This is a genomic window from Pseudomonas sp. GW823-FHT06E10, assembly GCF_058794995.1.
In genome coordinates this window covers 57,672-114,004 of record NZ_JBXAHJ010000003.1, presented here as the reverse complement: position 1 = coordinate 114,004, position 56,333 = coordinate 57,672, and the positions used below count along the sequence as shown (strand labels likewise).

General features: G+C 60.2%; 53 protein-coding genes (2 of these 53 cut by a window edge). 24 read left to right on the top strand and 29 right to left on the bottom strand.

Going from position 1 to position 56,333, the window contains the following annotated elements; all coding sequences use genetic code 11:
- Together AC1Q6Y_RS06115 and AC1Q6Y_RS06110 are read left to right on the top strand one after the other, a co-directional pair.
- On the top strand, positions 1–997 hold the 3' portion of the coding sequence (locus tag AC1Q6Y_RS06115; protein WP_154861981.1) for an NAD(P)/FAD-dependent oxidoreductase. The gene continues 287 nt to the left of window position 1, outside the view; only the last 997 of its 1,284 coding nucleotides appear in the window; the start codon falls outside the window, past its left edge; it ends in the stop codon at positions 995–997.
- A gap of 437 nt (positions 998–1,434) precedes the next feature.
- Positions 1,435–1,983, top strand: coding sequence for a cupin domain-containing protein (locus AC1Q6Y_RS06110; RefSeq protein ID WP_007975263.1), 549 nt, complete (start codon positions 1,435–1,437; stop codon positions 1,981–1,983).
- A gap of 128 nt (positions 1,984–2,111) precedes the next feature.
- On the opposite strand, the gene AC1Q6Y_RS06105 is transcribed toward AC1Q6Y_RS06110, so the two are convergent.
- Both AC1Q6Y_RS06105 and AC1Q6Y_RS06100 read right to left on the bottom strand, forming a co-directional pair.
- Positions 2,112–2,819 carry a CatB-related O-acetyltransferase gene (locus AC1Q6Y_RS06105; RefSeq protein WP_492624317.1) on the bottom strand — a complete coding sequence of 236 codons (708 nt, stop codon included), beginning with the start codon at positions 2,817–2,819 and terminating at the stop codon, positions 2,112–2,114.
- Between the two features lie 210 nt (positions 2,820–3,029).
- Positions 3,030–3,323, bottom strand: a complete 294-nt coding sequence (locus tag AC1Q6Y_RS06100) for a fructose-bisphosphate aldolase (RefSeq protein ID WP_102672773.1) — start codon at positions 3,321–3,323, stop codon at positions 3,030–3,032.
- A 648-nt stretch (positions 3,324–3,971) separates the two neighbouring features.
- Between AC1Q6Y_RS06100 and AC1Q6Y_RS06095 the strand changes: the two genes are divergently transcribed.
- Positions 3,972–4,775, top strand: a complete 804-nt coding sequence (locus tag AC1Q6Y_RS06095; RefSeq protein WP_154861980.1) for a hypothetical protein — start codon at positions 3,972–3,974, stop codon at positions 4,773–4,775.
- A gap of 33 nt (positions 4,776–4,808) precedes the next feature.
- Here AC1Q6Y_RS06095 and AC1Q6Y_RS06090 read toward each other — a convergent pair whose 3' ends face one another.
- Positions 4,809–5,546, bottom strand: coding sequence for a hypothetical protein (locus tag AC1Q6Y_RS06090; RefSeq protein WP_218497658.1), 738 nt, complete (start codon positions 5,544–5,546; stop codon positions 4,809–4,811).
- Between the two features lie 190 nt (positions 5,547–5,736).
- Positions 5,737–5,973, bottom strand: a complete 237-nt coding sequence (locus AC1Q6Y_RS06085) for a hypothetical protein (RefSeq protein ID WP_090456158.1) — start codon at positions 5,971–5,973, stop codon at positions 5,737–5,739.
- A 341-nt stretch (positions 5,974–6,314) separates the two neighbouring features.
- Here AC1Q6Y_RS06085 and AC1Q6Y_RS06080 point away from each other — a divergent pair, with 341 nt between their 5' ends.
- From AC1Q6Y_RS06080 to AC1Q6Y_RS06070, 3 genes are all read left to right on the top strand, one after another.
- Positions 6,315–6,761 carry an anti-virulence regulator CigR family protein gene (locus AC1Q6Y_RS06080; protein WP_218497656.1) on the top strand — a complete coding sequence of 149 codons (447 nt, stop codon included), beginning with the start codon at positions 6,315–6,317 and terminating at the stop codon, positions 6,759–6,761.
- Between the two features lie 117 nt (positions 6,762–6,878).
- The gene (locus tag AC1Q6Y_RS06075; protein WP_492624186.1) at positions 6,879–7,394 is read left to right on the top strand and encodes a hypothetical protein; all 516 of its coding nucleotides are present in this window, start codon (positions 6,879–6,881) and stop codon (positions 7,392–7,394) included.
- A gap of 271 nt (positions 7,395–7,665) precedes the next feature.
- On the top strand, positions 7,666–9,585 hold the full coding sequence (locus AC1Q6Y_RS06070) for a tyrosine-protein phosphatase (RefSeq protein WP_492624185.1): 1,920 nt from the start codon (positions 7,666–7,668) through the stop codon (positions 9,583–9,585).
- Positions 9,586–9,698: 113 nt separating this feature from the next.
- On the opposite strand, the gene AC1Q6Y_RS06065 is transcribed toward AC1Q6Y_RS06070, so the two are convergent.
- Positions 9,699–10,646, bottom strand: coding sequence for a helix-turn-helix transcriptional regulator (locus tag AC1Q6Y_RS06065; RefSeq protein ID WP_223473444.1), 948 nt, complete (start codon positions 10,644–10,646; stop codon positions 9,699–9,701).
- Between the two features lie 280 nt (positions 10,647–10,926).
- Positions 10,927–11,379: a hypothetical protein gene (locus AC1Q6Y_RS06060; RefSeq protein WP_090456151.1), complete on the bottom strand. Its 453-nt coding sequence runs from the start codon at positions 11,377–11,379 to the stop codon at positions 10,927–10,929.
- Positions 11,380–11,761: 382 nt separating this feature from the next.
- Between AC1Q6Y_RS06060 and AC1Q6Y_RS06055 the strand changes: the two genes are divergently transcribed.
- Together AC1Q6Y_RS06055 and ppk2 are read left to right on the top strand one after the other, a co-directional pair.
- On the top strand, positions 11,762–13,519 hold the full coding sequence (locus AC1Q6Y_RS06055; RefSeq protein ID WP_492624184.1) for a SulP family inorganic anion transporter: 1,758 nt from the start codon (positions 11,762–11,764) through the stop codon (positions 13,517–13,519).
- Positions 13,520–13,541: 22 nt separating this feature from the next.
- Positions 13,542–14,360, top strand: a complete 819-nt coding sequence (ppk2, locus tag AC1Q6Y_RS06050) for a polyphosphate kinase 2 (RefSeq protein ID WP_492624183.1) — start codon at positions 13,542–13,544, stop codon at positions 14,358–14,360.
- A gap of 49 nt (positions 14,361–14,409) precedes the next feature.
- Here ppk2 and speF read toward each other — a convergent pair whose 3' ends face one another.
- Positions 14,410–16,593, bottom strand: a complete 2,184-nt coding sequence (speF, locus tag AC1Q6Y_RS06045) for an ornithine decarboxylase SpeF (protein WP_090456145.1) — start codon at positions 16,591–16,593, stop codon at positions 14,410–14,412.
- A gap of 443 nt (positions 16,594–17,036) precedes the next feature.
- Between speF and AC1Q6Y_RS06040 the strand changes: the two genes are divergently transcribed.
- Positions 17,037–17,819: a DeoR/GlpR family DNA-binding transcription regulator gene (locus AC1Q6Y_RS06040; protein ID WP_492624182.1), complete on the top strand. Its 783-nt coding sequence runs from the start codon at positions 17,037–17,039 to the stop codon at positions 17,817–17,819.
- Positions 17,820–17,990: 171 nt separating this feature from the next.
- Here the strand turns inward: AC1Q6Y_RS06040 and AC1Q6Y_RS06035 are convergent, their stop codons facing one another.
- The 7 genes from AC1Q6Y_RS06035 to AC1Q6Y_RS06005 all read right to left on the bottom strand — a co-directional run bounded on the left by AC1Q6Y_RS06035 (position 17,991) and on the right by AC1Q6Y_RS06005 (position 24,306).
- Positions 17,991–19,274: an NAD(P)/FAD-dependent oxidoreductase gene (locus AC1Q6Y_RS06035; RefSeq protein ID WP_349736873.1), complete on the bottom strand. Its 1,284-nt coding sequence runs from the start codon at positions 19,272–19,274 to the stop codon at positions 17,991–17,993.
- A gap of 474 nt (positions 19,275–19,748) precedes the next feature.
- Positions 19,749–21,107 carry a chromate efflux transporter gene (gene chrA / locus AC1Q6Y_RS06030; protein ID WP_492624181.1) on the bottom strand — a complete coding sequence of 453 codons (1,359 nt, stop codon included), beginning with the start codon at positions 21,105–21,107 and terminating at the stop codon, positions 19,749–19,751.
- 44 nt (positions 21,108–21,151) lie between these two features.
- A complete protein-coding gene (gene moaE, locus AC1Q6Y_RS06025; RefSeq protein ID WP_492624180.1) occupies positions 21,152–21,640 on the bottom strand; it encodes a molybdopterin synthase catalytic subunit MoaE in 489 nt (162 codons plus the stop codon).
- 3 nt (positions 21,641–21,643) lie between these two features.
- Positions 21,644–21,895 (bottom strand): molybdopterin converting factor subunit 1, encoded by a 252-nt coding sequence (gene moaD / locus AC1Q6Y_RS06020; protein ID WP_090456136.1) that lies wholly within the window; start codon positions 21,893–21,895, stop codon positions 21,644–21,646.
- Complete coding sequence (gene moaC / locus AC1Q6Y_RS06015) at positions 21,892–22,398, bottom strand: cyclic pyranopterin monophosphate synthase MoaC (RefSeq protein WP_407516444.1); 507 nt, start codon at positions 22,396–22,398, stop codon at positions 21,892–21,894. The genes moaD and moaC overlap by 4 nt, the downstream gene beginning before the upstream one ends.
- Positions 22,399–22,441: 43 nt before the next feature.
- Positions 22,442–23,269, bottom strand: a complete 828-nt coding sequence (gene fdhD / locus AC1Q6Y_RS06010) for a formate dehydrogenase accessory sulfurtransferase FdhD (RefSeq protein WP_492624179.1) — start codon at positions 23,267–23,269, stop codon at positions 22,442–22,444.
- A 146-nt stretch (positions 23,270–23,415) separates the two neighbouring features.
- The gene (locus tag AC1Q6Y_RS06005; RefSeq protein WP_223502058.1) at positions 23,416–24,306 is read right to left on the bottom strand and encodes a LysR family transcriptional regulator; all 891 of its coding nucleotides are present in this window, start codon (positions 24,304–24,306) and stop codon (positions 23,416–23,418) included.
- 285 nt (positions 24,307–24,591) lie between these two features.
- Between AC1Q6Y_RS06005 and moaB the strand changes: the two genes are divergently transcribed.
- Both moaB and AC1Q6Y_RS05995 read left to right on the top strand, forming a co-directional pair.
- Positions 24,592–25,131 carry a molybdenum cofactor biosynthesis protein B gene (gene moaB, locus AC1Q6Y_RS06000; protein ID WP_492624178.1) on the top strand — a complete coding sequence of 180 codons (540 nt, stop codon included), beginning with the start codon at positions 24,592–24,594 and terminating at the stop codon, positions 25,129–25,131.
- Positions 25,128–26,333: a molybdopterin molybdotransferase MoeA gene (locus AC1Q6Y_RS05995; RefSeq protein ID WP_492624177.1), complete on the top strand. Its 1,206-nt coding sequence runs from the start codon at positions 25,128–25,130 to the stop codon at positions 26,331–26,333. The genes moaB and AC1Q6Y_RS05995 overlap by 4 nt, the downstream gene beginning before the upstream one ends.
- A gap of 263 nt (positions 26,334–26,596) precedes the next feature.
- On the opposite strand, the gene AC1Q6Y_RS05990 is transcribed toward AC1Q6Y_RS05995, so the two are convergent.
- Together AC1Q6Y_RS05990 and moaA are read right to left on the bottom strand one after the other, a co-directional pair.
- On the bottom strand, positions 26,597–27,496 hold the full coding sequence (locus AC1Q6Y_RS05990) for a bestrophin family protein (RefSeq protein ID WP_090456124.1): 900 nt from the start codon (positions 27,494–27,496) through the stop codon (positions 26,597–26,599).
- Between the two features lie 5 nt (positions 27,497–27,501).
- Positions 27,502–28,500 (bottom strand): GTP 3',8-cyclase MoaA, encoded by a 999-nt coding sequence (gene moaA, locus AC1Q6Y_RS05985; RefSeq protein WP_492624176.1) that lies wholly within the window; start codon positions 28,498–28,500, stop codon positions 27,502–27,504.
- Positions 28,501–28,959: 459 nt separating this feature from the next.
- Between moaA and AC1Q6Y_RS05980 the strand changes: the two genes are divergently transcribed.
- The 4 genes from AC1Q6Y_RS05980 (at position 28,960) to AC1Q6Y_RS05965 (ending at position 33,997) form a co-directional block, all read left to right on the top strand.
- On the top strand, positions 28,960–31,284 hold the full coding sequence (locus AC1Q6Y_RS05980; RefSeq protein WP_492624175.1) for an FdhF/YdeP family oxidoreductase: 2,325 nt from the start codon (positions 28,960–28,962) through the stop codon (positions 31,282–31,284).
- A gap of 121 nt (positions 31,285–31,405) precedes the next feature.
- The gene (locus AC1Q6Y_RS05975; protein ID WP_150814423.1) at positions 31,406–32,827 is read left to right on the top strand and encodes a cytochrome ubiquinol oxidase subunit I; all 1,422 of its coding nucleotides are present in this window, start codon (positions 31,406–31,408) and stop codon (positions 32,825–32,827) included.
- Positions 32,828–32,844: 17 nt separating this feature from the next.
- Positions 32,845–33,861 carry a cytochrome d ubiquinol oxidase subunit II gene (gene cydB, locus AC1Q6Y_RS05970; RefSeq protein ID WP_090456116.1) on the top strand — a complete coding sequence of 339 codons (1,017 nt, stop codon included), beginning with the start codon at positions 32,845–32,847 and terminating at the stop codon, positions 33,859–33,861.
- Positions 33,848–33,997, top strand: coding sequence for a DUF2474 domain-containing protein (locus AC1Q6Y_RS05965; RefSeq protein ID WP_429521465.1), 150 nt, complete (start codon positions 33,848–33,850; stop codon positions 33,995–33,997). The genes cydB and AC1Q6Y_RS05965 overlap by 14 nt, the downstream gene beginning before the upstream one ends.
- Positions 33,998–34,362: 365 nt before the next feature.
- On the opposite strand, the gene AC1Q6Y_RS05960 is transcribed toward AC1Q6Y_RS05965, so the two are convergent.
- Positions 34,363–34,818: a hypothetical protein gene (locus tag AC1Q6Y_RS05960; RefSeq protein WP_492624174.1), complete on the bottom strand. Its 456-nt coding sequence runs from the start codon at positions 34,816–34,818 to the stop codon at positions 34,363–34,365.
- Between the two features lie 61 nt (positions 34,819–34,879).
- Positions 34,880–35,731, bottom strand: a complete 852-nt coding sequence (locus AC1Q6Y_RS05955; RefSeq protein ID WP_492624173.1) for a CAP domain-containing protein — start codon at positions 35,729–35,731, stop codon at positions 34,880–34,882.
- 142 nt (positions 35,732–35,873) lie between these two features.
- On the opposite strand from AC1Q6Y_RS05955, the gene AC1Q6Y_RS05950 reads away from it, so the two are divergent.
- From AC1Q6Y_RS05950 to AC1Q6Y_RS05930, 5 genes are all read left to right on the top strand, one after another.
- Positions 35,874–36,494, top strand: a complete 621-nt coding sequence (locus tag AC1Q6Y_RS05950) for a cell wall hydrolase (protein ID WP_492624172.1) — start codon at positions 35,874–35,876, stop codon at positions 36,492–36,494.
- Between the two features lie 198 nt (positions 36,495–36,692).
- Positions 36,693–37,670 carry an NAD-dependent epimerase gene (locus AC1Q6Y_RS05945; RefSeq protein WP_492624171.1) on the top strand — a complete coding sequence of 326 codons (978 nt, stop codon included), beginning with the start codon at positions 36,693–36,695 and terminating at the stop codon, positions 37,668–37,670.
- Positions 37,671–37,718: 48 nt separating this feature from the next.
- Complete coding sequence (locus AC1Q6Y_RS05940; RefSeq protein WP_090456107.1) at positions 37,719–38,459, top strand: glycosyltransferase family 2 protein; 741 nt, start codon at positions 37,719–37,721, stop codon at positions 38,457–38,459.
- Positions 38,456–38,734 (top strand): lipid-A-disaccharide synthase N-terminal domain-containing protein, encoded by a 279-nt coding sequence (locus AC1Q6Y_RS05935; RefSeq protein WP_150754601.1) that lies wholly within the window; start codon positions 38,456–38,458, stop codon positions 38,732–38,734. The genes AC1Q6Y_RS05940 and AC1Q6Y_RS05935 overlap by 4 nt, the downstream gene beginning before the upstream one ends.
- Before the next feature lie 3 nt (positions 38,735–38,737).
- Positions 38,738–40,288, top strand: a complete 1,551-nt coding sequence (locus AC1Q6Y_RS05930) for an ArnT family glycosyltransferase (RefSeq protein ID WP_492624170.1) — start codon at positions 38,738–38,740, stop codon at positions 40,286–40,288.
- 125 nt (positions 40,289–40,413) lie between these two features.
- On the opposite strand, the gene ahr is transcribed toward AC1Q6Y_RS05930, so the two are convergent.
- Positions 40,414–41,445: an NADPH-dependent aldehyde reductase Ahr gene (gene ahr, locus AC1Q6Y_RS05925; protein WP_154861946.1), complete on the bottom strand. Its 1,032-nt coding sequence runs from the start codon at positions 41,443–41,445 to the stop codon at positions 40,414–40,416.
- Between the two features lie 199 nt (positions 41,446–41,644).
- Between ahr and AC1Q6Y_RS05920 the strand changes: the two genes are divergently transcribed.
- Positions 41,645–41,845, top strand: coding sequence for a YbdD/YjiX family protein (locus AC1Q6Y_RS05920; RefSeq protein ID WP_090456099.1), 201 nt, complete (start codon positions 41,645–41,647; stop codon positions 41,843–41,845).
- 64 nt (positions 41,846–41,909) lie between these two features.
- On the opposite strand, the gene AC1Q6Y_RS05915 is transcribed toward AC1Q6Y_RS05920, so the two are convergent.
- Together AC1Q6Y_RS05915 and AC1Q6Y_RS05910 are read right to left on the bottom strand one after the other, a co-directional pair.
- Positions 41,910–43,208, bottom strand: a complete 1,299-nt coding sequence (locus AC1Q6Y_RS05915) for an MFS transporter (RefSeq protein ID WP_090456097.1) — start codon at positions 43,206–43,208, stop codon at positions 41,910–41,912.
- A 38-nt stretch (positions 43,209–43,246) separates the two neighbouring features.
- A complete protein-coding gene (locus AC1Q6Y_RS05910) occupies positions 43,247–44,425 on the bottom strand; it encodes a M20 aminoacylase family protein (RefSeq protein ID WP_154908537.1) in 1,179 nt (392 codons plus the stop codon).
- A gap of 143 nt (positions 44,426–44,568) precedes the next feature.
- On the opposite strand from AC1Q6Y_RS05910, the gene AC1Q6Y_RS05905 reads away from it, so the two are divergent.
- Complete coding sequence (locus AC1Q6Y_RS05905; RefSeq protein ID WP_090456093.1) at positions 44,569–45,522, top strand: LysR family transcriptional regulator; 954 nt, start codon at positions 44,569–44,571, stop codon at positions 45,520–45,522.
- Between the two features lie 8 nt (positions 45,523–45,530).
- Here the strand turns inward: AC1Q6Y_RS05905 and AC1Q6Y_RS05900 are convergent, their stop codons facing one another.
- The 3 genes from AC1Q6Y_RS05900 to AC1Q6Y_RS05890 form a co-directional block, all read right to left on the bottom strand.
- Complete coding sequence (locus tag AC1Q6Y_RS05900) at positions 45,531–46,298, bottom strand: metallophosphoesterase (protein WP_349736895.1); 768 nt, start codon at positions 46,296–46,298, stop codon at positions 45,531–45,533.
- Between the two features lie 199 nt (positions 46,299–46,497).
- Positions 46,498–47,670, bottom strand: a complete 1,173-nt coding sequence (locus AC1Q6Y_RS05895) for an acetyltransferase domain-containing protein (protein WP_492624169.1) — start codon at positions 47,668–47,670, stop codon at positions 46,498–46,500.
- Positions 47,671–48,002: 332 nt separating this feature from the next.
- The gene (locus tag AC1Q6Y_RS05890; protein WP_340317504.1) at positions 48,003–48,401 is read right to left on the bottom strand and encodes a hypothetical protein; all 399 of its coding nucleotides are present in this window, start codon (positions 48,399–48,401) and stop codon (positions 48,003–48,005) included.
- Positions 48,402–48,850: 449 nt separating this feature from the next.
- On the opposite strand from AC1Q6Y_RS05890, the gene AC1Q6Y_RS05885 reads away from it, so the two are divergent.
- Positions 48,851–49,753, top strand: coding sequence for a universal stress protein (locus AC1Q6Y_RS05885; protein ID WP_090456087.1), 903 nt, complete (start codon positions 48,851–48,853; stop codon positions 49,751–49,753).
- Positions 49,754–49,998: 245 nt separating this feature from the next.
- On the opposite strand, the gene AC1Q6Y_RS05880 is transcribed toward AC1Q6Y_RS05885, so the two are convergent.
- From AC1Q6Y_RS05880 to AC1Q6Y_RS05860, 5 genes are all read right to left on the bottom strand, one after another.
- On the bottom strand, positions 49,999–51,426 hold the full coding sequence (locus tag AC1Q6Y_RS05880) for a GGDEF domain-containing protein (protein ID WP_090456086.1): 1,428 nt from the start codon (positions 51,424–51,426) through the stop codon (positions 49,999–50,001).
- Positions 51,427–51,450: 24 nt separating this feature from the next.
- A complete protein-coding gene (locus AC1Q6Y_RS05875) occupies positions 51,451–52,410 on the bottom strand; it encodes an alpha/beta fold hydrolase (RefSeq protein ID WP_218497583.1) in 960 nt (319 codons plus the stop codon).
- A gap of 16 nt (positions 52,411–52,426) precedes the next feature.
- Entirely contained in the window at positions 52,427–53,839 is a 1,413-nt protein-coding gene (locus tag AC1Q6Y_RS05870; protein WP_407516432.1) for an NAD(P)/FAD-dependent oxidoreductase, read from the bottom strand.
- 261 nt (positions 53,840–54,100) lie between these two features.
- A complete protein-coding gene (locus AC1Q6Y_RS05865; protein WP_492624168.1) occupies positions 54,101–54,535 on the bottom strand; it encodes a GFA family protein in 435 nt (144 codons plus the stop codon).
- A 71-nt stretch (positions 54,536–54,606) separates the two neighbouring features.
- Entirely contained in the window at positions 54,607–55,548 is a 942-nt protein-coding gene (locus AC1Q6Y_RS05860; RefSeq protein ID WP_492624167.1) for a carbon-nitrogen hydrolase family protein, read from the bottom strand.
- 103 nt (positions 55,549–55,651) lie between these two features.
- On the opposite strand from AC1Q6Y_RS05860, the gene AC1Q6Y_RS05855 reads away from it, so the two are divergent.
- On the top strand, positions 55,652–56,333 hold the 5' portion of the coding sequence (locus AC1Q6Y_RS05855) for a winged helix-turn-helix transcriptional regulator (RefSeq protein WP_090456076.1). Its footprint extends 14 nt past the window's final position; 682 of the gene's 696 nt are visible here — the first part of the coding sequence; its start codon is at positions 55,652–55,654; its stop codon lies off the right edge, out of view.

Below are 56,333 nucleotides of genomic sequence, written 5' to 3'. Positions count from 1 at the left end.
CCTCGGCAGCATGATCTTCGAAGGCGCCGACATCATCCGTCAGCGCATACAGCACTACGACATCCAGTGCGACTACCGCCCCGGCGGCATCTTCGCGGCGATGAACAAAAAGCAACTCAAGGGCCTGGCCGAACAGAAGAAGAGCTGGGAACGTTACGGCAACAAGAACCTGAAAATGCTCGACGCGGCCGACATCAAGCGCGAAGTGGGTTCCGACGCCTACGTCGGCGGCCTGCTGGACATGCAGGGCGGCCACATTCACCCGCTGAACCTGGCCCTTGGCGAGGCCTCGGCCATCATCGGCCTGGGCGGCAAGATCTACGAGCAGTCGGCGGCGGTGGAAATCACCTACGGCGAGCCCATCACCGTGCGCACCGCCAAAGGCGTGGTGAAGGCCAAGTACCTGCTGATCGCCGGTAACGCCTACCTGCCGCAAGGCCTGGACAACCGCGTGACCAGCAAGAGCATGCCGTGCGGTTCGCAGATCGTCGTCACCGAGCCGTTGTCTGAAAAGCAGGCCCGAAGCCTGATCACCAACAACTACTGCGTGGAAGACTGCAACTACCTGCTCGACTACTACCGCCTGACCGCCGACAACCGCCTGCTGTACGGCGGCGGCGTGGTCTACGGTGCACGCGAGCCGGACGACATCGAACAACTGATCCGCCCGAAGATCCTCAAGACCTTCCCGCAATTGAAGGACGTGAAGATCGACTACCGCTGGACCGGCAACTTCCTGCTGACCATGTCGCGCATGCCGCAATTCGGCCGTATAGAGAAAAACGCCTACTACATGCAGGGCTACAGCGGCCACGGCGTCACCTGTTCGCACCTGGCCGGCAAACTGATCTCGGAAATGATCCGTGGCGACGCCGAGCGCTTCGATGCATTTGCCTCGCTGCCGCACATGCCGATGATCGGCGGGCGTACCTTCTCGGCGCCGTTGACCGCCCTCGGCGCGGTGTACTACTCGCTGCGTGACCGTTTCGGGATCTAGGTTTTACCTCACCGGCGGCTGCCCCAAAAAGGTGCCGCCGGTTTTTTATTTCAGCAACACAGCAAATCCCCCTGTGGGAGCGAGCTTGCTCGCGATAGCGGTCTGACATTCGACATTGATGTTGACTGACCCGCCGCCATCGCGAGCAAGCTCGCTCCCACAGGTCTTGTGTCTTGACCCAGAATTATCATCAACAGGTTCTTTTTTTCAGCCGTTTATCGAACCTGCTGAGCATTACGAACAAACGTGATTTAATAGCCGCCTTTCACGTTTCCGGGACCGGAAAACGGCGTGATCCGCGCCTGCACTCCACCCCTCCATTATCCCTGTAGGAGCGAGCCTGCTCGCGAAAGCGTTGGTTGAGTCGACATCAATGTTGAAGGTCAGATCGCAATCGCGAGCAAGCTCGCTCCTACGGGTTGGCACATAAGGCTGTCATGGACACGGGCTCACGACTCAAATTAGTACGCGAAAGCTACAAACTGTCCCAGCGCGAGCTGGCCCGGCGTAGCGGCGTCACCAATGCAACCATCTCCCTGATCGAACAGAATCGGGTCAGTCCTTCCGTCAGCTCCCTGAAGAAATTGCTGGAGGGCATCCCCATGTCCCTGGCCGACTTCTTCACCTTCGATCAGCCGCCGCGCGAACACCAGTACGTCTTTCGCGCCAACGAACAGCCCGACCTCGGCCGCCATGGCCTGCGCCTGCTGCTGATCGGCGCGTCCGTGCCAAGCCGGCAGATGCGCTTGCTGCGCGAGCAATACGCACCGGGCGCAAGCTCCGGCGAAGAGCCGATCGTGCATTCCGAAGGCGAGGAGTGTGGGTTGGTGACCCGGGGTACCGTGGAGTTGACCGTGGATGGCCAGGTGAGTGTGCTCAACGCCGGGGACGGCTATTACTTCCCGACGACCTTGCCGCACCGGTTTCGCAATATCGGGGCAGATGAGGCGGAAATCATCAGCGCCAACACACCGGCGAACTTCTGATAACCGCTTTTCGGGCAGGGATCATCAGGATCCAGCCGTTAAAACCCGCCTCTGATGCGGGTTTTTTTATAATTTGAATCTGGTTTGGCCGGGCATCTTGAATGTGCAGTGTTGGTCATTTCCAATGTTCAAGACGAAATACTGCACCCTTTGCGGGTTATTTCGATCTGTTGGTAGTCGGCACGCGTTTCTTTCTGCAGGGTGGCCAACAGAGATAAAGTGGCTTGCGGATCATTGAGCGGTAATGTCTTGAGTACCTCGACATCAACATCCCACCACTTGCTGTTGATCAGCGCCTCAATCAACTCGGGTGTATGCCGATACTTGACAACTTTTGCCGGGGTGCCAGCAACAATGGCGTACGGTGGCACGTCATGGGCAACCAGGGCGCGGGTTGCGATGACAGCGCCGGTGCCTATGGTCACGCCTTCCAGGATCATCGCGCTATGGCCGATCCAGACGTCATGCCCAATCGTGATGTCCGCAACCTCCGGGTCGTAAACCAGCGCCGTGTCGGTATATTGAAAGGGATGTGAACTGAGCCAGTCCAACGGATGCGAGCTCTTTTGTTGGCCGATAAAACAGCTGCTGCCAATGGAGCAAAACCTGCCAATGGATGAGACCGCCGAAAGGACGCAGTCACTGCGGATATAGGTATGCGCACCGATTTCCAGCTTTTTTGACTCTATGACCACATGCCCAAGCGTCACGCCTTCTTCTAGGGTCACTGTCGATCTTTTGTGCAGCGACAATAAACCGCCCGCCACTTTGCATTTGTGTTTGCGGATCCATCTTTTCCAGTAACTATTTCGCAAATAACTAATTATTGTTTTCATGAACAGCTGTCTTGGATATCCGTTATCGGGCATGGCCCGGCCCCATGAGCCAACGGCGAGTCTAAATGAATCGGCCGGGGTAGATGAACTTTTTAGACGTTACTCAAAAACGGTTTTTGCGCGTTTCAGTCTGCTGATGGCTGCTGTAGCCAACTGAACGGTAGCCATTGAAAACCCGCAGAAATGCGGGTTTTTTGTGCTTGAACAATGTCACTGCTTCTTCGGCCCCTCAAACCCCCGCTGCTCGATCACGCCAAACACATCCCGCACATCCTGAAGCAGAATCCGCGAAATGTTGGTGACGGTGTTGATGTCGTTTTCGGCGTAGTCGGGGAGGCTGGTGCAGGCCATGAGGTTGAGGTATTGCAGGACGGCGTTGAGGCGTTCGGCGGCGCAGTTGTGGAGTTCGCGTAGCGGGGCGTCACTGTCGATGAGGAGGACGGGGTAGCTGGTGGCGATTTGTTTCATGGGGGTGAAGCGGGGATCCGGACTGTTAGTCGTCATAAGTAAAACTTCCTCGTATCTGTAAGAAGAACTACTCCCGGTCGCTGCGATTCGAATGGGGTGGTAGCTATGTGCGGGTTCGCAGACCGAGGATACGAGGAACCCGGCAGACCCGAAGATCTCCCACACACAGCCACCATAAAGCGACATGCGGGCGCAGATGCGACCGTCATCGGCTTGATGGACTGCAAGGTTACTACACGTATCTACAGGGCTGCGAAACCCTGTCGCCAACTCAAGTCAGCGACGGGCGCACATTAGGTGTCGATCTCCTGTGCTGCAACCGGCCTGTAGGACGCCAAATGCCCCCTGTGGCGAGGGAGCTTGCTCCCGTTCGGCGGCTCTGCCACCGTAAAACCGGGCACTGCGATGGGTCTGAGGAAATGAGTTGCAAAGGATCAGGGCCGCTTCGCAGCCCAGCGGGAGCGAGCTCCCTCGCCACAAAGGGACAAGTCCTACAAATTTTCCAGACGTCAAGATTGAACGTTCGTCGGATGGCGGGTTGCTACCATCGCAATTGCCTGCCGATATCAACACGGCTGCTACGCTTGGTCGTTGCAGTGCCCGAGTTCCATTCCTGCTCACGCTGCAAGGGTAATCACGGAGTGCGACATCCATTCCTGTCGGCAACCTGCACGGAGGCAGGCGATGGTGATCAAAAGCATGGCCGATTCGACTGCGGCGGGGAGACCCGAGCCGCTCGATCGGGAAGAAATCGAGCGGGTGCTGGCGCTGTTGCTGGTCAGCCCGTTGTTTGCCAAGTCCAGGCGCATGGGCAGTCTGTTGCGCTTTCTGGTCGAGCACGACCTTCAGGCTTGCAATACGCCGCTGACCGAACACGCCATTGGCATCGCGGTGTTTCGTCGTGACCCGGCAGTGTATTGCACGGGCGACGATCCGGTGGTTCGAGTGCAGGTGGGGCGCTTGCGGCGCAAGCTCGCAGCGCATTACGCCGGCAACGGCCAGCAGGACCCGGTGCGCTTCAGCATTCCACCCGGGTGTTATCGCTTGACCTACCAGCGGCTGCGGCCCAAGGGCGTCGGCACTCGCCATCCTGTGGTCCAGATCCAGCCGTTTACCTGCCTTACCCGCGATGGCGATGACTTTACCCGGGGTTTGTGCGAGGAGTTGAGCTGCCGACTGTTCGAGTCGTTCGAGCAGGCGCAGACCGGGACCAATCATGTGTTGATGCGGGTGGCACGCAACAGCGAGCCGGTACCGGACTTCAAGCGCGGCGGGCGTTACAGCTATTGCCTGGAGGGCAGCGTGCGGGTCGAGCCTTCGCGGGTGCGAGCGTCATTGCGCCTGGTGGATGTGGCGCAGGGGCGGATTCGCTGGTCGGCGCAGTTCGATCGTGATCGACCCCATGGCATCGCCACCCAGGAGGACCTCGCGCAGTCGATCTGTCGCTCGCTGACGGGCTACTTCGCCACGACGGGCAAAGAGGAGTGAAAGGGCAACCGCAAGGTTGCCCCGGCATGACGGTTACACGGTTTTCCACTGACCGCCTTCGTAAAGGCGACCTGCGGTGTTATCGAACGTCAAGTCGATTTCGATCGCCTTGGAGCGTGAGGTACTGAACATGGTGCTGGTCTGTACGTTCTGTTCGAACCACACGAGGATGGTTTCCACCGGCGTCAGCACGGTTTCACCGGTGACCACCTGATCCACCGCAACGTAAATGGGGGTGCTGACCTGATTGCCATCAATGCCGGTAGATAACTGGTTGATACCCGGATGGATGGGGTCGTAGTCATTTACAAAGGTTATGGAAATGTTCGGTCCCCCGGTAACCGCCGAACTCAGCAGACCGTGCTCATCGAGTGTCGATGTTTGCCCCAGGCCGATATTGACGATGTTGGTCGAGACTTTGACCTGCACATTTGCCTTGAACAGGTTGGACGCAAACAGCTGATATTGAGGCGTCCAACTGAACTCGTTGTTGCTCAGGTAAGCGTCATAGGACTGCCAGACCACGTTGTAGTCGGCGTCACCCACCTTCTTGGCAAAGCACAGCTTGTAGCCTGACTTCTTGAGCAGCGCCAGGTCGCCGGCGGCGATTTCGATGGTGACGGTTTTTTGCGAAGCCGCCAGGGCCGACCTCAGTACCCGGCCGTAATCCGCCGCTTTCAGTTGCGTTGCACCCATGATCGACTTGACGGCTTCTTGCACATCATTGTGAAGCTGCTGGCTCTTTTGGCTGACAGCGATTGATTTGCTCATGGTTTCCCTCTTCCTTGGTGGTGTGTTGGGCAAACAATGGGCTGCTGGCGCTTGGCGCTGCTGTCCATTGACGGCTTCACTCTAGGGGCGAGGGGCAGGGCGGCTAAGTGTCTTGGTGTTACAAGCGGGTATCGGGGGTGTATCAGGGGCCGGGTCAGCGGGGCAGCCGATCGGCCGCCCCGCCTTGACCTCAGGCGGCCCGGGCATCGGCCCAGACGAAGTTCCAGCTGGTGCGTTTGCCCTTGGCGATCTCGATCAGCTTGTTCTCGTACACCGTGTGATTGACCACGCCGGTGTAGGTCAGGGTGCGGGCGGCATTGGTCCCGGTGACCTCGCCCGGCTTGCCGCCCGACTCGACCATGGCTTTTTTCATGTCGGCATCCGACGGGGCGCTGCTCTGGTTTTTTTCCACTTTGACGAAACTCATGATTCACCTCTTCCGTGATGGGGGGATCGGTGCCAACGCGGGCCGACAAGTCGACGACCCAGTTCCACACCGACGGCCATACTCTATTGGCCAGTTCGGCGGCGCAGAAGTGACAACTGCGGCGCTGAGGTAACAATCGGGAAACAGCGCCACGCATTGAAGTATCTGCGACGTATCAAGCGTGGATTCACATCGAAGAAGGTTGCGGCGAATGCCCGGACGTGAAACCTGGTTTCGAGCGGATGAGCGCAGACGGTTCATGGCTCTGTGACTCGATGGAACCAACTACGTCAATAGCGTCTAAATTTCAGGGAACATTTCCCACCACGAAGGAGCGACTCATGTTCAGGTCTCGATCTTTGATTGCAGCAATCACCTGTTTGACCCTGATCAGCGGCTCGGCGACGGCGCTGGCTGATCCCGGTAACGGCCAGGGTAACGGGAAGGCCAACCATGGCAACCAGGGCAGTCATGGCAACAAGAACAAGAATTCCGGCGGCGGGGACTGGAGCAATGGCCCGAGCATCAACCGCAGCAGCGTGCTCCAGATCATTGGCGTGAACACGGGCTACTGGAGCCCCGGGCCTGATTTGCCACCGGGCATTCAAAAGAACCTTGCCCGTGGCAAGCCGCTTCCACCCGGCATCGCCAAAAAACTGGATGGCCGGCTGGTCGGCAGGCTGCCCCACTACGATGGCTACGAATGGCAGCAAGTCGGTACGGACCTGATCCTGGTTGCGCTGGCCACCGGGCTTGTCTATGAAATTCTCGACGGTGCGTTTGATTAACGTGTGGAAGGTCTTCCCGTTGACTGAGGGTGCTCCAGCCGTCTGTCGTGGCACTTGAACTGTTCCAGGGATATCGCGTCATACGTCACGCGATATCAACCTCCTACGGAAGCAATCATGCTTTTTAAAAACAAGAGTCTCGTTGCTGTAATGTCATGCGCCATGATGCTTGCAGCCGCTCCGTTACTCCCTGATGGCCTGTCGATCATGGGTTCCGCATACGCGAAGGATGGCGGTGGCGGTGGAAACGGTGGCGGCGGCGGTGGCGGAAATGGCGGTGGTAATGGCGGTGGTAATGGCGGTGGTAATGGCGGCGGAAACGGCGCAGGCCACGGCGGCGGTATGGGGGGCGGACACGCCGGTACAGGCCACTCCGGCAGTAACGGCCGCGGCAACGGGCTGAACAGCGACCATGCCGGCAAATCCGTGCGCGACCATGGCCTGAGCGGGAACCACTACGGTAGTGAGCGCAACGATGATAACGGTCATGGCACCACGACCTCAGGCATCGCCCATTCCAAAGATACTCGCGGCATCTCCAAGGCCAGGGCTATTTCGGCCTCGACGCCGGGTGAGCACAACACCAAGGGCTTGAGTAAAGCCGGGCAGTCGACCTCGAAAAAAACCCATTGAGTTCGCGGCGACAGATCAGATTCTGAAAAGCAAAAAACCCGCTGGAAGGCGGGTTTTTTTATACCTGGAAATTGACCACCGGCCACCACACACCTCGTTCCCCGCCAGGCACATCACTCACAACCAGCCCCCCAGCGGGCATTACACGGACAGAAAACGAGCCGCCGGGACACATCGCGCAGTGATTTGCGTTCGTGGGCGATTTGTCATGTTCAACGCCATTTCATTGTAGATATTAGTCAGCCCAACGCGATTTCAATGAGGCTGCACTGTGTTCCAACGACTTGTGTGTTCGCTGTCTGTTTTGAGCCTGTCCATCGCTGCCGCCCAGGCGGCCGAGACTGTCCCCCTCAACACTCCTCGCCTGAAGAGCATCGATAACTTGCGCGATGTCGCCGGTCTTGCCACCGCGTATTCCACGGCCAATGACGGCACCATGCGTGGCGGGGTGTTTTACCGCTCCAACGCGCTGACGCCATCGGCGGCGGATCTGGTAACCCTCAACGGTATGGGCATCAAGGCGGTCTACGACCTGCGCACGCCAACCGAAATCGCCGCCACGCCCGACACGATGCCCACGGGTGCGACGTACACCAACATCGACATCATCGGTGGCTCCACGTCGGGTGCGAACATCACCAACGTTGCGTTCCACAGCGCCGCCGAAGCCACCGCCATGATGCAGGACACCAACCGTGATTTCGTCCGCAACCCGGGGATGCGCAGCGAGTTCAACCAGCTGTTCAATGAACTGGCCACGGTCGACGGCGCCGCGCTGTTCCATTGCACCGCCGGCAAGGACCGTACGGGCTGGACCGCCGCCGTGCTGCAAAGCATCGCCGGGGTCGACGATGCCACCATCATGAGCAACTACCTGGCGACCAACGACTACACCGCCGCGCGCATCAAGGCGACCCTGGCGGCGTTGCCACCGAGCCTGGCGACCATCTATGGGCCGCTGATCGGTGTGGAGGCCAGTTATCTGCAAGCCGGCCTGGACGAGGTGACCGCGCAATACGGCACGATGGATAACTACCTCAAGCAAGGCCTCGGCCTGTCCCAGGAAACCATCTACGTGCTGCGCGGCAAGATGGTGTTCTACAACAGCCTGCCTGGCGCAGCGGACCTGGCCGGCAACGCCGCGGCCGGCGCGCAGTTGTTGCAGCAACTGCAGAACAGCAACCTGTCGGGCACCTACAGCGCCTACAACTACTACCTGCAGTCGGCCATCGATGCCCGCAGCCTCGGGGGCGTGGAGTCCACCGTCGGCGGTCAGGTGCACGCCGACGCCGCGAGCTACCTGCTGCGTCAGGGCGCGATGATCGAACAGGCCGCCGCGCCGTTCACCAGCGGCATCGACCTCAAGGCCGGGCAATATCGCCTGTGGAGCACCGCACTGGCGGGGTACCTGGGCACGGATGCTTCGTCCCAGGCCTCCAGCAGCAACGAGCATAGCCAGGGCATGATGATTGGCCTGACCCAGCGCTTTTCCGAACAGCTCAGCGCCCATGCCGGCTTCGGCTACAGCAGCGGCAGTGTCGGCGGCGCCGGTGGCGAGGCCGATACCGACCTGACGTTCTTCAGCGTTGGCGCACGCTTCGCACCGAACGGCCTGGAGCGTGGTCTGTTTGTGGATGCCAATGCCAGCGCGGGCTATCTCGATTACGAGAGCAAGCGCGAACTCGGCGGCGGTCTGGGCACGGCCAGGGGCGACAGCCATGGCAACCTCACCGGCGCGACCCTGGCGCTCGGTTACCGTGTGCCGGTGAACGGCGTGACCCTCGAACCGAGCCTCGGCGTGCGGGTCAGCCACGTCAACCTGTCGGGCTTCCAGGAAAAGGGCAGCGAACTGGCCCTGGACGTCGACGGCATCCACGAGACCCGCAAGAGCGCGGTGGCCAACCTCAACGCATCCTTTGCACCTGTCAGCCTCGGTGCCTGGCAAGTGGTGCCGGGTGTGCAAGTGGGCTACGAGCATGTGTTGGGCGACCATGAAGTCGACAGTGAAGGGCAACTGCTGGGCCTGGACATCGAACAGCAAGCCGCCTTCGACAACCGTGACCAGTTCACCGGTGGTGTCAACGTCATGGCCAACCTTGGTCCGTGGAGCGTAGGGGCGCAAGTCGGCGCCAGTGGTGGCGGCGACAGCCACGGCTTCAATGGCGGCCTGAAGGCCAGTTATCTGTTCTGACGATCAGATCAAACAATTTGTGGGATCGAGCTTGCTCGCGAAGGCGGACTAGCAGCCGACGAAGAGGGTGGCTGACATACCGCCATCGCGAGCAGGCTCGCTCCCACACATCCTCAATTGGTCGCCATGGGTCGCGTTCTCCGGCCTTTTCTCACGTCTGCGGGACTGATGCCGTAGGCACTCTGGAAATACTGGCAAAACCGGCCGACATTGCTGAAGCCGTGTTGCAAGGCCACGTCCGTGACCGAAGGCGATACACCCTGGGACAGCGCGGCAAAGGCGCGCTCCAGGCGTACCTGGCGCTGATAGGCAACGATCGAGGTGCCCATGAAACGCTGAAAACCCTCCTGCAATGCGCGCAGGCTGACGTTGGTCAATTGCGCCAGTTCGGTACCGCTGGCCAGTCGGTCGGGATGCGCCTGAATGTACTCGACGGCCAGCTTCACATGTCGCGGCGCTATCAGTGGGGAGGGGCGCTGAAGGGCCTCGGTGAAGTTGTGCGGCCAGGTTTCGAGCACGGCGTCGACCAGCATTTCGCGAAGGCGTGAAGGCATCAGCGAGCCCGTATTGATCAGCAGGTCGAACTCGGTTCCGGTGGCCAGGTCCACCAGCGCCTTGATGCCCTGCAAGGCGGGTACGCTCAGATCCACCACGGGCTCAAAACAGATTTTTTGCAGGATCGGCTTGCCGAGCAACATCGACAGTCGTTCGGTGATCAGCGCCCGGCTGATCGAAATCCCGTGCTGCGCATGATTGTCGACAAAGCGCGCCGAGCGGACCTCGGCCTTGTCGATGGCCAGGCCGATCTGGGCGAAGCCAACCGACTCGGTGACGTGGTTGAAGATGATCTTGCCGGCGGTGGGAATGACGAACGTGATTTCATCAAGGGGGGCGGGAAATGCCACCGTGAAGTCACCGTGAAAGTGCATGCGACGAAAGCTGACACCTTCGTGTCTGCCGTAGACCCCGCCGATGCTGATGCTTTTTGGCGGCGGCGCAGAGTCGGAGTAAAGGTTGCCGAACAGGTTCAAGAACAACGCGCCAAAGTCGTCACAGCTCATGTCGTTGGACCTGATGATGATTTGCTTGCGCGTCGTGCTTGAGTACACCTGTAGTGTCACCTTGAGCGGTTGGGCAAAGCCCGGTACGGGGAACTGCCGATCGGAGTTCGAACGGATGCGGTTCGGGAAAGCGCTAGGACGTTATCAGTGACTAATGACAGGTTTGTTACCGGTTGTTGCCACTGTCGTCACCGGCTCCGTTCACCCGACGCCACCGCTCGCACCGCACAACGGGTGGCACGAGCGGTACCGGGGCGTGGGCGGCCAGCAATGGCCGCGGCTATTTCACCGGTTCTGTTGCCTTGATATCCCCGCAAAAAATATCGACGTTGCCATCGGTCGAAGCCGTTCGCACGACCACCGAATACTTGCCGTCAAGCAGGGTTTGCAACGGCACAGGCGCGGTTCTGGTAAAAGACCAGCCGCGTACGGGTTGGCGTTCGGTGTTGACGGTGTCGTTCATCGCGTAAGCGACTGACCCGGGTTGCTGGCAGGTGCCGTTATTGATGAAAGAGTAAAGACGCAGGGGCAGCGTAACCCCCATTGGAGCACCGCTGATGAAGAAACTGAGCCCCGTTTTCTTGTCCCAGTCGGTCAAGGTGACGGTGCCGATCTGACCGGCGTTTTGCCGGGTGGCGACCAGGTTAACGTTCACGCCGTGGGTCGAAGAAGTGGTGCAGCCGAAAAGGCTTGCCGCAACCACGAGTGCTGCCAGTGAGGTTTTGAGCTTCATTGCCAAACTCCTGAGTTGAAGAACTGCAATGGGGAGAATTAGCGGGTATAGCTCATTTATCGCTTTCATGACGTCGTCCATACGAGGCTTCCACTTTCAGGAAGGACGTGTTGGAGGTGTTCGGGCTCAATCAACGAATCCCTTCATCGCCGCGCAAACCGGCTACATTTGTAATCTACCGAGCCCGATTGCCCGGACGTTTGCCGGTGTATTCAACCCATGCCCCACCCTTGGAATTTCCTCAACCTGAGCTGATTGCCCGCCGGCACACGCGCTTCGATGCCTTTGAGGGTTTGCAATGGTTGCGCGTGCAGTTAAAGGATTGTGCGGTCAGTCGAGCCCACTCATCATCCGCATGGAAGATTTGCCACTGGAGTGACCGATGAATCAACAAGGCAGCCATCCGCAAGAGCGGATTCCAGGCACTCCACAGCGGAGAACCTTGCGCAGCCTGTTGATCCCGGAGTGGCTCGGCAGCTACCGGCCAGACTGGCTGCGCAGCGATGTGGTCGCCGGGCTGACGGCAGCGGCCGTGGTCATTCCCAAGTCGCTGGCGTACGCCACCATTGCCGGCCTGCCGGTGCAGGTCGGGCTGTACACGGCGCTGGTACCGATGGTGATCTATGCCGTGCTCGGCACGTCGCGCCCGCTTAGCGTCAGCACCACGACCACCCTGGCCATTCTTGCCGGCTCCGCGTTGGGCCAGATCAGCCCCGATGGCGATGCGGCGACCTTGCTCGCCGGTTCCGCCACGCTGGCCCTGATGGTGGGTGCGATCCTGATTGTCGCGGGGTTGCTGCGCCTGGGTTTCGTCGCCAATTTCATTTCCGAGCCGGTACTGGTGGGTTTCAAGGCCGGCATCGGCGTGGTCATCGTGCTCGACCAATTGCCCAAGCTGTTGGGCACGCACATCGACAAAGGCGGCTTCCTGCACAATCTGGTGGCCACGGTCCAGAGCGTCGGCCATGCCTCGCTGCCGACCGTGGCGGTCGGTGTGTTCATGGTCCTGCTGCTGGTGGGCATGAAGCGTTTTACGCCCCGGCTGCCCGCACCTTTGATTGCGGTGGCGCTTGGCATCATCGGCATGAGCCTGTTTGGCCTGGAGCGCTTTGGTGTGTCCGCCGTGGGCGTGGTGCCGATCGGATTGCCCGCACCGACCCTGCCGGTTTGGTCGATGGCCGAAACCCTGTGGTCCTCGGCGATGGGTATCGCGCTGATGAGTTTCACCGAAACCATCGCGGCGGGGCGCGCTTTCGCCCGCAGTGACGAGCCCGCGCCACAACCGAATCGGGAACTGCTGGCCACAGGCGTTGCCAACATCGGTGGCGCGTTTCTCGGGGCCATGGTCGCCGGTGGCGGGACCACCCAGACGGCAGTGAACCGCCTGGCCGGCGCCCGTTCGCAACTGGCGGCACTGGTCACCGCCGCACTGGCGCTGGGCACTTGCCTGCTGCTGGCACCGCTCATTGGCCTGATGCCCAACGCCACGCTCGCCGCCGTAGTGATCGTGTATTCGGTGGGCCTGATCGAACCGGCGCAATTTCGCGAAATCCTGTCGGTTCGCCGTACCGAATTTGCCTGGGCCGTGGTGGCCATGATCGGCGTGATGCTGCTGGGCACGCTGCAAGGGATCGTCGTGGCGATTATCGTCTCGTTGCTGGCCCTGGCCTACCAGGTCTCCGACCCGCCCGTGCACGTACTTGGACGCAAGCCCGGTACCAACGTCTATCGTCCGCAGGCCACCGACAACGAAGACGACGAACACTTTGACGGATTGCTGTTGCTCAGGCCCGAAGGACGGGTGTTCTTCGCCAATGCCGAGCGCATCGCCGACAAGATCCGGCCGCTGATTGACGTGGCGAATCCCAAGGTCGTGGTCCTGGACCTGCGCAGTGTGTTCGACCTGGAATACACCGCGCTGAAAATGCTCACCGGCGCGGAGCAGCGCATGAGAGAGAAAGGCATTTCACTGTGGCTGGTGGGCATGAGTCCGGGCGTATGGGACATGGTCATCAAGGCACCCCTGGGCCATGTGCTGGGCGAGGCGCGCATGTTCCTGAACCTGGAACAGGCGGTTGAATATTATCAGCGCAGTCGACGCGCAATGAACGCGGCCGGGGGCACTCCGGACGCTATGTGACGCATTGAAGGAGGAAACGGGCATGGCAAAGAAGAAGGTGGCAACCAAAAGCAAACCGGTCGAAAGCGGCAAGCTCAAGAACAAGGATTATCTCGAGGAACTGGCGCGGCTGCATGTCGAGATGGTCAAGCTGCAGGAGTGGGTGCAGCACTCGGGCGCCAAGGTCTGCATTGTCTTTGAGGGCCGTGATGGCGCCGGCAAGGGCGGGACAATCAAGGCGTTGACCGAACGGGTCAGTCCGCGGGTGTTCCGGGTGATGGCGCTGCCGGCACCGACCGAGCGGGAAAAAAGCCAGATGTATGTACAACGTTATCTGCCGCACCTGCCGGCGGCCGGTGAAGTGGTGATCTTCGATCGCAGCTGGTACAACCGCGCCGGTGTCGAGCGGGTCATGGGGTTCTGCAGCGACGAGCAGGTGCACACCTTTCTCACCGGGGTGCCGCGCGTCGAGCAGGCACTGGTCGAATCGGGAATCATCCTGATCAAATACTGGCTTGAAGTGAGCCAGGAGGAGCAGACCCGACGCCTCAAGTCGCGTATCACCGACGGGCGCAAGATCTGGAAGCTGTCACCCATGGACCTCAAGTCCTATAACCGCTGGTACGACTACTCCCGTGCCCGGGACGACATGTTCAAATTCACCGACACCGAATTCGCCCCGTGGCGGGTCGCCAACTCGAATGACAAGCGACGGGCGCGACTGAACATCATCAGTGATGTGCTGAACAGTATTCCTTATGAAGAAATACCGCGGGCAAAAGTGAAACTGCCCAAACGCCAAAGTCCCGGAAACTATCGGGATCCGAACTATCCGTTCAAGTACATCCCGGAAAAATTCTGATCGATGCATTGGGCAGGAGCCGGCCCAAGCCAGCTCCTGCTGCATGCCATCAGGCCTTGATCACGTACCCATACGCTCGGGTACGACCGCCTTCCTGCTTCAGGTACACGCCCTGCAGCTCCGGTGTGAACCCGGGCAAGCGGTTGATGCCTTCTTCCAGGGCCAGGAAGTACTTCAACACCGCGCCTCCCCAGATTTCACCCGGCACCACGCACAGCACCCCCGGCGGATAAGGCAACGCACCCTCGGCCGCAATGCGTCCGTCGGCATCCGCCAGCGCCACCAGTTCGACGTTGCCGCGGATGTACTCGATTTGCGCTTGCTGCGGGTTCATGGCCTTTTTCGGGAAGTGTTCCTTGCGGAACATGTCCTTCTGCAACTGCTGCACATTGTGGTGGCGGTACAGGTCGTGCATTTCCTGGCAGAGCTGGCGAATGGTGTAGTTGCGATAGCGCTCCTGATGCTGCGCGTAGATGGCTGGCAGCACCCGGCTCATCGGCGCGTCATCGCTGATGAAGCGTTCGAAGCGGGCGATCTGCGCGGCCAGGTGGGTCATCTTCGCCCAGTCTTCGGCCGGGGTGAGCAGGAACAGGATGGAGTTGAGGTCGCATTTTTCCGGAACGATGCCGTTCTCGCGCAGAAAGTTGGCCAGGATGCCGGCGTGAATGCCGAAGTCGGTGTAGCTGCCATCCACCGGGTCGATGCCCGGCGTGGTGAACAGCAACTTGCACGGGTCGATGAAGTACTGCTTCTCGGCGTAGCCGGCAAAGGCGTGCCAGCGGTCCTTGGGGTGGAACTCGAAGAAGCGGATGTCATTGGCAATGTCTTCGGTTGGATAGTCTTCCCAGGCGCGCCCTTCAATGGTATCCGGCACGAACGGTCGGACCATGGTGCAGGCTTCGAGGATCAACTTGCGCGCCTCGATGCCGAACTTCACGCAGTCTTCCCACAGGCGCAGGCCGCTGCGGCCCGAGTGAATGCGCGCATTCACATCCAGCGAAGCGAACAGCGGGTAGAAGGGGCTGGTGGACGCCTGGGCCATGAACGCGTTGTTGAGCCGGTGATGGTTGCAATAGCGCGCCTGGCCTTTGATGTGGCGGTCCTTCTTGTGCACCTGGGAGGCCTGGGAAAAACCGGCCTGCTGTTTGTGCACCGACTGGGTGACGAAGATGCCCGGGTCGTTCTCGTTGAGGTCGAGCAGCAGCGGCGAGCAGTCCTTCATCATCGGGATGAACTGCTCGTAGCCGACCCACGCCGAGTCGAACAGGATGTAGTCACACAGCTTGCCGATGCGGTCGACGACTTGCCGGGCGTTGTAGACGGTGCCGTCATAGGTGCCCAGTTGAATGATCGCCAGGCGGAACGGCCGTGGCAGTTGCGCCTTGTCCGGGGCGACTTCGGCGATCAGTTCGCGCAGATAGTCTTCGTCGAAACAGTGGGCGTCGATGCCGCCGATGAAGCCGTAGGGGTTGCGCGCGGTTTCCAGATACACCGGCGTGGCGCCGGCCTGCAACAGCGCGCCCTGGTGGTTGGATTTGTGGTTGTTGCGGTCGAACAGCACCAGATCGCCGGGGGTCAACAGGGCGTTGGTCACCACCTTGTTCGACGCCGAGGTGCCGTTGAGCACGAAGTAGGTCTTGTCGGCGTTGAACACCTGCGCGGCGTGTTTCTGCGCCAGCAGCGCCGGGCCTTCGTGGATCAGCAGGTCGCCGAGCTTGACGTCGGCGTTGCACATGTCGGCGCGAAACAGCGTCTCGCCGAAGAAATCGAAAAACTGTCGCCCCGCCGGATGCTTGCGAAAGAACTGGCCGCCCTGGTGACCGGGGCAGGCAAAGGTTGCGTTGGCCGCCTCGGTGTACCGTTTGAGCGAATCGAAGAAGGGCGGCAGCAGGCTTTCTTCATAGGCTTTGGCCGCTGTCTCCAGTTGGTTGCCATGGTATTCGACGTTACTGGGGGACAGGTCGAAGATGCCGTTCACCTGCAGCAGCACGTCATTGAGGTGTTTGTAGACCTCCCGGGGGCGGGTGCTGGTGCCGGGGGACGGCACCAGGAAAATCGGCACATCAAAACCGGTGCGCTGAATGACGTCCAACGCTCCAGCCAACACATCATTGACCGACACCACGGCCACGGCGACGTCGGTGAAGTCGGTTTGACTGAGCGGGACTACCTCCCGGGCGTTCAGGAAACATTCGGAGGCGCCATCACTGGCGGCGATTTTCAGAGCTTTCATGGGTGGTGTCTCCTGGCGGGCACTCAATTGTCCGCAGCTTTTTTTAGAGATCAACTTCCGGAGGAGTCTTCCAGTTCCCCTGATCGGAAATCGTGTCACCACTGGTTATAGAGCATATTTCTGATCTGTCAGGCGTTTTACCGCGACCTTGCACAACTTGACGTCTCACGACCTGTCGGTCAGGCGTGTACCAGCGCAATCGTGAACGAGACCACGATCATGCACGCAAAAGCAAAATTGATATTCATGAGGTTTCCATCCGAAACATGAGTGACGGCGCCATCTTGAACAGGTCACAGCAAAATAAAAAATTCGGCGTAATGATTTGAAAGATCGAAAAAAATGATACTTGGAGGTGTTTGCCCGGCCGCCCGTTTGTGTTTGTCCCGTGCTTTGGCTAATCTCGCCGAAGAGCGCAATTTCACGCATAAACGGGCAAAAACATGCACGACAACCATTCCGCTGCCGAACTTCCATCCGTACGCCGGCAAAAAATCCTGTTGATCCTCGAACGAGACGGCAAGGTCATGGCCTCGGAGTTGAGCCAGCATTTCGCGGTGTCCGAAGACACCATCCGCCGGGATCTGGCGGAACTGGCCAGTGTCGGCCTGGTGCAGCGGGTACACGGCGGGGCGTTGCCGCGTCCCAAGGACACGGGCAAGGACTATTTCACCCGGATCAGTGAAACCGATGAGGTGAAAACCCATCTGGCGCAATTGGCTGCGCGACGGGTGCAAGACGGTCAGATCGTGGTGTTCGATTCCGGCACTACCACCTTGCAGATCGCGCGTTCGCTGCCGGCGGACATCGCCATTACCGCGATCACCGCGTCGCCGATGACCGCCATCACCTTGTCCGAATACAAAAGCATCAAGGTGATTCTGGCGGGCGGCCAGCTCAACCCGGCGACGATGTCGGCCAGCGGTCACGAAACCCTGCGGCTGCTGGCGGGCATCAAGGCCGATCTGCTGTTTACCGGGGTTTGCGCGATTCACCCGCAGGTGGGCTTGAGCTCACTGCATTTTGATGAGGTGCCGGTGAAACAGGCGATGCTCGACTGTGCCTCTCACGTGATTGCCGTCACCACGGCGGACAAACTCGGGGCGGTGGAACCCTTTGTCGTCGCGCCTTGCAACCGCGTGCACACGCTGATCACCGAACGGCATGTGGCGTCTGGCAATGTTGAAGATTACCGGGCGCTGGGGATCGAGGTGGTGCAGGCTTGAGTGGGTCTTTGTGGGAGCGAGCTTGCTCGCGATGGCGTACTTTCAGCCGACATCACTGCTGAATGAGACACCGCCATCGCGAGCAGGCTCGCTCCTACAGGAATCGATGTCGACCACAAATCTCCAGGCCAGCACAAACAACATCCATGTTGAATGTATTGGCCAGTAACCTCAGCGCAGTCGCTCAAGCATCTGGTAGTACCACATGCCGGCGGCGAGCATCGGGTTGCCGAGCAGGTCGCCCATGGGCACGCGGATATGCTGGCAGGCGGCGAAGGTGTCGAACTGTTCCAGTTTTCCTGTGATCGCACGGCCCATGATTTCGCCCATGATGTGGGTGGTGGCGATGCCGTGGCCGGAGTAGCCCTGGCAATACCAGACGTTGTCCGACAGCTTGCCCAGTTGCGGGATGCGGTTGATCACGATGCCCATCGCGCAGCTCCACTGGTAATCGATGGCCACGCCTTTGAGCGCCGGGAAGGTCTGCTCGATGCACGGACGCAGCTCGGCGGCGATGTCCCGCGAATCCTTGCCGCTGTAGTTGGCGCCGCCCCCGAACAACAGGCGACCGTCAGCGGTGAGGCGGTAGTAATCGAGCACGAAGCGGCAGTCATAGACCGCCAGGTCTTCGGGGTTGATCTGTCTGGCCAGATCGCCCAGCGGCGCAGTGGTGACGATGCCGCCCATGGCCGGAAAAATCTTGCCCTTGAGCTTGCCCGGTTCCAGCTTGTGGTAGACGTCGCCGGCCAGCAGCACCTGGTTGGCGTCGATGTGTCCGTGGGCGGTGCGCACTCCAGGCGTGTCCCCGTGGATGATCTCCAGCACTTCGCTGTTCTCGAAGATCAACGCACCGAGGCTTTCGGCTGCGCGGGCCTCGCCGATGCACAGGTTGAGCGGGTGCAGGTGCATGTTGCGGGTGTTCTTGATCGCGCCGTGGTAGAGGTCGCTTTGCAGCAGGTCGCGCACCTGGCTGCGGTCGAGCAGGCTGACCTCGTCGCCCATGCCACGGTGCACCGCCTCTTCGTAATCCTTGCGCAAGCCGACCATGTGCGCGGGTTTGTACGCCGCATGCAGGTGGCCGTGCTTGAGGTCGCAGGCGATGCCGTATTTTTCCACGCGCTGCTGGATGATCTGGTGCCCGCGCCAGCGCAGGTTCCAGATGAAATCATCGACTTCATCACCGATGGTGCGGCGCATCTGTTTGCGCATGGCTTCATCGCCCGACAGGCTGCCGGTGACCTGGCCGCCATTGCGCCCGGTGGCACCCCAGCCGATCTTGTGGCTTTCGACGATGGCGACCTTCAGGCCTTTTTCCGCCAGCTCGACGGCGGTGGCCACACCGGTGAAGCCGCCGCCGATGATCACTACGTCAACCCGGTGCCGGCCTTGCAGCGTCGGGTAATCGGTGTCCTGGTTGAGGGTGGCGGTGTAGTAGGAATTGCAACGTTGAGTCATGGCGGTGTCCACACGAAATTGAAAGAAACTCAATGCCTGTCAGTCAAAGTGCGCAACCTGTGGGAGCGAGCCTGCTCGCGAACGCGGTGTGCCATTCACAGTTGATTTCGAATGACACTCCGCTATCGCGAGCAGGCTCGCTCCCACAGGGATTGCATACGCTGAGCAAACGCAGGGATAGCGAAGGAGGGGGCTCGCCGATCAGGCGAGCAGGGCGCTATCCGGCGGACGTGCGGAGTGACGCAGTTTGGAGCGGCGCAGGGCCATGGGCAGGTTGACGATGCGCTTCATGCAATGCCGTCCACGGCCAGCAGCGAGGTGGCCTGGATCGAGAGGTTCAGCAGGTGCTGTTCTGACGGCAAAGTACGCATGGCGCAGGTTTCCGGCGGCGGAAATCGTCGGTGGCCAGTAGCACAAGCCATCCGGGGGATGGCTGGATACTAGGGAGGATTGCGGCGCGTGTAAATGTTTGATTCAGAACATCAGGTGCACACCCAGGCCGATCAACCCGCAGCCGATCAACACCTCGATCACCCCGCGCTTGAATCCAAGCAATGCAACGCCCGCGACTATCGCGATCAGCAGCGAAGGCCAGTCCAGTGCTCCTTCGAAGCCTTTGGGCCACAGCACGTGGTAGGCAAAGAAACAGGCCAGGTTGAGTATCACGCCCACCACGGCGGCCGTAATGGCCGTCAGTGGCGCGGTGAACTTGAGTTCGTTGTGCGTCGATTCCACCAACGGCCCGCCGGCGAGGATGAACAGGAACGAGGGCAGGAAGGTGAACCAGGTCACCAGCGATGCGGCGATGGCGCCGGCAACGAAGGCCTGATCCGGGCCGAAGACCTGATGCACGTAGGCGCCGATAAAACCGACGAAGGCGACAACCATGATCAACGGACCCGGCGTGGTTTCACCGAGCGCCAGGCCGTCGATCATCTGCGTCGGTGTCAGCCATCCGTAGTGGCCGACCGCGCCCTGGTAGACGTACGGCAACACCGCGTAGGCGCCGCCAAAGGTCAGCAGCGCGGCCTTGGTGAAGAACCAGGCCATCTGGGTCAGCGTGCCTTCCCAGCCGAACAACGCGGTGAGCATGGCCATGGGCAGTGTCCACAAGATCGCACCGATCACGGCCAGGCGCGCCAGTTTCCAGCCACTGAAGCGGGCGTGTCCGGGGGGTGGGGTGTCGTCGTCGATCACTGCCGGGCCGTAGGAGCGTTTCGCAGCGCTGTGGCCACCGGTCCTGAATTTTTCCGGTGCCAGTCGCCCGCCGAAATAACCGATGACCGCCGCGCCGAGCACGATCAACGGAAACGGCACATTGAGCACGAAGATGGCCACGAAGGACGCAGCGGCGATGCCCCATAACCAGCCGTTCTTCAGCGCCCTCGAGCCGATCCGGTGAGCCGCCTGCACCACGATGGCCGTGACCGCAGGCTTGATCCCGTAGAACAGTCCGGCGACCACGGGCACGTCACCAAAGGCGATGTACACCCAGGACAGCGCAATCAGGATGAACAGCGAAGGCAATACAAACAGCACGCCAGCGATCACACCGCCCCAGGTCCGGTGCATCAGCCAGCCGATGTAGGTCGCCAACTGCTGAGCCTCTGGCCCGGGCAGCAACATGCAGTAGTTGAGGGCATGCAGAAAGCGCCGCTCGGAGATCCAGCGCCGGCGTTCGACCAGCTCCTGATGCATGATCGAAATCTGCCCCGCCGGCCCGCCGAAACTGATGAAACCAAGCTTGAGCCAGAACAGGAAGGCTTCGCGCAGGCTGATGGACCGGGGTTGCAGTACATCCTGTTGCGTGATCGGGGAGGGCGTGGGGCTCAAGCGGAAACTCCTTGTGCAGAAAAGCTTTGAGCCGATGACTGTAGCTAGGCCGGAGCGCGTTGCATAGCCGCCTCATTCGGCCTATCTACCCAGCGCTCGACGGCTGACCGGTCGCTGTCACGGGCATCGACCCAGCGTGCGCCGGACGCCACGTCTTCGCGTTTCCAGAACGGCGCGTCGGTTTTCAGGTAGTCCATGATGAATGCACAGGCTTCGAAAGCGGCTTGACGATGGGGGCTGCTGACGCCGACAAACACGATCGGCTCGCTGATCGACAACGGGCCGATCCGATGCACGATCTGCACGGCCCTCAATGGCCATCGGGCCCTGGCATTGTCGACGATTTTTTGCAGCGAACGTTCGGTCATGCCCGGGTAGTGCTCCAGAAACAACCCGCTGACCGCCTCACCCTGATTGATGTCGCGCACATAGCCGACGAAGTTGACCACGGCACCCACCCCCGGATCGTTTGTCTGCAGGCTGTCGATCAGCCGGCCGACGTCGAACATTTCACGCTGGACCCGAACCGTCATGTCTCAACCCCCGGTGACCGGTGGAAAAAAGGCGATCTCGTCATAGTCCTCGATCACCCGGTCTGGATGGCACAGCTCCTGGTTCAGTGCACACATCAGGTTGCTTTCACCCAGCACATGGCTCCACACCTCACCGCGAGCCATCAGCAGTCGGCGCACGTCCTCGATGGTCTTGAGGCTGTCGGTCAGGGGCAGTTTTTCACCGCCCAGGTTGAGCTGCTCGCGGTAACGGGCGAAGTAATTGATCAGGATCATTGTGCGTCCTCGAACTTGAAATGACCGGAGCGGCCACCTTGTTTACTCAGCAGGCGGATGTCATCGATGACCATGCCTCGGTCCACTGCCTTGCACATGTCATAGAGGGTCAGTGCCGCCACGCTGACGGCGGTCAGGGCTTCGAGTTCGACCCCGGTCTGGCCCTCGACGCGGCACGTACCGAGGATTTTCACGCTGTCGGGTGTGCAGGCCTTGAGTTCGACGTGGATCGAACTGAGCAGAAGGGTGTGGCACAGCGGGATCAGCTCATGGGTTTTCTTTGCCGCCATGATTCCGGCGATCCGCGCCACGGCAAATACGTCGCCCTTGGGGTGGCCGTCGCTTTGAATCAGCTTCAGGGTTTCCGGGCGCATCCGCACCCAGGCCTGGGCCTGGGCTTCACGCAGCGTCGAGGTTTTTTCGCTGACATCGACCATGTTGGCGCGACCCTGGCTATCGAGGTGGGTCAGGCCATCGGGCGATGCATCTGAAATGTCTGTCATGGGAGGTTCCTGCGCTTGCCAGCGCGGTGATCAGGTGAAGGCATCATGCCGGGCTGTAAATGCGTGGTGCGTTGCGGTGGGGGATGTGAATCAGGTTGAGGCGATGTTTGATTGCCCATTGCACGGTCAGGGCGGTGGGTGCCGACAGACTGACCAGCGTGCCGAGCCTGGCCCTGACGGCCTTGTGGATCAGTTCGAGGCTGCAGCGGCTGGTGACCACGGTGAAGCCGCAACGGCTGTCGATGCCGGCGTGTTGCAGGGCACCGATCAACTTGTCCAGCGCGTTGTGGCGGCCAATGTCTTCGCGGCAGATCAGCGCGTTGCCTTGGGGGTCGAAGTACAGCGCCGCGTGCAGCGCACCGCTGCTGCGGGCCATTTGCTGTGCCTGTTCGATGCGGTTGCGGATGTCGATGAAATGTTCGGCGGGCGGCAGGGCAACCGACTCGAGAATCTCCAGTTTCGGCAGGGCCTGCTCCAACGCTTCCACACCGCACAGCCCGCAGCCACTGGTGCCGGCCATTTGCCGACGATGGTTCTTCAGCCTCCAGAATGCGCGGCTGGAGATCTGCACGTCGGCTTGAACGGCCTGGTCGAATCGGGTGAGGCGCAAGTCGTAGATTTCGCTCTGGTCCTCAACGATGTCGTTGCTGACGCTGAAGCCACGGATGAAATCTTCGAGGTTGCCCGGCGACACCATCATCACCGCCTGACTCAGACCGTTGTAGGTGATTGCCAGGGCAATCTCTGATGCCAGCGCCGCCTGACAGACTGACGCGGCGTTGTCGTACTCGCGAAAGTTCACACTCAACGGTTGGGGCGCGGGGGCATTGGTGTCGCTTCGAACATCGGTTTGTTCAACTTGGCACAACATGAAAATAACCTCGAAGCGCTGAATTAAGTTCAGGCTACGGGTAACTTTAAACAGCGTCCAATCGCTTGTTCCGATGCGCCGATTGGTGATGTCTATCAAACTGGGCAAACATGTCCGGTTCGGTTTTATATAAAGCCGAAACTTGATCAGTCAGTCCGGCTGAATAACGTTCGTGCTTCGGCGAAACACTTTTCGGCAATCGCCGAACGCGGTTCGGTCTTGCGCATCACCAGGCCCAGGGGCGCGAGTACGCTGGCATCCGGCAATTCGATGAACGCCAGGTGTTCGATGGGCTCTTCCAGGCCACTGTCCAGCGGCATGATCGCGCAGCAGAAACCCTCGTGAATCGCCTGCAGCAACTGGTAAGTCGAATCGCTTTCCAGGATCGGTTGCGGGTCCAGTCCGCGGCTGCGAAAGCTCAGGTCGATGGATTTGCGGTAGTGCATGCCGTTGCTGAGCATCCCCAGCGGCAGTTCGGCGGCGTCCTCCCAGCTCATTTGCATGCCGTCGAAATGGAAGTGGCGATTGTCGTACAGCAGGCCGACGCGGGTTTCGCCGATCTCGAAAAACTCGAAATAGCTCGGGTTGACGTGATCGAGGTAGCACACGCCCAGGTCCAGCTGATTGTTGCCAAGGCCCTCGATGATCTGGTCGGAACTCAAGGACGACAGGCTGTACTTGAGCTCGGGAAAGCTGCGGGACAGGCCCTGAATGTAGGTGACCGGGTTGAAGCTGCTGAGGGGTACCAGCCCTAGGCGCAGGTTGCCCACGAGCTGGCCCCGGCACGCGGCGGCCTCGGCGAAGAGCCCGTCGTGGGCGGCCAGCAGGGTCCTGGCCCACGCCAGCACCCGTTCGCCGGCCTCGGTAAAACCCTCGAAGCGCTGGCCTCGGGTGACCAGCACCAGGTCCAGTTCATCCTCCAGGTTGCGCAGGCGCATCGACAGCGTGGGCTGGGTGATGTGGCAGCGCGCGGCCGCCTGGCCGAAGTGGCGGGTCTGCTCCAGGGCGATCAGGAACTTGAGTTGTTTGATGTCCATGACGGCACCTGCTGGCGGGGGAGTGAAGGGTTAAGTATTGACTCAGGTGCGCAAGACACAAGGCGAGGCAGAAATCGTGAGCCGAGACGATCTCATTGTCTTCGGTGTGCGTCCAATCACTGTTATCTAAGGTGTTATCGACGGGCTCTATCATTGCTGTTGTTTCTGGTCTTTTTATATTGATAGATTGGCTCGATAGTCTGGTTGGTTAGAGTGATTAGACACGGCTTGAATTATCGAATTAGTCTCCGGAAGTCATTTAATCAATATCTGCCGGAGAACCCCATGAGCGTCAAACCGGATGCATTGTTTATACCCCTGAATATTGCCGTGTTGACCGTTAGCGATACCCGCGAATATGCCAATGACACCTCCGGCCAATTACTCGTCAGTCGTTTGCTGGAAGCCGGCCACACCCTCAGCGAGCGCAACCTGCTCAAGGACGACCTGTACAAGATCCGCGCGCAGGTGGCGAACTGGATTGCCGACGACGGCATCCAGGTGGTGCTGATCACGGGCGGCACCGGGTTTACCGGCCGCGACAGCACACCTGAGGCAGTGGCCTGTTTGCTGGATAAACAGATCGAAGGCTTCGGTGAGCTGTTCCGGGCGATTTCGATCCTCGACATCGGCACCTCGACGGTGCAGAGCCGGGCATTGGCCGGGCTGGCCAATGGCACGCTGGTCTGCTGCCTGCCGGGTTCCACGGGCGCCTGCCGCACCGCGTGGGAAGGCATCCTCGCCGAGCAACTCGACGCGCGCCACCGGCCGTGCAATTTCGTACCGCACCTCAAGCCTGTGCAAACTTGTGGGACGCGGGGATGAGCTATTCACCCTTGATGCCGGTGGAGGATGCCATCGAACGGTTGCTGACAATGGCCGAGGCACAGAGGATTGAAGACAGTGAAACGGTGCCGCTCAGTGCCGCACGGCAACGGGTGTTGGCCAATGACCTGGTGGCGACCCTCGATCTGCCGCCGTGGCCGAACAGCGCCATGGACGGCTATGCCCTGAATGTCGACGGTTGGGACGGGGCACCGCTGACCGTGTCGCAACAGGTATTTGCCGGTCACGCCCCCCAAGCACTGGCACCGGGAACCTGCGCGCGCATCTTCACCGGCGCCCCGGTTCCGCCGGGTGCCAACGGCGTGGAGATGCAGGAGAACACGCAAGTACTGGATGACGGACGTATCCGCTTCAAGCAGCCATTGAGCGCCGGCAGCAACATCCGCCCGCAAGGTCAGGAGAACCGAGTCGGCGATGTGTTGCTGCGCGCCGGCAAGCGCCTCGGTCCGTTCGAACTGGCGGTCGCGGCAGCGCAGGGCTGCACCCATGTGCAGGTCGTGCGGCGACCACGGGTGGCGTTGCTGTCCACCGGCGATGAACTGGTCGATCCGGGCACACCGCTCAAGCCCGGCAGCATCTACAACAGCAACCGCACATTGTTGAGCCATTGGTTGAATGCGTTGGGTTGCGAGGTCATCGAGGCCGGCATTCTCCCCGACGAGCCACGCCAGACGCGACTCAAGCTCGAACAACTGCAACACACGACGGACCTGATGCTCAGCACGGGCGGCGTGTCCGCCGGTGACGCCGACTGCCTCGGCCAGGTACTGCGCGAGTGCGGCAAGCCGTTGCTGTGGAAACTCTCGATCAAACCCGGCAAGCCATTGACCGTGGGCCACTTCGGCCGCGTGCCGGTGATTGGCCTGCCGGGCAATCCGACCTCGGCGTTGGTCACTTTCGGTCTGTTGGCCCGGGTTTATCTGTTGCGGATTCAGGGTGTCGAAGACGTCGAGCCTTTGAGCTTCCCGGTCAGGGTCGGCTTCGCCTGGCCCAAACCCGGAAGCCGCCGCGAGTACCTGCGAGCGAAACTCGAAGCCGGTCGCGCGGTGCTCTATCCGAACCAGAGTTCCGGCGTGTTGCTGGGCGCATCCTGGGCCGATGGACTGGTGGAAGTGCCGGAAGGTTGCACGCTGGAAGCTGGCGACACGGCGCGGTTTATTCCCTTCAGTGAGCTGTTCTGAATTCCGCAAACAAACTGTGGGAGCGAGCTTGCTCGCGATGAGGCCGGCAAATCCAACAGAGATGTTGGCAGGCAGACCGCTATCGCGAGCAAGCTCGCTCCCACAGTTTTGATCTTCAGTGAATGTCAACCTTGCGACCGGCCACAATCCCTGTGGGAGCGAGCTTGCTCGCGATGAGGCTGGCACATTCAACAGAGAGGTTGACTGACCTGACGCCTTCGCGAGCAAGCTCGCTCCCACAGAATTTGTGTGTTTCCTGAGTCTCAGTTCAACACAAAATCCACCGGCTCCAGTTGCGGTGGCAGTTCTGTCACACCCAGGGCCGCCAGCACATCGCGCTCGATATTGCGCACGATGGCATCGGTGGGCAGGTCGTTTTCGTCGCGGCCGAAGGGGTCTTCCAGTTCATCGGCAATCGCATCCAGGCCGAAAAAGGTGTAGCTGACAATCGCGGTGAAAATCGGAGTCAGCCAGCCCAGGGGTTCGGCCATGGCAAAGGGCAAGAGGATGCAGAACAGGTAGATGGTGCGGTGCAGCAGCAGGGTGTAGGGGAAGGGTAGCGGGGTGTTCTTGATCCGTTCACAGACGGCCTGGGCATGGGTCAGGCTGGTCAAATGGTTGGCCATGAGCGTGTAGCGCCAGTCGTTGATCGCCCCGGATTCGTTGAGTGACGAGCACTGTTGACCGACCTGCATCAGTATCTGCCCGCTGATGTCCGTGGTGTTGCCCTTGGGCATCGGGTGCAGCCAGTCGCCACTGGCGGCCATTTCGTTTTCCTGGCGCAGGCGCGCGTTGAGGGCATGGGCGAAGCCGCAGAGGTTGCTGAGGATCGTGTGGCGCTCAGCGGTGTCCTTGATCACCAGGGTTTCACGAATCATCGAGCGGATCTCCACGATCACATCGCCCCAGGCCTTGCGCGCTTCATACCAGCGGTCGTAGCAGGCGTTGTTGCGAAAGCTCATGAAGATCGAGAGCGACAAACCCAGCAGCGTGAAGGGCGTGGCGCTGACCTTGGAAAAGTAGCTGGGATGCAAGGTTTCGATGAGCACGATGGCCGAGGCGAGCAGTGTCACCATCAGGCTGCGCCAGGCGATGCGTTTGGCAATCGAACCCTTGAGGGACGTCAGCACGCCGATCAGGTTGGGTTTGGGTCTCACGATCATGGGTTTCAGCCGCCCGTCATGTTCATGAAGCGAATGACCTGAACATCGTCGTTCACTTCGAAGTTGTGTCGATAAGGCTTGAGTTTCATCGCCTCGATAATGGCTTTTTCCAGGCGCTCGGGCTGTCCGGGGTGGCTGCGCAAGACCGCCTTGAGATCCACGGAGTGCTCATTGCCCAGGCACAGCAGCAGACGTCCCTCCACGGTCAGCCGCACCCGATTGCAGGTGCCGCAAAAGTTGTGGCTGTGAGGTGAGATGAACCCCAGGCGAATCTGCGGCGCCTCGGCCAGGCGCCAGTAGCGCGACGGTCCTTGGGTCGACTCGGCGGAATCAATCAAAGTGTAGCGTTCGGCAATGCGTTCGCGGACCTGGGCACTTGCGAAAAACGATTCGGCGCGGCTGTGCTCGTCGATGGTGCCCAACGGCATTTCCTCGATGAAGGAGATGTCGAGGTTACGGTCGATGGCGAAGCTCACCAGATCATTGATCTCATGGTCGTTGCGACCTTTCATCACCACGCAATTGAGCTTGGTGTTGCGAAATCCCGCCTGGTTGGCCGCGTCGATGCCTTTGATCACCTGCGCCAGGTCACCGGTGCGGGTCAGTTCGCGAAAACGTTGCGGGTCCAGGCAATCGAGGCTGATGTTGAGGCGCTTGACCCCGGCTTCGAACAACGGCCCGGCCAGTTTGGCCAGCTGCGAACCGTTGGTGGTCATGCACAGTTCACGCAGGCCGGGCAGGGCGGCGATCTTCTCGCACAACTGCACCACGCCCGGACGGATCAGCGGCTCGCCCCCGGTGAGGCGGATCTTGCGGGTGCCCAGCGCCACGAAGCTTTGTGCCAACTGATAAATCTCTTCCAGCGTCAGCACCCGTTGGCGGTGCAGAAACTGCATGTCCTCGGCCATGCAATACACGCAACGGAAATCGCAGCGGTCGGTGACCGACATCCGCAGATAGTCCACGCGCCGGGAGAATCCATCGATCAAGACTTGTTCTGACATGACACCCTCGCTTGGCACGCATTGAATGAATGTTCCGTGTAGGAGCGAGCTCTGCTCGCGATGGTCGTCAACGATTACGCGTGCTTGCTGGCTGAACGCGGTGCTCTTGAGTCCATCGCGAGCAGAGCTCGCTCCTACAAATATTGCGCCGATAACGGATTTATTGAGCGCAGGTGTAGGAGCGCTGAAAACGGATTTGTTGTGCGCAGGCTAAGAGCAACTTGTCGGCCCGTCCAATCACTATTAGTAACCGGTTGATCGAGTACATCTATGATGGATAAAGTTGCAACGTTAACGGCTGTTTAGATCTTATAAGCTATTGATAAACAACAATAAATATCGATGATAAATATCCTCGATCATGTGGTCGTAAATAGCGATTAGACAATAATTAATCCCTATTCATATGCTTTCTCCGTCAAACGATCAATGGCCTGAATCAGGTCACGGAGAAGTACCATGTCTCAAGTCGACCGCTACAAACCCTACAAAGGTGCCGCCGCTGGTTGGGGCGCGCTGATTGCTGTTACCAAAAACTGGCTGGGCAGTGAAAACGCGCTGAAGAATATTCGCGCCATGCTCAAGACCAACCAGAACGGCGGGTTCGATTGCCCCGGTTGTGCCTGGGGCGAGTCGCCGGAAAACGGCATGGTCAAGTTCTGCGAGAACGGCGCCAAGGCGGTTAACTGGGAAGCCACGGGCCGTTTGGTCGACCCGGCCTTCTTCAACAAATACAGTGTCTCGGCGCTGGCCGAGCAGAGCGATTACTGGCTGGAGTATCAGGGCCGCCTGACCCACCCGATGCGCTATGACGCGGCCACTGACCGTTACGTGGAAACCACCTGGGACGAAGCGTTCGCGCTGATCGCCCGGCACCTCAACGCGCTGGAATCACCGGACCAGGCCGAGTTCTATACCTCGGGCCGGGCCAGCAACGAAGCCGCCTTTCTCTATCAGCTGTTCGTCCGGGCCTACGGTACCAACAACTTTCCGGATTGCTCCAACATGTGCCACGAAGCCAGTGCGGTGAGCATGATCGAAAGCCTCGGCGTGGGTAAAGGCACCGTGGTGTTCGACGATCTGGAACATGCCGATGCGATTTTCGTCATCGGTCAGAACCCTGGCACCAACCACCCGCGGATGCTTGAACCGTTGCGCGAAGCGGTCAAGCGCGGTGCCCAGGTGATCTGTATCAATCCACTCAAGGAGCGCGGGCTGGAGCGCTTCCAGCATCCACAGCACCCGATCGAAATGTTGATGAACGGCTCCGAGCCGACCAACACAGCCTACTTCCGCCCGGCACTGGGCGGCGACATGGCGGTCATGCGCGGCATGGTCAAGTTCCTGCTGCAGTGGGAGCGCGAAGCTCAGGTCAGCGGCGGTGAACCGGTGTTCGACCATGAGTTCATCGCCGAACACACCTCGGGAATGGGCGCTTACCTGGGCGAAGTCGACGCAACCAGTTGGGAGCACATCGAGCAGCAGTCGGGCATGCCATTGGCGGACATCGAACTCGCCGCCCGCATGTACGCCCGGTCCAAGCGGGTGATCATGTGCTGGGCGATGGGTCTGACCCAGCACACGCACTCGGTGCCGACGCTGCAGGAAGTCATCAACCTGATGCTGCTGCGCGGCAACGTCGGCCGTCCCGGCGCAGGCCTGTCACCGGTTCGCGGTCACAGTAACGTGCAGGGCGACCGCACCATGGGCATCAACGAGCTGGCGCCCACCGATTTGCTCGATGCCCTGGAAAAACGCTTCTCCTTCAAGCCACCTCGCGAGCACGGTCACAACACCGTGATGGCGATCGGCGCGATGGAGCAGGGGCGTTCGAAAGTGTTTATCGCCCTGGGTGGCAACTTCGCCCAGGCCACCCCCGACACGCCACGCACCCACGCCGCGTTGCGTAAATGCGACCTCACCGTGCACATCGCCACCAAGCTTAACCGCAGCCATCTGGTCACCGGCCGTGAAGCGCTGATCCTGCCGTGCCTGGGCCGCACCGACATCGATATCCAGGCCGAAGGGCCGCAAGGCGTCACCGTGGAAGACACCTTCAGCATGATCCACATCTCCCACGGTCAACTGAAACCGAAGTCGAAACACCTGCGCTCCGAGCCTGCGATCATTGCCGGCATCGCCGCCGCGACACTGGGCAAGCACCCGATCGACTGGAACTGGGCCATCGGCGACTACGGCCGAATCCGCAACATGATTGCCGACACCATTCCCGGTTTCGAAGATTTCAACCAGCGCTTGCTGCATCCGGGCGGTTTCCACATGCCCAACGACGCGGCCAGGCGCATCTGGAAAACCGCCAGCGGCAAGGCCCAGTTCACTCCGAGCGTGCTGCCGGAGCACCTGATCAGCGAGGGCGTGCGCAACCTGACGGTCAAGCCACACCTGATTCTGCAGACCATGCGCTCCCACGATCAGTACAACACCACGCTGTATGGCCTGGATGACCGTTATCGCGGGGTGTACGGCATGCGCGACGTGGTGTTCGCCAACGAGCAGGACATTCGCCGGCTGGGTTTTGAGCCCGGGCAGAAGGTCGACCTGGTGGCGCTGTGGGACGACGAGCGCGAGCGTCGGGTCAGCGGTTTCACCCTGATCGCCTACGACATTCCGGCCGGTCAGGCGGCGGCGTACTACCCCGAGACCAACCCGCTGGTGCCGCTGGAAAGTTACGGTGACCGCACCTTCACTCCGACTTCCAAGTTCATCGCCATCCGGCTGGAGCAGGCGAAGGCCAGCAACCTGATTTCGACTTCCGCCGCGTAGCACCGGGGGCGGCCGGGTGCCGCTCACCTAACCCTTTCGACTTGTGTTGGCTGCAGGCCCCCCGGCCTGACGGTGGCCCGGCCGTGTGCCGCCGTTTTTCAGCCGCAATGAGGATATCGACATGTTTAACCTGGAGGCACTGGACCTGGCGCGCATTCAATTCGCGTTCACGGTTTCGTTCCACATTATCTTTCCCGCCATCACCATCGGGCTGGCCAGCTTCCTGGCGGTGCTCGAAGGACTTTGGCTGAAGACCCACAACGATACCTACCGCGATCTCTACCATTTCTGGTCGAAGATCTTCGCCGTCAACTTCGGCATGGGCGTGGTCTCGGGGTTGGTCATGGCCTACGAGTTTGGCACCAACTGGAGCCGTTTCTCCGACTTCGCCGGCAGCATCACCGGGCCGTTGCTGACCTATGAAGTGCTCACGGCGTTCTTCCTCGAGGCCGGTTTCCTCGGGGTCATGCTGTTCGGCTGGAACCGGGTAGGGCGTGGCTTGCACTTCTTTTCGACGGTCATGGTCGCCATCGGCACCCTGATTTCGACCTTCTGGATTCTTGCGTCCAACAGCTGGATGCAAACGCCCCAGGGCTTCGAGATCGTCGACGGTCGGGTGATGCCGCTGGACTGGCTGGCCATCGTGTTCAACCCGTCGTTCCCGTACCGCCTGGCGCACATGGCGATTGCCGCGTTCGTGGCCACGGCATTCTTTGTCGGCTCGTCGGCGGCGTGGCACCTGCTGCGCGGCAACGACACCAAACAAGTGCGCAAGATGCTGTCGATGGCGTTGTGGATGGCCTTGATCGTCTGCCCGATCCAGGCGGTGGTCGGTGACGCCCACGGCTTGAACACCCTGGAACATCAACCGGCGAAGATCGCTGCCATCGAAGGGCACTGGGAAAACAACGGGAGCGAAGCCACGCCCCTGGTGCTGTTCGGCATCCCCGACATGCAGGCCGAGAAAACCAGGTACGCCATCGAGATTCCGTACCTGGGCAGCCTGATCCTGACCCACAGCCTCGACAAGCAGATCCCGGCGCTCAAGAGCTTCCCGAAAGAGGACCGACCCAATGCGACGGTGGTCTTCTGGAGTTTCCGCGTCATGGCCGGGCTGGGCATGTTGATGGTGCTGGCCGGCGTGCTCGGCCTGGCCCTGCGTCGCAGCGGCGCCATCTACCGCAATCGCTGGTTCCTGCGCCTGATGTTGTGGATGGGGCCAAGTGGCCTGATCGCCATGCTGGCCGGGTGGATCACCACCGAAGTCGGGCGTCAGCCGTGGGTGGTGTATGGCCTGCTGCGTACCGCCGATGCCGCGTCCAATCACAGCGTCGCGCAGTTGAGCATCTCGCTGGCGCTGTTCGTGGTGATTTATTTCTCGGTGTTCACGGTGGGCATCGGCTACATGATGAAACTGGTCGGCAAAGGACCGCAGCCCCATCACGGGCATCCGGTCGACGGGCACTCCGATCAGCTGGTCACACCGCGCCGGCCGCTGTCCGCCGACGCTGAAATTCTCGAAACCGACGCCCGCGTCAATTGAAGGAAGGGAGTTGAGTCATGGGTATTCAAGGTATCGATTTATCGCTGATCTGGGGCGTGATCATCGCCTTCGGCGTGATGATGTACGTGATCATGGACGGCTTCGACCTGGGGTTGGGCATTCTGTTTCCGCTGATCCCGGATGCGAAGGAGCGCGATGTGATGATGAACACCGTGGCACCGGTCTGGGATGGCAACGAGACCTGGCTGGTGCTGGGCGGCGCGGCACTGTATGGCGCTTTCCCGCTGGCCTATTCGGTGATTCTGGAAGCGCTGTACCTGCCGCTGATCCTGATGTTGTGCGGCTTGATCTTTCGCGGTGTGGCGTTCGAGTTCCGTTTCAAGGCCAGCCCTGAAAAGCGTCATGTCTGGGACATGGCGTTCATCGGCGGTTCGCTGCTGGCGACCTTTTCCCAGGGCGTGGTGATCGGCACTTACATTGCCGGCATCCCGGTGGTCGATCGCCAGTTCGCCGGCGGTTCGCTGGACTGGCTGGCACCGTTTCCGCTGTTCTGCGGTGTCGGTCTGATCGTCGCTTATGCGCTGCTCGGCAGCACCTGGTTGCTGGTCAAGACCGAAGGCATGCTCGAATCGCGGATGCGCCTGTTCACCCGTCCCCTGGCCTGGCTGCTGTTGGCGGTGATTGGTGTGATCTGTGTGTGGACGCCCATCCTCCATCCGGAAATCGCCACGCGCTGGTTTGCCCATGCGCACCTGGCGGTGTTCGGTGGTCTGGCGGCGCTGGCTTTGCTGGCGATGTTCGGCCTGCTCAGGACCCTGCGCCAACGTCACACCCATTGGCCGTTCGCCTTCACCCTGATGCTGGTGTTCCTGGGTTACATCGGCCTGGCGTTCAGCATCTGGCCGAACATCGTGCCGCCATCGATCAGCCTGTGGGCAGCGGCGTCACCGCCAACCAGCCAGTTGTTCATCCTGATCGGCGCGCTGTTCATTCTGCCGATCATCCTGATGTATACGGTCTGGAGCTATTACGTATTCCGCGGCAAGGTGAGGATTGGCGATGGCTATCATTGATTCTTGTGAACGGGCACCTTGGTACAAGCGACTTGGGTGGCTGGTGGTGATCTGGTTGGGCAGTGTGGTTGCCTTAGGTGTGGTGGCGGGGGCATTGCGGATGTTGATGCATGCGGCTGGGATGAGTAGCCACTGATGGCAAGTCATTAAAGAGTTCCAGTTCACTTTGATGCGTATGTATGGATTGGATTAGGTGAATATCCATTCCTGCGGTAACGACCACCTATGGTTCCGCTCTTACAGCGGGTCACTTGGAAAAGCGGAGCGCCGCCCGGCCCCAAGTAACCAAGGGGTCTTGCCCCTGACGTTCGGTGCCTCGCTGTGGCTCGGCATGCCCTCGCTCCGGTCCTGCTCCGTGGGCCCGCCGCCATCGGCCATCCATGGCCGGCGGCGGCTAACCCGGCATCCATGCCGGGTTGCCCACTACGCAGAACCTCCGCTCGGCCTCACGAGGGGGCGTGTACCGCAAAAGCGCCCGAGGCGGCCTATCGGCCGGCCTGATCACAATTGAAGTCGTTTCCCTGTAGGAGCGAGCTTGCTCGCGAAAAACGTCTGAACAACGCGGGCATTCAGACAACCCGCGTTATCGTTGACGTCCATCGCGAGCAGGCTCGCTCCTACAGGTACGAGGTAGCTCGGGCTTTTGATTTTGATCTGCCCCATCGGCCTACCTGCCCGCAATTGAGCTCGTTTCCGTGTAGGAGCGAGCTTGCTCGCGAAAAACGCCAGGGCAACGCGGGCATTCAGACAACCCGCGTTATCGTTGATGTCCTTCGCGAGCAGGCTCGCTCCTACAGGTACGAGGTAGCTCGGGCTTTTGATTTTGATCTGCCCCATCGGCCTGCCTGCCCGCAATTGAGCTCGTTTCCGTGTAGGAGCGAGCTTGCTCGCGAAAAACGCCAGGACAACGCGGGCATTCAGACAACCCGCGTTATCGTTGACGTCCTTCGCGAGCAAGCATCGCCCCTGCAGGTGCCCCGTTGGATGGCCCGTCCGCGACACATTCAGAGTCTTGTCATCACTGCGCCCCAAACATCGCCGTCCAGTAAATCCCCGCATCGCTCTTCGGATCGGTCGCGTAAGCCGCGCCCAGTTCGCGGAACTGTGGGTTCATCAGGTTGGCGCAATGGCCGGGGCTGGCCAGCCAGCCTTCGACCACCTTGTGTGCGGTGTCTTGGCCGGCGGCGATGTTTTCGCCGATCTGCTGGAAGTCGTAGCCGGCCAGTTCCGCGCGGTCGCCCGGGGTGCGGCCATCGCGGTCCTTGTGATCGAAGTAGTTGTTGTTGGCCATGGAGCGGGCGTTGCTTTCGGCGGCGGTGGCCAGCGCGGCGTTCCAGGCCAGCGGTGGCGCGGCGGCGAAGGACTGCGCGCCGCACTGGCGTGGCCGGGTGCGTGCTGCGTTGAGTTCGCTCAGCAGCTTCTGGCCTTCGGCCTGCGCGTCGCCCAGGCGTGCGCTCAACAACGGCCGTGCGACCACGATGCGCCATTCACGGTCCTGGCGGCTGACGCCGACATCGACGAATTGCGGGTCGAGGACTATCTGGCAAAAGCTCTCCTGAATCGCCTTCATCGCCGAGGCGGCATCGCGAGGCCCGGACAGGCTGATGGCTTGCACATTCTTCATGGGATAACCGGCAGTGACCATGGCCTGCTGCAGATTACCGATGTTCGGGGCGGTCAGCACCAGGCGCGGGTCGGCCGACAGGGGTGGCAGCTCCGATGAAGCCTGGCCTGCGCAGCGCTGCGGTTGGCTACGGTAGACGTTGATCGATTCGATCAATTGCGCTTCGTCGGCCGCCACGGCGTTGGCGGCGAATACCAGGCTCAGTGATACACCGGCCAAACGCATTGCGGATGAAATGAAACCCATGAAAATCCCCCTTGAGCAGATTGCGCCCATGATGCGCGAAGTTGGCCCATCTAACACAACGGATTTATCCAGAGTGTAGTGGGGTGGGCGAAATCATTTCACTACTAGACTCAATTGAACCACTCACCAAGTGACACCGACCATGCGCTTCGACTGGATCGCCACCTGCCTCGCCCTGACGTTGCTTGCCGGCCCGGTACCCGCTGCGGATCAAGCGCAAAAGCAGGAGTCGGCCGAGAACAAGGCCGAGGTGCTGGAACAGAAAGCCGCCGAGAGCAACAACCCGGCACCAGCGCCCAAGGCAGAAGCCATTACCCCGTCAGAAGTCCAGGCTGTCGACCCGGCCGGCGCCGCGCCACTGGACGATGCGATCACCTGCCTGGCCCGGTCCATTTACTGGGAAGCCAAGGGCAAGGACGCCGCCGACATGGAGGCAGTGGCCAACGTGGTCATGAATCGCCTGGGCCATGAGGGCTTTCCGGACACGGTGTGCAAAGTGGTCAAGCAGGGTTCGGAAACCAAGAGTTGCCAGTTTTCCTGGTGGTGCGACGGTAAGTCCGACTCGGTCCAGGAAGAAGTGCCTTACGCGATGGCCAAGGAAATCGCGCGCAAGGCCCTGAACAAGGAGCTGCCGGATCGCACCCAGGGTGCCCTGTATTTCCATGATCGTACCGTCAAGCCGGATTGGGCCAGACAATACATCAGGACCGTGGATATCGGTTTGTTCCGGTTTTACAAACCCCATGGCGGATCGGCCAGATAACCGCGGTGTTTTCGGCCGGGTATTTTATTTTTTCGAGGTGGCGCGAGGCGTTATCCAAACTGAAATGTGTCTGTTTTATAAGCTTCATAACGCAACTGTGCGCGAATGAAGCCATAAGCAGGGACTACACATGAAGTTGACGAGGGTCCGGATCAGTCATCTCGCGTTGATCGCAACGCAGTCGCCGGCGCGTTTCCCATGACCGTACTGGTCACCGGTGCGGCCGGTTTCATCGGCTTTCATACGGTCCAGCGCTTGTGCCGCGAGGGTCAGGAGGTCGTTGGTATCGATAACCTCAACGACTATTACGACGTGGAACTCAAGCACGCACGCCTCAAGGTGCTGGAGACTCTGCCGGGTTTTCGCTTCCGGAAAATGGACATCGTCGACAAACCTGCCCTGATGAGCCTGTTTCAACAACACGCTTTTACCGAGGTGGTGCACCTGGCGGCACAGGCCGGGGTGCGCTACTCGCTGGACAACCCGGATGTCTACGGGCAATCGAATCTGGTGGGTTTCCTCAATGTGCTGGAAGCCTGTCGGCACCATCGCCCCGAGCATCTGATCTACGCCTCGAGCAGTTCGGTGTACGGCGCCAACAGCAAGATGCCGTTCAGTGTCGAGGACCCTGTCGATCATCCCGTTTCGCTGTACGCCGCCAGCAAGCGCGCCAATGAACTGCTGGCTGAAAGTTACTGCCATTTGTATGGCCTGAAAGCCAGTGGCCTGCGCTTCTTTACCGTCTACGGCCCGTGGGGTCGCCCGGATATGGCGCTGTTCAGGTTTACCGACGCCATCCTCAAAGGCCTGCCCATCGACATTTACAACCAGGGGCAGATGTACCGCGACTTTACCTTTGTCGACGACATTGTCGAAGGGATCGCCCGACTGCGGCCAAGGCCTCCGGTGCCGGAAGGCTCTGTCGCCGGGGTCAACCGGCTCTTCAACATCGGTCGCGGCATGCCGGTGGCGTTGCTGGATTTCGTCGAGTGCCTGGAATCAGCCCTGGACCTGCAGGCCCGGCGCAACTACTTGCCAATGCAGGCCGGTGACGTGGTCAAGACCTGGGCCGATGTCTCGACGCTGGCCGATTGGGTGGGCTTCAGCCCGCAGGTGACGCTGGAAACCGGCGTCGGTGAATTCGTGAAGTGGTATCGGCAGTTCTATCAGATTTGAAGCGTTCGCCTCTGATCTCGAACAATCAAAAAAGGCGAGAGAGCCCCCATGAGCCAAGACATTTTTGTATCCGTAGTGATTCCCGCCAAGAACGAAGCGAACAACCTCAAGCCATTGCTTGAAGAAGTCCGCGTGGCACTGGCCGATGAGGCTTACGAAATCATCGTGGTCGACGATGGCAGCACCGATTCGACCCTGCAGGAACTGCGGCAGATCCGCCATGACGGCTTGAACACCTTGCGCATCTTGCATCACGAGCGGTCGCTGGGGCAGAGCACCTCGCTGTACCACGCGGCCCGTGAGGCACGCGGGCAGTGGCTGGCGACCCTCGATGGCGACGGCCAGAACGACCCGGCGGACATTCCCGGCATGCTGGCGCTGGTGCGCGGCGAACCGGGCAAGGTCGATGTACAACTGGTGGCCGGGCACCGGGTCAATCGCCGTGACACCGCGAGCAAGCGCTACGCCTCGCGGTTCGCCAACAACCTGCGCCGGCGCCTGCTCAAGGACGCGACCCCGGACACCGGTTGTGGCCTGAAGCTGATCGAGCGCGCGGCGTTCTTGCGTCTGCCGTACTTCGACCACATGCATCGCTATATTCCGGCGCTGATCCAGCGTCATAACGGGCGCATGATCGTGCACCCGGTCAACCACCGTCCGCGCACGGCCGGGGTGTCGAAATACGGCAACCTCGACCGCGCGCTGGTTGGCATTCTTGACCTGATCGGCGTCTGGTGGCTGATCAAACGCACGCGCCTGAACACCCAGGCCCAGGAGCTCGAAGGATGATTCTGACCCGTGAAACCCTGTGGCTGCTGGTCGGCTTTGCCGGTCAGGCTGCCTTTACCGGGCGGTTTGTCTTGCAGTGGTTGTACAGCGAGTACAAGAAACGCAGCGTGATCCCGACCAACTTCTGGTACCTGAGCATCGTCGGCAGCACCTTGTTGCTCGCCTATGCCATTTACCGCCAGGACCCGGTGTTCATCGTCGGGCAGGCGTTTGGCTCCCTGGTCTATTTTCGCAACCTGCAATTGATTGCCAAAAGCAGAAGCGTAAAGGAATAAGCAATGCGTAGATCGTTGTCGCCCAGGGTCGAGTGCCTGGGTCTGATGCTGCTTGCCCTGTTGCTGATCGGCGCGGGCATGGGGCTGCGTCAGGCTCAGAATGTGGACGAAGAGCGTTTCCTCGGTGTCGCGCTGGAGATGCTGCAGAACGGCTCGTGGCTGATCCCGCACCGGGCCGCCGAGATCTACGGCGACAAGCCGCCGATTTTCATGTGGACGGTGGCGTTCTTCACCTGGCTGTCCGGCAAACCCAACATCGCGCTTTATATCCCGGGACTGTTTTCGGCGGTGACGGTCACGGCGATGGTTTATGACCTGGGCCGTCGCCTGTGGACCCAGCGTACCGGGCGCAACGCCGCGCTGTTGTACCTGGCGACCTACCAGACCTACAGCATCCTGCGCACCGGTCAGATCGACAGCTTCTTGATTCTGTTCACCTCCCTGGGCCTGTACGGTCTGGCGCGGCACCTGCTGCTGGGACCTGCGTGGCGCTGGTTCTACGCGGGCTGCGCGGCCATGGGCATTGGCGTGATCACCAAAGGTGTGGGTTTCCTGCCGGCGCTGTTGCTGATTCCCTACGCCTATGGGGTGCGCAAAGGCTGGCCCGGTGTGGTGGCGATGCCGGGCGAGGCGCGCAAGTGGTTGCTCGGGTTTGCGCTGATGCTTGGCGCCATCGCGATCTGGCTGTTGCCCCTGGCCTTGTCCATCCTCTTCAATGGCAGCGCGGACGAAGTTGCCTATGCGCGGGAGATCCTCCTGCGCCAGACCGCAGGCCGCTATGCCGCCGCGTGGCATCACCGCGAACCGTTCTGGTATTTCTTCACCAACGTAATCCCGCAGTATTGGCTACCACTGGTGCTGGTGCTGCCATGGCTGGTGCCGGCCTGGCGCCGTCAGTTGCAAAAACGCGACGGCCGGGTCTTGGTGTTGCTCGGTTGGGTGGTGCTGGTGGTGCTGTTTTTCTGCATCAGCACAGGCAAGCGCAAGTTGTACATCTACCCGGCGCTGCCTGGGCTGGTGCTGGTCGCCGCGCCGTTGATCCCGTGGCTGCTCAGGCGCTGGTTCAAACGGCACCCGCGTATGCGTCGGGTGTTCCCGGCATTGGTGGCGACCTGGTTCGCGTTGTGGTTCGCCCGTGGTTTCATCGAACCGCTCAAGGACGGCACCAACGTCGATCAGGTGCTCATGACCCAGGCGGCGTCCATGACCCGGGGCGCCGATCTGGTGCTGGTCAACTGGGAGGAGGGGCACTGGTTGTTCGCCCGGCAACCGATCGTGCATTTCGGCATGGACAATTCGACCATCGAAAAGGCCGCGCGGTATCTGCGCGAACACCCCAAGGCCTATGCATTGGTGCCGGATGACGTACTGAACCAGTGCTTCAAACCCGAAGCGGCCCGTGAATTGGGGGAAAACGCCCGGGCGAACTGGTCGATCGTGGGCGCGGATGCCGATAACGGCAAATGCCTGCCGCAAGAAGCCGGCAAAGCCTATCGGTTCACCTGGAATGATACGCACATGCCATTCGCGCCTGCGCAGGTAGCCAATCCCTGAGGGGATTTGTAGGAGCCGGCTTGCCGGCGATGGACTCAAATGCGCCGCGTTTATCCAGCTCACGCGCGTTATCGTTAACGACCATCGCTGCGATGCGGCGACCCGACAAGCCAGCTCCTACAAGGTCACTGACTGGCGTCCAGCACCACGCGGTAGCGCGCCTTGCCACTGCGCAAGTGATCGATGGCCTCGTTGACGCGGCTCATGGGAAACATCTCGACCTGCGGCACAATCTGGTGGCGTGCGCAGAACTCCAGCATGGTCGCGGTGTTGGCGGGCGAGCCGACCGGTGAGGCGGACATGGTTTTTTGCTGGGGAATCAGCTCGAACACGTGCATCGGTATGGCATCGGGCACGACGCCGACAAAGTGCAGGCGACCCTTGCCGCGCAGGGTGGCGAGCATGGCGCTCCAGTCGAGGTTGGCGTTGGCGGTGACCAGCAGAAAATCCAGGGTGCCGGCAATGGCATTGAGCGCATTGGTATCGGTCGAGGCGACCACCTTGTGTGCGCCCAGGCGCCTGGCTTCGTCCTGCTTGCTCAGCGATGAGGTGAACGCCGTGACTTCGCAGCCCCAGGCGTTGAGAAAACGCAGCGCCAGGTGACCGAGACCGCCAATACCCACCACGCCGACCCGGTCAGTGGGCTTGATGCCGAATTCCAACAGCGGGTTGAACACGGTCGAACCGGCACAGAACAGCGGCCCGGCCATTGCCGGATCGAGTCCGGCCGGGATCGGCAGGGCCCAGGCCCAGTGCGAACGAATGCGGTCGGCAAAGCCGCCATTGCTGCCGATGATGGTCGGTTGCACGGTGCGACACAGGTTATGGGAACCTTCGATGCACGAGGTGCAATGCATGCAACTGCCCTTGTACCAACCGATGCCCACCCGTTGCCCCATTTCCAGACCGCGAACCTGGTCGCCCAGCCGCACGATACGGCCGACCACCTCATGGCCGGGGATAAACGGGTAGTGGCTGATACCCCAATCGTTGTCGATCAACGACTGGTCGGAGTGGCAGACGCCGCAATATTCCACGGCGACTTCCACCTCGTCGTTGCCCAACGGACCGGGATCGTAGCTGTAGCGTTCCAGTGGCGCGCCCGCTGCGGTGGCGGCCCAGCCGGTAAAGGTGGTGAGTTCGCTGCTGTCGCTCATGGGATACCTCCAGATCAGAAGTCAGGGGTCTTGACCGCTTTGGTGCCGCGGCGGAGCGAGGAAAGTGTAGCGGGTTGCCGGCGTTCCATCGGGTGCGAGCCTGGATACATGAAAATACAAAGGCGCCCGATGTGGACACAGTGCAGATACATGAACGCGGTTTCATGGGCCAGGTCCCACGCATACAGAGAGATCAGTCATGTTCAGCAAACTGCAGCAGATCGCCAGATTGTTCAGCCAGAGCGCCCGATTGATGGTGGGCGTTCCCGAGTACGACAACTACGTGGCACAAATGGCCCGCAACCGTCCGGGCGAGCCAGTCATGAGCTATGAGATGTTTTTCCGCGAACGCCAGGAAGCGCGTTTTGGCCGGGGCAAATGCAATACGCGGTGTTGTTGAAGGCGTTGGGCGTATGCGCGGTTTGAAAGAATCCGACGCATACGCCCGTCATGGTCACAACGGCCTAATCGAGTGGCTTGCCGGCCGTTTCCTTGACCATCGCCAGCCCGATCAAGGTCAGGCACAGGCACGCCATGACATACAGCGCCGGGGCGTTGTTATTGCCGGTCAGGCCGATCAAACCGGTGGCGAAAAACTGCGCGAAGCCGCCGAACACCGAGACACCCAGGCAATAGATGATCGATAACCCGGTGGCGCGAATCGCCCTTGGGAACAGTTCAGTGACCAACACCAGGGTCGGCACGGTGATCAACACCAGCAACAGGGTGGTGACCAACGAGACGGCCAGCAGCATGCCGAGCGTCGGGAACTGGTTCATCAGCATGAACGCCGGATAGATCAGCAACAGCATCGGGATACTGCCCAGAGCGATGGTGCGGCGCCGGCCGATACGGTCGCTGAGCCGGCCGGCCCAGATCGACAGGCTGATCTGCACCAGCGCGCCGAGGCAGGCGGCGGTGGTGCCCATGGTCATCGGTAGGTGCAGCACCGTGACCGTGTAGTTGGTCATGTAATCGAGCACGATGTAGCTGGACGCGGTGCTACCGATCACCAACAGCACCCCGGTCACGATCAGGCGACGGTAGCCGGTGAAGATCACCCGCACGCTGGAGAACGCTTCATGACCTTGTTCGGCGGCGGTTTCCTTGAGGTGACGACGGATATAAATGCCGACCGGGATCACCAGCATCCCGAGGGCAAACGGCACCCGCCAACCCCAGCTCTCCAGCGCCTCGGGCGGCAGGGACGAGCTCAGTGCCAGGGCCACCAGTGCGCCGAGCAGAAAGCTCAAGCCCTGGCTGAACAGCTGCCAACTGCCGTAGAACCCACGGCTTCTGTCATCGGCGTGTTCCATCAGCATTGCCGTAGAGGCACCGACCTCACCGCCGATGGCGAAGCCCTGGATCAGGCGTGCCAGCACAATGATCAACGGTGCGAAGACGCCGATCTGCGCATAGGTGGGGGCGATGGTGAACAACAGCGAACCCAGCGCCATCAGCCACAGGGTGAGCATCATCGCCGGTTTGCGCCCGACCCGGTCGGCATAGGCGCCGAGTACCAGGCCACCGATGGGGCGCATGCCGAAACCGACACCAAAGGTCGCCAGGGACAGCAGCAATTGCCCGAGCGTGCTCTCGACCGGGAAAAACTGGCGACCGATCAGTGTGGCGAAGAAGCTGTAGACGGAAAAATCGTAGAACTCGAGACCGGAGCCGATGGTGATGGCGGCGATGGCTTTCGCACCAATCGGCTGCCGGGTCGCAGCGGTATCAGGCATGGCGGTAGAAACGGGAGTGGACATTTGACGAACTCCAGAAGACGAGGGCGATAGGGATGAGGTCAGGCCAGGAAGGTCTCGACCAGCCGCACCCAGTAGCTCGCACCTGTCGGCAGGCAGTCATCGTTGAAGTCGTAGCCGGGGTTATGCACCATGCAGCCGCCTTCGCCATCACCGTTGCCGATCAGCAAATAACAACCGGGGCAACGCTCCAGCATCACGGCGAAATCCTCACTCCCGGTCAGCGGTTGCATGTTCGCGATCAAGCCGTCTTCGCCCACCCAATCAAGCGCTACTTGCCGGGCGAACTCGGTGCTTTCGGGATGATTCAACAGAGCCGGGAAGCGTTGCGCCTCGTCGACCGTCACCGTGGCGCGGGCGCCGAAACTCGTAGCCTGGGCCTCGGCCACGGCGGTGATCCGTACAATCAGCTCGTCACGCACCTGCGCCTTGAGCGCACGCACGCTCAACTGCAACTCGGCGTGATCGGGAATCACGTTGGCGGCAATCCCGGCGTGGAACGCGCCGACGGTCACAACCGCTGTGTCGAGCGGCGCGACATTGCGCGAGACAATGCTTTGTAATGCCATGACGATGGCCGAGCCGGCCAGTACCGGGTCAACGGCCTTGTGCGGCATGGCGCCGTGACCGCCAACGCCGTCGACCCGAATGGTCACGGTGTCGGTCGAGGCCATGAACGGGCCAGCGAGGAAGCCCAGTTTGCCCACCGGCAGTCCTGGCATGTTGTGCATCGCGAACACCGCGTCGCAGGGGAACAGCTCGAACAGACCGTCATCGAGCATGCGCCGAGCGCCGCCGTCGCCTTCCTCGGCCGGCTGGAAAATCACCACCAGCGAGCCGTCGAACTCTCGGCTCTCGGCCAGGTAACGGGCGGCCGCCAGCAGCATCGCCGTGTGCCCGTCGTGACCGCAGGCGTGCATCACGCCTTCGTGGCGGCTGGAGTAGGGCAACCCGGTCTGCTCGATGATCGGCAGCGCATCCATGTCGGCGCGCAGGCCGATCGTTTTGCCGCTGGAGCCTTGGCGCAACAGCCCGACCACACCGGTGCCGCCCAGGCCGCGATGTACCTGGTAACCCCAGGCCTGGAGCTTGCTCGCCACCAGGTCAGCGGTGGCGAACTCTTCAAAGCTCAATTCCGGATGGGCGTGGATGTGTCGGCGCAGGGCGATCATCTCTTCTTCGAGTGCACGAATGCCGGGCAGGGCGGGCAAATCGGTCATCAGATTCTCCTCGTTTTTATTGGTCGTTTTCGGCTGTTGGACTGATACCCTGTGATGCTAATGAGTTGGCGAATGTCGCGGCAGTCGCAAAAAAGGTGGGCTGAAAACCGCTGGTTTACACCCTGGTGCATCAGGAGGAAGGGATGAAGCTGCATCAATTGCGGGCGCTGGTGATGATTGCCGACTGCGGCAGCATTCGTGCGGCGGCGCGGCAACTGGGGGTGTCGCAGACGGCAGTGGCCAAGGCGTTGCGCGAGCTGGAGGAACACTTGAACCTGCCACTGCTGTTGCGCAATGCCAGCGGTGTGGTGCTGACCACCTACGGTCAGTCACTGTTGCAGCATGCGCGGCAGATGCTCAGCCAACTCGAACGCGCGCAACTGGAACTGGCACACCTGAGCGACCAGGCCGAAGGGCAGTTGCGCCTCGGCATTTCGCCGTGGATGGGCATGACCTTGTTACCCGAGGTCGTGACGCTATTCCGCCAGCGCATGCCACGGGTACGCCTGGAGATTTTCGAAGGCTTGATGGCGGTGACGTTGCCGCGATTGCGCGACGGCACCATGGAGTTTGCAGTGGGGTTGGTGTCATCACTGCTGCCGCGCCCGGAGTTCGTCAGCGAGCAGATTCTGTCTTACCGCATGGCCGTGGTGGCCCGCCATGAGCATCCACGGCGCGACAGCCGCTCGATCCACGATTTGCTGGATCAGGATTGGGTGGTCAACTACCCGGATGCCAGCCATGAAGGTTTGATGACCGAGTTGTTTTGGCAACACGGTGCGCAGATCGATATGCAACACATCCACCGCGCGCATTCACCGCAGTTGACGCTTTCATTGGTGGAGCAGACAGACATGCTCAGTTACTTCCCGGAGCCGATGCTCACCATCCCGGGCTACCGCGAACGGGTGGGGCGCCTGGCGCTGGCGGAAACCTTCGCCACCGACACCATCGGCATCGTCACCCCGCGCAATGCCCAGTTGGGGGTCGCCGGGCAATGCTTCGTCGACTGCCTGTTCCAGGTCATCCGCCGCCGCGCCCGGTCGACACGGCCGGAAGATGTCGAACTGTTCGATACGCTGGAACTGTTGATTTGAGGGTCGCTTCACAGATCCAGATCGATCACGAAGGCATCATCGAAATCAGGATTTTCATTGATGCCATTCTTGGCATAGCCCCGGGGGTTGCAGATCACGCGGGTGTTACCCACTCGATAATCAAAGCTGCCATGGGTATGGCCATGCAGCCACAGTGCCGGCTGCCAGTCCTTGATCCGCGCTTCGAGGTCCGAGACAAAGCTTGAGTTGATCGGCGAAGCGGCAAAGGTCGGGCTGATGCTCGATTTTGTCGGGGCGAAATGAGAGACCACCACCGTGGGTGTGCTGCTGTCGCGCTTGAAGCAGTCTTCCAGCCAGGCGACCGTCTGCAGAAACACCAGCTGGGAAATGGCCGGCGTGAACAGGTCAGGGAAATCGGGGGCGATCTTGATGTGGCTGAAGTCACGAATCAGCCGGGTCGCCAGATCGATGCCCAGCGTCCGGTCCTCGGGGCTGTCGAGAAGGCGATAGTCAGACCACAAGGTGCAGCCGAGAAAACGCACGCCGTCGTGGACGTACTCCGAACGTTCCAGAATGTGGATCTGCGTACCTTGCGTCAGGCTGTTCAACTGTTCGTAGGTGGAGACCAGGTCACTGCCATAAAACTCGTGATTGCCTGCCACGTACAGCAGTGGAACCGGGCAGGCTCTGGCCCACTCGATAGCCTTGGCCGGCCGGGCGATGTCCCCGGCGAGCACGACAATATCGGCATCCACGACGGGAAACGGGATCGTATTGACGGACAGGTGCATGTCGGACAGCAAGGCGATGCGCATGGATCAACTCCGGCGTGTCGTTAAGGGCAGGTCATCAACTTACGCGTTGATAACCCGTTGCCACAAGTCTGCCGCCCACAGTTTTGATCTTCAGTGAACGCTGATCCAACGACCTGCCACCATCCCTCTGGGAGGCGTTCAAACGCTTACCTGACTGGCATTGCTCTCCAGGGGCCACTTTTGTGAGCAAATGCCCTGATCAGAAGTATTTGAGCCATCTGATATCGCGACGGCGTGCCTTCAATGCCGCGAACCAGCGCACGGGTAAGTACAGGGATAAAGCCAGGAGCACCGCCGTCAGCCACACAGCCCAAATGCTGTCGAAACCGAAAAAATTTCCCTGGTTCAATCCGAACAACGCCACGCTGACCAGATACAGCGCCTTGAGTACGTAAAGGTGGAGCAAGTAGAAGAACATCGGCGCCCCGCCAAAGACTGCCAATGCATTGACCCACTTGCGTTGTTGAGCCTGTTCCAAGGCACGAAGCAGTAACAGGCCAATGCCCGACGTCAGCAAAAGGAACAACAGGGAGGGCGGGTATTTTGTAATGTTGAAGAAGCTCATGAGGGTTTGCGTGATGCCTTCATGAGCGACCCAATGCACCTCGCCATAACCATTGACTGCTCGCAGTGCGACAAATCCGACCAATGTCCCGGCCCCGGCAAGCAGCAGAGTACGTTGACGCTCCGCGGCCAGAACCTGGCCAGCAAACCAGGGGCCGATACTGTATCCAAGGGCGATCACACCGATCCAGGGAAGCACAGGATAAGAGGTGCGCAGACGTAAGCTGTCGCAGACATCGATCCAGCCGCGATCATGCAAAATGGCCCAGGGTATATGCATGGGCGAGCCTGTCGCGAAGTGCAGATTATCCAGCAGATTGTGCCCGGCCACGATCACCAGGCCCAGGCAGCACAGAATGGGCCTGGGTAACCAAACCAATCCGGCCAGGGCAATCATGCAGATGCCAATGGCCCAAATCACTTGCATGTAGATCGCCGTAGGGGGGAGCTGAAATGTCCAGGCGAAATTCACCAGGGTGAACTCCAGCAGTACCAGCAATAGACCGCGCTTGAACAAAAAGGCTGACACATCGCCCTTGCCCTGGTGCTTTTGGCCATACAGGTAAGCGGAAAGTCCAGTGAGCAGTATGAACACCGGCGCACACAAATGAGCAAGTGTGCGGCTGAAAAACAGCGCCGGCTCAGTGGATTCGATGTCCATGGGGTCTGCTACTTGACGGTGCAAAAAGAACGTTTCGCGCACGTGATCCAGCAGCATAAGGAGGATTACCAATCCCCTCAGGGCATCAATGGACAGCAGGCGTTGGTTCAAGCTTGTGATGGGGGGGATGTGAGTAGAAGTTGTCATCGAATGTCGCAAGCAGGGGGTGGACGGCTCTGCCAGTGGCGACTGACAGTTCATGGTTATATAAGATATAACATAACATGTATGCCTGCCGCGTGTGTATTCGCATGGGGTGGCTCGGCGTCATCGGAACTGGAGGAGGGCGGCAGCATAGCCATGATCGTTTGCATATTGCCTTCAACGCCGGCGAGGAGGGCGATAGGGAGTCGCTCGTACCTCGTCGACGTTTCTAGCCAGCTTCTACAACCCGATGAGCGAGTACAGCTGTTTCGGGCCGGTTTCGCAGGTTGGCGGTGCATCGCCGGTGTTGCAGGCGAATTGCTCTTGGCGTCGCACTAGCGACGATAGTAGCGGCGATCGTCCTCATAGCGGTGCCGCATGGCCCGATCATGGTGGCGTTCCCAATAACGTTGGCGTTCTGCTTCGCGGCGGGCCTGCTCTCTGCGCCAGTTATCTCTACGCCAGTCGTCACGGCGCCAATCGTCTCTACGAGAGTGCCAGCGGCCGTCATGCCAGTATCGGTCGTCATGGGCAAGCAACGGCCCTGGTTGCTTGCCGGCCATGCTGGCCAAGGTCGGCCAAGGATTGCCGGCAGTCTGGGCCGGCACCTGAACGACTGCGACTTCAGGTGCTAAAACAGGGGTTGAGGTCTTCATCTGTGTTGCTGATGCCGAGCCCACTGCCGCGAACGCGAACAGGCCGAAGAGCACCATCCGTGGGTCATGGAATTTCATGAGCGAAGACAACCTCTGGTTGATTTGTGGGGGAGCCTGCGGGTTCGCGTTTACCGAACGGATGTGGCTATCCACATAGACCGATAAATAGAGAAAAGTTCTAGGGGCCGCTGCTTAAATAGCTAACGGCGCCAGTGTGCGGCCCCTTTTAGGTTCGCTATCTCGATAACCGTTCCTGGCGGTTTACTGCCTTTAGTGAACGCCAGTAAACGACTGTGGATTCAACTGGTCATGCGTCCAGTAAATCGGGGCGACTCAAATACAACGCGCTGACAGTGGGCCTTTCGGTCGATTCTGTTGAAAAAGTTGACTCGGCCAAGTAGGGGATAGATGGCATCCAGGCGTATATTGATAGTTCCAGATAGTTGAGGCGATAGTAAATCGTCGGTGGTGTGACAGGCGACAACGCTGGGGGGGGCTAGATATCCCGAAGCATTTGGAGGTGTTACATGAGCCAATATCAACGACTCTTTCTGATAGCCGGTCCAGTCATGCGTCACACCCCGGCGTTGGAGCGAGCTGTCGCCATTGCCGAAGCCACTGGCGCAGCGCTGCATATCACGGTGTTTATCGAAGACTCCAACCTCTTGGGTTTGATGAGCGCCGGTGCGCGTTTTCGTGAGGCCTGTCAGCAAGAAAACGAAAAGTGGCTGAAGGATGAGGCCGGTCTAATCCGCGGACGCGGAGTTGCAGTGAGCACCGAAGTGCTTGTTACGCGCACCGCGCTGCAAGAAATACTTCGACATGTGGCAGAAATGCAACCGGATCTGGTTATCAAGGACGTGCAACACGAGTCAGCGCTCAAACGCGTTTTCATTACGCCTCTGGATTGGCACTTGTTGCGCGAATGTCCGGTGGCTGTGCATCTGGTCAGCGAACTCAGGTGTCCACTTCCACGGGTGGTAGTGGCGGCAGTCGATCCGTCACAACCCGAGACTCAGATCACTGGCATCAACGACCGCATCATCCAGGCGGCGAACGGGTTGTCGATGCAATGCAATGCGGAGTTGCATCTGCTGTATGCCTACGATCTATCGCTGACACATATATCCGACGCAGGCGCTGGTGCAGTGACGATGCCAGGCTTCAGCAGCGATGTACGCAAGTCACTGCAAAAGACATTTATCGCATTGGCCGACCACTATGGCGTACCCACTGAGCGGCAACACTTCGTTGCAGGCCCCCCTGGCAAAGCGCTGGCCGACTTTGCAGCGCATCACCGGGCCGATGTGATCGTCATGGGAAATGCGCATCGCAAGGGACTGGGCAAATGGGTGGGCAGTACGACGGAGCATGTTCTGTATCAAGTGCCCTGCAACATTTTCGCCGTTACGGGTTCTGCGGATCAGTGATCGAGAAGACACCGCAAGGCGTAGGTGACTGGATTATTCCCACTGACGCATGGTTATGACGGAGCTTGGTTTATTGCAGCCAGTGACCATGGGAAAGGCTCGGGCAAAGCGCATGACAATGCCAAATGAGTCGCAAGCCCCGAAGCGAAGTGGGGCTTGCGACTTTTTTTCGAAATCTGTCGCACAGTCCGAAACACTGACACGGGGTATCGGTGCCGACGCTTTCAGCGACTTCGAGACGATGGTCAAGGCATAGGTTGGAGGCTGGTTTTGAAAGTAGTGACCACACGGTTACGGCCTTCGTGTTTAGCGTGATACAGGCGTTGATCGGCTGTACGCAGAATTGCCTCGATGGTGTCGCCGTCGCGACCGGATTGCGATACGCCGATGCTCACTGTGACCACGGTTGACCGCTGCTGGCCATGAAAAGAACTATTTGCAACGGTGCTTCGCAGACGCTCAGCGATTTCGTGCGCGCCTTCAAGTGAAGTCTGAGGTAGCAGTATCATGAATTCCTCCCCACCCACTCGGGCTACACCGTCATACGGGCGGATCGAATCGAGGCATTTCTCCACGAAACTCTTCAGGATGTCATCGCCAACCTGATGCCCGAAGCGATCGTTGATGGACTTGAAATTATCCAGATCGAGTGCCAACACGGAGAACGGCGCACCGCCGCGTTTGGTCCGGCCAATTTCGACTTCGACCCGCTCCATGAACCGACGACGATTATCAGCGCCGGTCAGTGGATCGGTCGCCGCAAGGTGCCCGAGTTCTTGATTGGTGCGCTGGAGTTCCTGCAGGGCGCTCTCGGCATACGCCATCGCTTCGGCAAGACGCACCATCAACTCCTCTTGGCTGTAAATCTTCGAAAACGACCGCGTGGTGAGGAACGCTTGCACTACCCCATAGCTCAACATGAAGAATCCACCGGCGAAGATCGCGTGAGCGAGCCACCACATATGGTTCCAGGGACGTGCAAGGATGAAGGCAAGAGATGACAGCGCGAACGCGGTGACCGAGATGATAAAAATGGTCATCAGCGGCGAACGGATACGGCGCAGCAGGAGTATTGTCACGGTCAATGTGGAAAGAACGAGGGCACCACCTTCCATCGATAGGCGCACCGCGAGATTGCTGGCGATCGGCGAATTCGCGACGTACGCCACTGCCACGTCAACCAGCAGGAACAGTCCTATCCAGGTCAACCACGGGCGGGCCTTCATTCGTTGGTCCGCGGCAACAGGTGGGCGGTGGTACGACAGCAGTCCGACTAACAGCAGAATCGACATGACCAGGCGAGAGGCCGGTCCATAAAGCAGGAAGAGCCAGATATTGTGGTGTGCTTGCCCGGTGAACGCACCATGCAACGCATAGATCAGTACAAAGCCGAGAAAACCAAGCGTCATCCATCGCAGCAGCGGATCTCCCGATGACTGATAGCAGCGCCACGTTACGTACGTAACAAACGAGCCGGCCAGGGTGGCTGTCGTGATCGCAACTATATGGAACAGGTGATTCTCGAATATAAGCGTGGGGTCCTGAAAAAAGTACAAGTACCCAATCAGATAGGCCGGAACAAACGCAAATCCTGCGAGCAGCAAGTAGGCGTAAACCCTGACCATGAGGCGAACGGCTTCAGGTGACTCGTCGGTGGCGATGAGATTGTTCATGGTTCCCTCCAGTTTTAAATCAATTCAGAGTTCTTTCAGGAAGCCCAACAGCAGCTCATTGACCTCTGTCGCGCGCTCTTGCTGTATCCAGTGGCCGGCACCTTCGAGGATATGACACCCGCGCAGTCCCGGCAGTGTCTGCGCGAAGGCTTCGATCTGCCGCGGGGAACTCGGAAACTTCAGCACGCCGTCGCGGCTCCCGGCAATGAACATCGACGGCTGCCGGATAATGCAACCGCGCCAAGGTGCCAGAAGTGCCCATGAGCGCGTCATGTTGCGGTACCAGTTCAAGCCGCCGCGAAATCCGCTGCGGGTGAATTCGCGGGTGTAATAGGCAATGTCCTCAAGGCTTAGCCAGACTGGCAGGGTTTCGGGCTCGACCATCGCGCCGAGGAAGCCCTGGCCCGGCTGCAGCCGGCCGAACACCGGCCAATCGGGTCCGTCACCCGAGCCACTGAAGTAGATGCGCCGGATCGACGACTCGACGTCCCTTTCCAACTCGGCCTCGGCCACACCCGGCGTCTGGAAATACTGGATGTAGAAGTCGCTGATACCCCGCGAGGCAAGCGCGCTGAGGAGCTCCACGCGCGTCGGTGGCGAGAAGGGAACGCTCATGCCGACCACCGCGCGGAACAGATCGGGTCGCATCAAAGCTGCGCCCCAGGCTACCTGCGCGCCCCAGTCATGGCCGACGATCACGGCTTGCTGTTCGCCGAGTGCGTTGACCAACTCGACCATGTCGCCTACCAGGTGGAGCGTGGTGTAGGCGTCGGGTTCGGCCGGCGCATCTGTGCCGCCATAGCCGCGCATGTCGGGCGCTACCGCTCTGTAGCCGGCGGCCGCCAGCGCAGCAAGCTGGTTGCGCCACGAGTACCCCAGCTCCGGGAATCCGTGGCATAGCAAGACCAAGGGACCGGAGCCCTGGATGGCGACCTGCATGCGGATGCCATTGATGTCGAGCAGTTCGAGGTGTGGCTCGTTCATGTGCGCTTCCTGCGATTCAAGCGATGACCTCCAGCAAACGCGGCAGATTCGTCAGAGCCTGTTGCCTGCTGACAGAGAGCCGACGCAGCTGTGCCAGTTTCTCGGTGTCGGTTTCTTGCAAGCCCCTGACCACCGCCGTCATGAAGTACAAACGCGACTGCCTGATCCAGCGGGACAGACCTTCATGTTCTCCCCAGCGTAGCTGGTTACCCAGGTAGACGGCCCAGATTCTGATCCAGTCCGTGGGGACGTGAGGCGGGGGGACCATTGTGCAAAACGCGTTCATTTGCGCTTGATCGTCCAGGTGGCTTTCCACATAAGCGATCAAGGCCGCGCTGAACAAGGGTTGGCAGCTGCTTACCATCACCAGGTTGATCTTGCCGCCGTCGAACACCTGCATTTCAGGGAGTGTCGGGATGGCACTGGCGCTGCAATCGATGTGCAGAGCATTTGGGCTCGTGGCGATGCTGCCCTGCTCGAGCACGATGCGCGTTGGCTCGATAACGCTCACTCTCCCCAGGCGCACAATGTTGTCGATGCGTCGAAGCTCGCGTAATTCCGCTTGAGTGACGGTGGCGCAGCGGTAAGCAGTGGGTTCGACGGACGTATCCAGGCGCAAGAGCTGGCCCGCCGCCTCAAGCCTGGAGAACAGGTCCGGGATCGAGTCCGCGGCTGCGATAGCCTCGAGCTGTGCCGTGAGGCCACCGATTGTTCGTTCGAAGCTGTCGAGGCCGGGTTGCAAGTTGGCCCGGTCGATCAACCACGGATCGTTCGGCATGATCCAGCAGATTTTTTCGGGCGCAACACCGTTTTGCAGGCACCACAGGCAGGCGTCGATCCCGGTCTTGCCCGATCCCACCACAACGTAGCCAGTGTGTGGGTGCTGGATCTTCGGCAGGTCGTTCAGTGGCACGCATTGCACGCCGGGCTCCACCTTGTATCTGGGCGGGTGGGTCGAGGGCACCGCCGTCTGGGCATGGGTGGCGTCCACCACCTTTTTGTGCACCCGCACCTGATGGCTTACGCCGCTGATCAGCGAGGTAAACCGGTGGTCGTCAATGCGGTCGCCGGTGTAGTCGCACATGGGGAAGTAACGGACCCGACCTGACGGCAGAAACTGCTGATTCATCACCTGGTCGAAGTAGCTCATCACCTCGGCGCCGGAGGCCAGCTCATACAAGCCCTCGTTCAGTGCCGTTGTGTCTTTCGTTCCGCTGCCCAGTTCCCGTGAGTTGACGCCATAGAAGGCCGAGGGCTGGTGCAATCGGACAAAGGGGTAGGCATCATTCCAGTGCCCGCCAGGTCGACCGTGCCGATCCACCATCACGATACGTGCATTCGTTTCCTTGAGTAGCGTATCGACGAAGGCCATGGCCGTCGCGCCAGCCCCGATGATCAGATAGTCGGTTTCGATCGGATTTGCGTCCATATGGTTGCACCTTCCTGACGGTTGCCCCCCTCAACCTCCGTAGATTAGCCACCCATGCCGCGCGCAATAGAACGAATGCTCCTCACCCACATAACCAATGGAATTAATGGCTGCAGCCTGAATGTCCATACTCAAGCCGGCATGCGCGAAGAAAAACTACGCGGCCTGGATTTCAGTTAACCGGTGGTCATGACATTGCCGAACAGATGGCAACTGGCGTAATCAGGCAAGGTCGGATCGCCGCACGCTACCGTGCTGGCGCTATTCGTCCATGCTGACGCCCGATCCCCCTGATTCGCTGGGGACATCCTTCAGCTTGGGCAACCCGTCTTTGATGCGCAGCCTGGCCTCCTGATAGTGCACGTGAACCCCTGGCGAATACGCGAGATCCGGGATGACAGCGGCATACACGTCGATGAGCCCCATCCCTGGGTGTTCGGTGAAGAGGTGTCCGCCGCAACTCTTGCACCATTTGCGATAACTCTGCGGTGTCTTGTTGTAAGTGCCAATGTTGTCAGCCCCCCGAGTTACTTGCACCGCCTCGGGTTTCCACAGCGTGAAGGCATTGACCGGCGCTGCTGACCAATGTCGACACGACTCGCAATGGCAATAGCCCATTGCGGTCGGCTCACCGCTGACGGTGAACTCGACTGCGCCGCAAAAACAACTGCCTTTGTAAGACCTTTGAATGCTCATGGAATGACTCCTTCATCAGTTATTACACATACCGTCGAAGTTGGGATGGATTGCCTGAGCGTTGGTTAGCGTCACTCGTCGATGAAGCGCACCGCTGTCGCCGGCGTGCGTCGCACCTGCAGTTCGAAAATGTCAGGGCGCGCATAGTGCCCGGTGACGTCGAGCGTCCGTCGCGCTGGCGCCACGAGTGAGGTGTCGATGTCCGCATACAGAATGCCTGCCTCACGGTGTAATGGACCGGCTGTGATCCGGCCTTGAGGGTTGACCACCACCGAGTCGCCATCGTTGATCCACTCTTGCGGATCGGGAAACAGTTGCATGCGAGCCGGAAAGTCATCGGGAATGTCACTGCCGCGCAACGAGGTGCCACTGCCGATCACCCAGCATCGACCTTCCAGTGCAATGTGACGCATCGTGCTGATCCAGCCTTCGCCGGTGTCGTACGTGGGGGCGACATAGATTTCCACTCCCTGGGCATACAATGAATAGCGCGCCAGGGGCATGTAGTTTTCCCAGCAGATGAGCGCACCAATGCGGCCGACGGGTGTATCGACCGTACGCAACCCTGACGCATCACCGAAACCATGGACCATGCGCTCGGGGTTCGTTGGCATCAGCTTGCGATGCCGGTTGAGCACTTCGCCGTTCGTACCGATAACGACTACGCTGTTGTAGAGCGTGCCGCCTCCATTACGCCGCTCGCATTCATTTATGCCGCATACGATTGTCACGGCATGAGTGCTGGCGGCCTCGCACAATTCGTTCAGGTCACCGTTCGCGATATCAACGGCGTTGGCCAGCAGACGCGTGTGTAACTGGCCCATTAAAGCCCCGTCTTTTCCCGCCGCCAGCCGCCAGATCCACGACGGGTAACCTGGAATGAACGATTCGGGTAAAACAATCAACGAGGCTTCAGCCGCCGCAGCCTCAGCGACCGATTGCACGGCTCGGGCGATTGTCGCGCTGCGATCGAGCAGCACTGGCGGCCGCTGAATGATGGCTATCTTGGTCATGGCGTTCTCCTGATACGGTGGCTTTCGCAGGTTTCAGCGTGCACGTGGCGAAGTCGCGAGGCTAGTTCAGAATCTGAAGCGTTGTATGTGCGGAGTACGGGCGATGGATGAAAGCTACGGTCAGTTCTGTACGGTCGCGCGCGGTGCTGAAGCGCTGTGCGAGCGCTGGACGCCTTTGGTCGTGCGCGAGCTGCTGTGCGGCAGTAAACGCTTCAATGAACTGCACCGCGGCGTACCACGGATGTCCACCAGCTTGCTGGCACAGCGGCTGCGCCACCTGGAAGATATCGGTGTCGTACATCGCACGGCCACGGGCAAAGTCTGGGAGTACAGCCTGACCGAGGCAGGCGAGGAACTGCGCCCCATCATCATGGCGCTAGGGCATTGGGGCGCGCGTTGGATAGGTAGTCGCCTTCGCGATAACGAACTCGACGCGGGCCTGCTCATGTGGGACGTGCGCCGGTTCGCGCGCATCGAGATGTTCCCGTCCCGGGCGGTGGTCATTCACTTCAGGTTCCGCGACGCGCGGTCCGGCGAGCAAGAGTGGTGGCTCGTAGTCGAACATGGTGTGGCAGATCTGTGCCGCGACGACCCCGGACGCGAACTCACACTCGTCGTGGACTCCAGCGTGCGTGCGTTGACCGAGGTGTGGACTGGCGACCGCACACCAAGGGAGGTTCTTCAGTCGCGAGAGCTGCGTGTGGACGGCGCTGTGCAGGATGCGGAAAACCTGTGGCGCTGGCTTGGCACGAGTGCATTCGCCGGTACCCGGAGCGCTGCAATCC

Bases quoted from the DNA above. Each gene is read 5' to 3' on its own strand.
- AC1Q6Y_RS05945 (WP_492624171.1), top strand. From the start codon at position 36,693: ATGACCGTACTGGTCACCGGTGCGGCCGGTTTCATCGGCTTTCATACG.
- AC1Q6Y_RS05880 (WP_090456086.1), bottom strand. From the start codon at position 51,426: ATGAACAATCTCATCGCCACCGACGAGTCACCTGAAGCCGTTCGCCTC.
- AC1Q6Y_RS05860 (WP_492624167.1), bottom strand. From the start codon at position 55,548: ATGACCAAGATAGCCATCATTCAGCGGCCGCCAGTGCTGCTCGATCGC.
- AC1Q6Y_RS05865 (WP_492624168.1), bottom strand. From the start codon at position 54,535: ATGAGCATTCAAAGGTCTTACAAAGGCAGTTGTTTTTGCGGCGCAGTC.
- AC1Q6Y_RS05910 (WP_154908537.1), bottom strand. From the start codon at position 44,425: ATGACCGATTTGCCCGCCCTGCCCGGCATTCGTGCACTCGAAGAAGAG.
- AC1Q6Y_RS05930 (WP_492624170.1), top strand. From the start codon at position 38,738: ATGCGTAGATCGTTGTCGCCCAGGGTCGAGTGCCTGGGTCTGATGCTG.
- AC1Q6Y_RS05920 (WP_090456099.1), top strand. From the start codon at position 41,645: ATGTTCAGCAAACTGCAGCAGATCGCCAGATTGTTCAGCCAGAGCGCC.
- AC1Q6Y_RS05875 (WP_218497583.1), bottom strand. From the start codon at position 52,410: ATGAACGAGCCACACCTCGAACTGCTCGACATCAATGGCATCCGCATG.
- AC1Q6Y_RS06105 (WP_492624317.1), bottom strand. From the start codon at position 2,819: ATGAAAACAATAATTAGTTATTTGCGAAATAGTTACTGGAAAAGATGG.
- AC1Q6Y_RS06110 (WP_007975263.1), top strand. From the start codon at position 1,435: ATGGACACGGGCTCACGACTCAAATTAGTACGCGAAAGCTACAAACTG.
- AC1Q6Y_RS05940 (WP_090456107.1), top strand. From the start codon at position 37,719: ATGAGCCAAGACATTTTTGTATCCGTAGTGATTCCCGCCAAGAACGAA.
- AC1Q6Y_RS05900 (WP_349736895.1), bottom strand. From the start codon at position 46,298: ATGCGCATCGCCTTGCTGTCCGACATGCACCTGTCCGTCAATACGATC.
- AC1Q6Y_RS06075 (WP_492624186.1), top strand. From the start codon at position 6,879: ATGCTTTTTAAAAACAAGAGTCTCGTTGCTGTAATGTCATGCGCCATG.
- moaC (WP_407516444.1), bottom strand. From the start codon at position 22,398: ATGACAGACATTTCAGATGCATCGCCCGATGGCCTGACCCACCTCGAT.
- AC1Q6Y_RS06005 (WP_223502058.1), bottom strand. From the start codon at position 24,306: ATGGACATCAAACAACTCAAGTTCCTGATCGCCCTGGAGCAGACCCGC.
- AC1Q6Y_RS05975 (WP_150814423.1), top strand. From the start codon at position 31,406: ATGTTTAACCTGGAGGCACTGGACCTGGCGCGCATTCAATTCGCGTTC.
- AC1Q6Y_RS06085 (WP_090456158.1), bottom strand. From the start codon at position 5,973: ATGAGTTTCGTCAAAGTGGAAAAAAACCAGAGCAGCGCCCCGTCGGAT.
- AC1Q6Y_RS05870 (WP_407516432.1), bottom strand. From the start codon at position 53,839: ATGGACGCAAATCCGATCGAAACCGACTATCTGATCATCGGGGCTGGC.
- AC1Q6Y_RS06090 (WP_218497658.1), bottom strand. From the start codon at position 5,546: ATGAGCAAATCAATCGCTGTCAGCCAAAAGAGCCAGCAGCTTCACAAT.
- AC1Q6Y_RS05915 (WP_090456097.1), bottom strand. From the start codon at position 43,208: ATGTCCACTCCCGTTTCTACCGCCATGCCTGATACCGCTGCGACCCGG.
- AC1Q6Y_RS05935 (WP_150754601.1), top strand. From the start codon at position 38,456: ATGATTCTGACCCGTGAAACCCTGTGGCTGCTGGTCGGCTTTGCCGGT.
- AC1Q6Y_RS05895 (WP_492624169.1), bottom strand. From the start codon at position 47,670: ATGACAACTTCTACTCACATCCCCCCCATCACAAGCTTGAACCAACGC.
- AC1Q6Y_RS05990 (WP_090456124.1), bottom strand. From the start codon at position 27,496: ATGATCGTGAGACCCAAACCCAACCTGATCGGCGTGCTGACGTCCCTC.
- AC1Q6Y_RS05885 (WP_090456087.1), top strand. From the start codon at position 48,851: ATGAGCCAATATCAACGACTCTTTCTGATAGCCGGTCCAGTCATGCGT.
- AC1Q6Y_RS06065 (WP_223473444.1), bottom strand. From the start codon at position 10,646: ATGAGCTGTGACGACTTTGGCGCGTTGTTCTTGAACCTGTTCGGCAAC.
- speF (WP_090456145.1), bottom strand. From the start codon at position 16,593: ATGAAAGCTCTGAAAATCGCCGCCAGTGATGGCGCCTCCGAATGTTTC.
- AC1Q6Y_RS05890 (WP_340317504.1), bottom strand. From the start codon at position 48,401: ATGAAATTCCATGACCCACGGATGGTGCTCTTCGGCCTGTTCGCGTTC.
- ppk2 (WP_492624183.1), top strand. From the start codon at position 13,542: ATGGCAAAGAAGAAGGTGGCAACCAAAAGCAAACCGGTCGAAAGCGGC.
- cydB (WP_090456116.1), top strand. From the start codon at position 32,845: ATGGGTATTCAAGGTATCGATTTATCGCTGATCTGGGGCGTGATCATC.
- moaA (WP_492624176.1), bottom strand. From the start codon at position 28,500: ATGTCAGAACAAGTCTTGATCGATGGATTCTCCCGGCGCGTGGACTAT.
- AC1Q6Y_RS06040 (WP_492624182.1), top strand. From the start codon at position 17,037: ATGCACGACAACCATTCCGCTGCCGAACTTCCATCCGTACGCCGGCAA.
- AC1Q6Y_RS05965 (WP_429521465.1), top strand. From the start codon at position 33,848: ATGGCTATCATTGATTCTTGTGAACGGGCACCTTGGTACAAGCGACTT.
- AC1Q6Y_RS05950 (WP_492624172.1), top strand. From the start codon at position 35,874: ATGCGCTTCGACTGGATCGCCACCTGCCTCGCCCTGACGTTGCTTGCC.
- fdhD (WP_492624179.1), bottom strand. From the start codon at position 23,269: ATGTTGTGCCAAGTTGAACAAACCGATGTTCGAAGCGACACCAATGCC.
- ahr (WP_154861946.1), bottom strand. From the start codon at position 41,445: ATGAGCGACAGCAGCGAACTCACCACCTTTACCGGCTGGGCCGCCACC.
- AC1Q6Y_RS06055 (WP_492624184.1), top strand. From the start codon at position 11,762: ATGAATCAACAAGGCAGCCATCCGCAAGAGCGGATTCCAGGCACTCCA.
- moaD (WP_090456136.1), bottom strand. From the start codon at position 21,895: ATGATCCTGATCAATTACTTCGCCCGTTACCGCGAGCAGCTCAACCTG.
- moaB (WP_492624178.1), top strand. From the start codon at position 24,592: ATGAGCGTCAAACCGGATGCATTGTTTATACCCCTGAATATTGCCGTG.
- AC1Q6Y_RS05955 (WP_492624173.1), bottom strand. From the start codon at position 35,731: ATGGGTTTCATTTCATCCGCAATGCGTTTGGCCGGTGTATCACTGAGC.
- AC1Q6Y_RS06080 (WP_218497656.1), top strand. From the start codon at position 6,315: ATGTTCAGGTCTCGATCTTTGATTGCAGCAATCACCTGTTTGACCCTG.
- moaE (WP_492624180.1), bottom strand. From the start codon at position 21,640: ATGACGGTTCGGGTCCAGCGTGAAATGTTCGACGTCGGCCGGCTGATC.
- AC1Q6Y_RS06035 (WP_349736873.1), bottom strand. From the start codon at position 19,274: ATGACTCAACGTTGCAATTCCTACTACACCGCCACCCTCAACCAGGAC.
- AC1Q6Y_RS06095 (WP_154861980.1), top strand. From the start codon at position 3,972: ATGGTGATCAAAAGCATGGCCGATTCGACTGCGGCGGGGAGACCCGAG.
- AC1Q6Y_RS05995 (WP_492624177.1), top strand. From the start codon at position 25,128: ATGAGCTATTCACCCTTGATGCCGGTGGAGGATGCCATCGAACGGTTG.
- AC1Q6Y_RS06060 (WP_090456151.1), bottom strand. From the start codon at position 11,379: ATGAAGCTCAAAACCTCACTGGCAGCACTCGTGGTTGCGGCAAGCCTT.
- AC1Q6Y_RS06100 (WP_102672773.1), bottom strand. From the start codon at position 3,323: ATGACGACTAACAGTCCGGATCCCCGCTTCACCCCCATGAAACAAATC.
- AC1Q6Y_RS05980 (WP_492624175.1), top strand. From the start codon at position 28,960: ATGTCTCAAGTCGACCGCTACAAACCCTACAAAGGTGCCGCCGCTGGT.
- AC1Q6Y_RS05905 (WP_090456093.1), top strand. From the start codon at position 44,569: ATGAAGCTGCATCAATTGCGGGCGCTGGTGATGATTGCCGACTGCGGC.